Annotated in this window: 49 protein-coding genes (1 of these 49 running past the window's edge); 42 read left to right on the top strand and 7 right to left on the bottom strand. The window is 62.0% G+C overall.

Going from position 1 to position 57671, the window contains the following annotated elements:
- Positions 1-574 carry the 3' portion of a tryptophan--tRNA ligase gene (gene trpS / locus PIN31009_RS00245; protein WP_058376614.1) on the top strand. It extends 455 nt beyond the left edge of the window, so 574 of the gene's 1029 nt are visible here — the last part of the coding sequence; its start codon lies off the left edge, out of view; the stop codon is at positions 572-574.
- A 107-nt stretch (positions 575-681) separates the two neighbouring features.
- Here the strand turns inward: trpS and PIN31009_RS00240 are convergent, their stop codons facing one another.
- On the bottom strand, positions 682-1857 hold the full coding sequence (locus PIN31009_RS00240) for a hypothetical protein (protein ID WP_150788935.1): 1176 nt from the start codon (positions 1855-1857) through the stop codon (positions 682-684).
- Positions 1858-2246: 389 nt separating this feature from the next.
- Between PIN31009_RS00240 and PIN31009_RS00235 the strand changes: the two genes are divergently transcribed.
- The gene (locus tag PIN31009_RS00235) at positions 2247-3626 is read left to right on the top strand and encodes a DASS family sodium-coupled anion symporter (RefSeq protein ID WP_087690859.1); all 1380 of its coding nucleotides are present in this window, start codon (positions 2247-2249) and stop codon (positions 3624-3626) included.
- Between the two features lie 100 nt (positions 3627-3726).
- On the opposite strand, the gene PIN31009_RS00230 is transcribed toward PIN31009_RS00235, so the two are convergent.
- The 5 genes from PIN31009_RS00230 to PIN31009_RS00210 all read right to left on the bottom strand — a co-directional run bounded on the left by PIN31009_RS00230 (position 3727) and on the right by PIN31009_RS00210 (position 10062).
- Positions 3727-4959: a metal-dependent hydrolase family protein gene (locus tag PIN31009_RS00230; protein ID WP_150682557.1), complete on the bottom strand. Its 1233-nt coding sequence runs from the start codon at positions 4957-4959 to the stop codon at positions 3727-3729.
- Between the two features lie 117 nt (positions 4960-5076).
- Positions 5077-6366 carry an MFS transporter gene (locus PIN31009_RS00225; protein ID WP_150788934.1) on the bottom strand — a complete coding sequence of 430 codons (1290 nt, stop codon included), beginning with the start codon at positions 6364-6366 and terminating at the stop codon, positions 5077-5079.
- Positions 6367-6581: 215 nt separating this feature from the next.
- Positions 6582-7484, bottom strand: a complete 903-nt coding sequence (locus PIN31009_RS00220) for a LysR substrate-binding domain-containing protein (protein ID WP_058376609.1) — start codon at positions 7482-7484, stop codon at positions 6582-6584.
- Positions 7485-7537: 53 nt separating this feature from the next.
- Positions 7538-8935, bottom strand: coding sequence for a class II fumarate hydratase (fumC, locus tag PIN31009_RS00215; protein WP_425495445.1), 1398 nt, complete (start codon positions 8933-8935; stop codon positions 7538-7540).
- A 251-nt stretch (positions 8936-9186) separates the two neighbouring features.
- On the bottom strand, positions 9187-10062 hold the full coding sequence (locus PIN31009_RS00210) for a LysR family transcriptional regulator (protein ID WP_150682555.1): 876 nt from the start codon (positions 10060-10062) through the stop codon (positions 9187-9189).
- A gap of 238 nt (positions 10063-10300) precedes the next feature.
- Here PIN31009_RS00210 and PIN31009_RS00205 point away from each other — a divergent pair, with 238 nt between their 5' ends.
- Complete coding sequence (locus tag PIN31009_RS00205; protein WP_150682554.1) at positions 10301-11809, top strand: CoA-acylating methylmalonate-semialdehyde dehydrogenase; 1509 nt, start codon at positions 10301-10303, stop codon at positions 11807-11809.
- 164 nt (positions 11810-11973) lie between these two features.
- Entirely contained in the window at positions 11974-13608 is a 1635-nt protein-coding gene (locus PIN31009_RS00200) for a GMC family oxidoreductase (protein WP_150788933.1), read from the top strand.
- On the opposite strand, the gene PIN31009_RS00195 is transcribed toward PIN31009_RS00200, so the two are convergent.
- On the bottom strand, positions 13550-14734 hold the full coding sequence (locus PIN31009_RS00195) for an MFS transporter (RefSeq protein ID WP_150788932.1): 1185 nt from the start codon (positions 14732-14734) through the stop codon (positions 13550-13552). The two genes, PIN31009_RS00200 and PIN31009_RS00195, sit on opposite strands and share 59 nt — an antisense overlap.
- A 537-nt stretch (positions 14735-15271) precedes the next feature.
- On the opposite strand from PIN31009_RS00195, the gene PIN31009_RS00190 reads away from it, so the two are divergent.
- The 38 genes from PIN31009_RS00190 to PIN31009_RS00005 form a co-directional block, all read left to right on the top strand.
- A complete protein-coding gene (locus PIN31009_RS00190) occupies positions 15272-16051 on the top strand; it encodes an ABC transporter ATP-binding protein (protein WP_150682551.1) in 780 nt (259 codons plus the stop codon).
- An 8-nt stretch (positions 16052-16059) separates the two neighbouring features.
- On the top strand, positions 16060-16809 hold the full coding sequence (locus PIN31009_RS00185; protein ID WP_058376603.1) for an ABC transporter ATP-binding protein: 750 nt from the start codon (positions 16060-16062) through the stop codon (positions 16807-16809).
- A 95-nt stretch (positions 16810-16904) separates the two neighbouring features.
- The gene (locus PIN31009_RS00180) at positions 16905-18104 is read left to right on the top strand and encodes an ABC transporter substrate-binding protein (RefSeq protein WP_150789582.1); all 1200 of its coding nucleotides are present in this window, start codon (positions 16905-16907) and stop codon (positions 18102-18104) included.
- Positions 18105-18192: 88 nt separating this feature from the next.
- A complete protein-coding gene (locus PIN31009_RS00175) occupies positions 18193-19077 on the top strand; it encodes a branched-chain amino acid ABC transporter permease (protein WP_087690872.1) in 885 nt (294 codons plus the stop codon).
- A gap of 11 nt (positions 19078-19088) precedes the next feature.
- The gene (locus PIN31009_RS00170) at positions 19089-20087 is read left to right on the top strand and encodes a branched-chain amino acid ABC transporter permease (protein WP_150788931.1); all 999 of its coding nucleotides are present in this window, start codon (positions 19089-19091) and stop codon (positions 20085-20087) included.
- A 243-nt stretch (positions 20088-20330) separates the two neighbouring features.
- Positions 20331-20651: a hypothetical protein gene (locus PIN31009_RS00165; protein ID WP_150788930.1), complete on the top strand. Its 321-nt coding sequence runs from the start codon at positions 20331-20333 to the stop codon at positions 20649-20651.
- Complete coding sequence (locus tag PIN31009_RS00160; protein ID WP_150682549.1) at positions 20645-21424, top strand: sulfite exporter TauE/SafE family protein; 780 nt, start codon at positions 20645-20647, stop codon at positions 21422-21424. Before PIN31009_RS00165 ends, PIN31009_RS00160 begins: the two co-directional genes overlap by 7 nt.
- A gap of 174 nt (positions 21425-21598) precedes the next feature.
- Positions 21599-22744 carry an ABC transporter substrate-binding protein gene (locus PIN31009_RS00155; RefSeq protein WP_150682548.1) on the top strand — a complete coding sequence of 382 codons (1146 nt, stop codon included), beginning with the start codon at positions 21599-21601 and terminating at the stop codon, positions 22742-22744.
- A 244-nt stretch (positions 22745-22988) separates the two neighbouring features.
- On the top strand, positions 22989-23489 hold the full coding sequence (hpaR, locus tag PIN31009_RS00150) for a homoprotocatechuate degradation operon regulator HpaR (RefSeq protein WP_087721912.1): 501 nt from the start codon (positions 22989-22991) through the stop codon (positions 23487-23489).
- Between the two features lie 335 nt (positions 23490-23824).
- Positions 23825-24880, top strand: a complete 1056-nt coding sequence (locus PIN31009_RS00145) for a branched-chain amino acid ABC transporter permease (RefSeq protein ID WP_058376596.1) — start codon at positions 23825-23827, stop codon at positions 24878-24880.
- An 18-nt stretch (positions 24881-24898) separates the two neighbouring features.
- On the top strand, positions 24899-26695 hold the full coding sequence (locus tag PIN31009_RS00140; RefSeq protein WP_150788929.1) for a branched-chain amino acid ABC transporter ATP-binding protein/permease: 1797 nt from the start codon (positions 24899-24901) through the stop codon (positions 26693-26695).
- Positions 26695-27441 carry an ABC transporter ATP-binding protein gene (locus PIN31009_RS00135; protein WP_058376594.1) on the top strand — a complete coding sequence of 249 codons (747 nt, stop codon included), beginning with the start codon at positions 26695-26697 and terminating at the stop codon, positions 27439-27441. The genes PIN31009_RS00140 and PIN31009_RS00135 overlap by 1 nt, the downstream gene beginning before the upstream one ends.
- Positions 27442-29221: 1780 nt before the next feature.
- Positions 29222-31186 carry a tRNA uridine-5-carboxymethylaminomethyl(34) synthesis enzyme MnmG gene (mnmG, locus tag PIN31009_RS00130; protein WP_150788928.1) on the top strand — a complete coding sequence of 655 codons (1965 nt, stop codon included), beginning with the start codon at positions 29222-29224 and terminating at the stop codon, positions 31184-31186.
- A gap of 11 nt (positions 31187-31197) precedes the next feature.
- Entirely contained in the window at positions 31198-31878 is a 681-nt protein-coding gene (gene rsmG / locus PIN31009_RS00125) for a 16S rRNA (guanine(527)-N(7))-methyltransferase RsmG (RefSeq protein WP_150788927.1), read from the top strand.
- Entirely contained in the window at positions 31875-32465 is a 591-nt protein-coding gene (locus PIN31009_RS00120; RefSeq protein ID WP_150788926.1) for a lipocalin family protein, read from the top strand. Before rsmG ends, PIN31009_RS00120 begins: the two co-directional genes overlap by 4 nt.
- A gap of 184 nt (positions 32466-32649) precedes the next feature.
- Complete coding sequence (locus PIN31009_RS00115; RefSeq protein ID WP_058376589.1) at positions 32650-33420, top strand: ParA family protein; 771 nt, start codon at positions 32650-32652, stop codon at positions 33418-33420.
- Positions 33421-33447: 27 nt separating this feature from the next.
- A complete protein-coding gene (locus tag PIN31009_RS00110) occupies positions 33448-34347 on the top strand; it encodes a ParB/RepB/Spo0J family partition protein (RefSeq protein ID WP_058376588.1) in 900 nt (299 codons plus the stop codon).
- Between the two features lie 80 nt (positions 34348-34427).
- Positions 34428-35555, top strand: coding sequence for an SLC13 family permease (locus PIN31009_RS00105; RefSeq protein ID WP_150789581.1), 1128 nt, complete (start codon positions 34428-34430; stop codon positions 35553-35555).
- A 243-nt stretch (positions 35556-35798) separates the two neighbouring features.
- On the top strand, positions 35799-36302 hold the full coding sequence (locus PIN31009_RS00100) for an ATP synthase subunit I (protein WP_058376587.1): 504 nt from the start codon (positions 35799-35801) through the stop codon (positions 36300-36302).
- A 67-nt stretch (positions 36303-36369) separates the two neighbouring features.
- Positions 36370-37221, top strand: coding sequence for a F0F1 ATP synthase subunit A (gene atpB, locus PIN31009_RS00095; RefSeq protein ID WP_150682544.1), 852 nt, complete (start codon positions 36370-36372; stop codon positions 37219-37221).
- An 84-nt stretch (positions 37222-37305) separates the two neighbouring features.
- Positions 37306-37572 carry a F0F1 ATP synthase subunit C gene (gene atpE, locus PIN31009_RS00090; protein ID WP_010807762.1) on the top strand — a complete coding sequence of 89 codons (267 nt, stop codon included), beginning with the start codon at positions 37306-37308 and terminating at the stop codon, positions 37570-37572.
- A gap of 122 nt (positions 37573-37694) precedes the next feature.
- On the top strand, positions 37695-38165 hold the full coding sequence (locus PIN31009_RS00085) for a F0F1 ATP synthase subunit B (protein ID WP_058376585.1): 471 nt from the start codon (positions 37695-37697) through the stop codon (positions 38163-38165).
- A 2-nt stretch (positions 38166-38167) separates the two neighbouring features.
- Complete coding sequence (locus PIN31009_RS00080) at positions 38168-38698, top strand: F0F1 ATP synthase subunit delta (protein WP_058376584.1); 531 nt, start codon at positions 38168-38170, stop codon at positions 38696-38698.
- Positions 38699-38749: 51 nt separating this feature from the next.
- Positions 38750-40291 (top strand): F0F1 ATP synthase subunit alpha, encoded by a 1542-nt coding sequence (gene atpA, locus PIN31009_RS00075; RefSeq protein WP_150682543.1) that lies wholly within the window; start codon positions 38750-38752, stop codon positions 40289-40291.
- An 88-nt stretch (positions 40292-40379) separates the two neighbouring features.
- Positions 40380-41267 (top strand): F0F1 ATP synthase subunit gamma, encoded by an 888-nt coding sequence (atpG, locus tag PIN31009_RS00070; RefSeq protein WP_058376582.1) that lies wholly within the window; start codon positions 40380-40382, stop codon positions 41265-41267.
- Between the two features lie 61 nt (positions 41268-41328).
- Positions 41329-42720, top strand: coding sequence for a F0F1 ATP synthase subunit beta (gene atpD, locus PIN31009_RS00065; RefSeq protein ID WP_058376581.1), 1392 nt, complete (start codon positions 41329-41331; stop codon positions 42718-42720).
- A 148-nt stretch (positions 42721-42868) separates the two neighbouring features.
- A complete protein-coding gene (locus PIN31009_RS00060; protein ID WP_150682542.1) occupies positions 42869-43288 on the top strand; it encodes a F0F1 ATP synthase subunit epsilon in 420 nt (139 codons plus the stop codon).
- 264 nt (positions 43289-43552) lie between these two features.
- Positions 43553-45271, top strand: a complete 1719-nt coding sequence (locus PIN31009_RS00055) for an AMP-binding protein (protein ID WP_150682541.1) — start codon at positions 43553-43555, stop codon at positions 45269-45271.
- A 192-nt stretch (positions 45272-45463) separates the two neighbouring features.
- Positions 45464-46681 carry a Bcr/CflA family multidrug efflux MFS transporter gene (locus PIN31009_RS00050; RefSeq protein WP_150682540.1) on the top strand — a complete coding sequence of 406 codons (1218 nt, stop codon included), beginning with the start codon at positions 45464-45466 and terminating at the stop codon, positions 46679-46681.
- 472 nt (positions 46682-47153) lie between these two features.
- Positions 47154-47471, top strand: a complete 318-nt coding sequence (flhD, locus tag PIN31009_RS00045) for a flagellar transcriptional regulator FlhD (RefSeq protein ID WP_023598340.1) — start codon at positions 47154-47156, stop codon at positions 47469-47471.
- A gap of 66 nt (positions 47472-47537) precedes the next feature.
- Complete coding sequence (gene flhC, locus PIN31009_RS00040; protein WP_150682539.1) at positions 47538-48152, top strand: flagellar transcriptional regulator FlhC; 615 nt, start codon at positions 47538-47540, stop codon at positions 48150-48152.
- A 117-nt stretch (positions 48153-48269) separates the two neighbouring features.
- Positions 48270-49130 carry a flagellar motor stator protein MotA gene (gene motA, locus PIN31009_RS00035; protein WP_058376576.1) on the top strand — a complete coding sequence of 287 codons (861 nt, stop codon included), beginning with the start codon at positions 48270-48272 and terminating at the stop codon, positions 49128-49130.
- Between the two features lie 12 nt (positions 49131-49142).
- Positions 49143-50150 (top strand): flagellar motor protein MotB, encoded by a 1008-nt coding sequence (gene motB / locus PIN31009_RS00030; RefSeq protein ID WP_150682538.1) that lies wholly within the window; start codon positions 49143-49145, stop codon positions 50148-50150.
- A 29-nt stretch (positions 50151-50179) separates the two neighbouring features.
- Complete coding sequence (locus PIN31009_RS00025; protein ID WP_150682537.1) at positions 50180-50560, top strand: response regulator; 381 nt, start codon at positions 50180-50182, stop codon at positions 50558-50560.
- Between the two features lie 48 nt (positions 50561-50608).
- Positions 50609-52822: a chemotaxis protein CheA gene (cheA, locus tag PIN31009_RS00020; RefSeq protein ID WP_150788925.1), complete on the top strand. Its 2214-nt coding sequence runs from the start codon at positions 50609-50611 to the stop codon at positions 52820-52822.
- 17 nt (positions 52823-52839) lie between these two features.
- Positions 52840-53355: a chemotaxis protein CheW gene (locus PIN31009_RS00015; RefSeq protein ID WP_058376573.1), complete on the top strand. Its 516-nt coding sequence runs from the start codon at positions 52840-52842 to the stop codon at positions 53353-53355.
- Between the two features lie 165 nt (positions 53356-53520).
- Positions 53521-55917, top strand: a complete 2397-nt coding sequence (locus tag PIN31009_RS28325) for a methyl-accepting chemotaxis protein (protein ID WP_150788924.1) — start codon at positions 53521-53523, stop codon at positions 55915-55917.
- A gap of 62 nt (positions 55918-55979) precedes the next feature.
- Positions 55980-57671: methyl-accepting chemotaxis protein (locus tag PIN31009_RS00005; protein WP_150788923.1), on the top strand; the 1692-nt coding region annotated here is incomplete at its 3' end.

Raw genomic sequence — 57671 nt, 5'->3', positions numbered from 1 at the left:
GCTGGTGCCGGTGGGCGAAGACCAACTGCCGATGATCGAGCAGACGAACGAAATCGTGCGGCGGCTGAATCGTCTGGCCGATCGCGAAATTCTGGTCGAAACGAAAGCCCTCGTGCCGCCGATCGGCCGTCTGCCCGGTATCGACGGTAAGGCGAAGATGAGCAAGTCGCTCGGCAACGTGATCAACATTTCGTCCTCGCCGGACGAGATTCGCAAGGCCGTGAAGAATTGCTACACCGATCCGCTGCACCTGCGCGTGGAAGACCCGGGGCATCTGGAAGGCAATGTCGCGTTCGCGTATCTGGATGCGTTCGATGAAGACAAGGAAGGCGTGCAAGCCATGAAGGACCACTACGTGCGTGGAGGTCTGGGCGACTCGAAGGTGAAGGCACGTCTGGAAGAGCGTCTGCAAGAGATGCTGCGCCCGATGCGCGAGCGCCGCGAAGAATTCGCGAAGAACCCGGAATACGTGTGGGATATGCTGCGCGCCGGCACTGAACGTGCCCGCGAAACCGTGTCGCAAACGCTGGATGACGTGCGCTCGGTGTTCGTCACGCCGGGCTGGAAGAAGTGACGTCGTAAGCGCAAGACACAAGCGCAATATTGATGTGAAGTACGCGCTTCAGATGTCGAGAGGGGCAGTCCGCGAGGGCTGCCCCTTTTTTGTTGATGCCATCAAATTTACGTCGAGCGGGCAGCTTCAAAATCTCTTCGCATGCGCTCCATCGTGGCATTCAACGCGTCCATTGAGGAACGAAGGTTGCTGATGTCGTTGCTCTGCCCACTGAGCGCGGTTCGAATGTCGGCGATGTCACTACTGTGACCGGTAAATGCAGCACGAAGCCCCGCGATGTCATTCCCTATCGTTGTCGTTCGTTTATCGATACCGTCCGTTGCGCGTCTGAGATGTCCGATGTTATTGCGCGCCTCCCCCATTTCTTTTCCGAGATGCCTGACGTCATTGCGCAAGTTTCCCGTTTCTTGTGTGAGATGTTCGATGCCTTTGAGCGTGCGATAGGAATTTACGGTGTTCATGCGTTGCTCCAGTTGGGTGATGGTGAGATCGTGCAGCTTGTCGATGGCTTTGGAAAACTCGTTCCAGCCGGTGTCGCGTTGGTAAAAGCGTTGGTTGAGGATGGTGTTGATCGAACTGGCTAACGTGACTGCGATACCGAATGCGAAGAGTGCGGCAGCGATGGTCCCGCCGGACGCCACAAATGCGCATACCGTGATGGCTATCGACGCGGCCGCAAGCAGCGCGACGACCACAGCCTTTGTGTTGAACCGATTCTTCGACGAGGGCAGGCATCTGCGGGCGGCGTCGAGATGCGTTCGCACGTCACTGATCAAATTGGCCTGCGTCACAACGTTGTCCGCGCTTTCCTTGCCAGCGCACAACGTCGACGTGGTAGTCAACAGACCGCTCAAAGCACCGTCGATATGCTGCAAGCTCTCGTGAAGATGGCGGGCAGACTTTGATAGTTCTTTCGTGTCGGGTACATCACTCTGTTTGCGCGCATACCGCCGAAAGCAATGCAGTGGATTGCAGTGACGGCCCGGTGTGCCTGTCTTGTCCCATACCGTCTCATCGATCTTCCTCATCGCTTTGGCAAGACCGTCGATCGCCGCATCGATTTGCGCTGCCGGTATGGTCTCGAAACGGCTTTCGCCCAGTTGCCATGCAACGTTTTTCAAGCCCTCAAGCTTTGCGGCGATGTCGCGATGTAACTCGTTGGTTGACCGGCCTCCGGCAACCGAGGGGTGAGGCACTTTGGTGTCAGGCAGCGACGCATCAAACAGAGAATAGACATCGGAACTCCAAGGTTTCCATGGGGTGAATGAAAATTCGGATGACATGTTGAGTGGCTTCCTCCGACGGCGTTTGCAGTTTCAGGAAATGCTTCGTCACGTGCCGACGCTATCTGACGTAGCCGGGCCAATTTTTCTGCCGTTCGAAGCGACGCGCTTTCGGTTTCCCCGTTCATGTTTCGCCAAGTGGACATTGCCAGTCCCCTCTGCGCTCCCCCTCTGATTCCCCCCTCACTCCCGGCCCAAAACGTGTTTGGGCCTTTTCCCTTGGCGTTACTTCGGTAAATAGGCATCTAACGTACGCGCGCGAGTCACTGCTGCTTTGCTTCACTGGACGTAAAGCGCCGGGCGAACTCGCCGTGTGGCCCTCGATCACCCCCCCAAAGCGGTCAGGGCGCCGCCAATCAAAACGACTACATGGATCGAGGTATCAGGAGATGAACGATATTGTTGGAAAGGTGGCACGCACCTGGGCCGTGTCCACACGCGATATGTGGGTGCTGGCGGCCAGTGCCCTGATGATGGTGACGATGATTCTTGTCTTGCCGTTCGAAGACAAAACCAACCGCGGCCTCGCATTGGCCGCTTTCGTCGCGGTGTTGTGGCTATCGGAAGCCGTGCACCTCACCATGACCGCGCTAATGGTGCCCGTGCTCGCGGTTCTGCTCGGCATTCTGGAAACACCAGCGGCCTTGCAGTCATTCGCACATCCCATCGTGTTTCTGTTCTTCGGCGGCTTTGCGCTGGCGACGGCGCTGCGTGTTCAGGGACTCGACCGTTTTCTCGCCAACCGGCTGCTGCATCTCGCAGGTGGTCGCATGAACCGCGCAGCGTGGATGTTGTTCGGGGCGACGGCTGCCATGTCGATGTGGGTGAACAACACCTCCACCACGTCGATGATGTTGCCGCTCGCGCTCGGCATCCTCGCGCAACTCGACACGCGGGACGACCGCAACACCGTGGCGTTCCTGCTGCTCGGCATTGCGTATAGCGCCAACATCGGCGGCTTGGGCACCATCGTCGGTAGCGTGCCCAACGCGATGGTGGCGACGCATCTGGGTATTGACTTCCTGACGTGGGCGAAATTTGGCGTACCGCTGGTTGCGGTGTTGTTGCCGCTGATGGTGGTCACGATGTATGTCGTGCTGCGACCGCGACTGGACCAGCGGATCGAGACGACGACGGAACCCATGGTCTGGACCGCGCAACGCGTCGTCGCCGTGACGATCTTCGCCGGTACGGTGCTTAGTTGGATCTTCAGTCAGCAGATCAGCCAGTTACTCGGTGGCGTGAAGCAACTGGATACGCTCATTGCGTTGTCAGCAGCGGTCTTGATCGGCATGACGGGCGTAGCCAGCTGGAAGCAGATTCAGGAACACACCGATTGGGGTGTCCTGTTGCTGTTCGGGGGCGGTTTGACGTTGAGTGTGGTGCTGCGCAATTCCGGCGCGAGTGTGGTGATGGCGGAAGGTGTGTCGAGTGTCTTCGCGATGAGCCACACGCTGGCGGTCTTGCTGATCACCGCGGCGTTCATCGTCTTTCTGACCGAGCTCACGAGCAACACCGCGAGTGCGGCGATACTGGTGCCGATCTTCGCCACTATTTCGGTATCCTTAGGGTTTCCGGAAGCGTTGCTGACAATGGTGATCGGTATCGGCGCGTCGTGTGCGTTCATGCTGCCGGTGGCGACGCCACCTAACGCCATCGTGTTCGGCACCGGGCAAGTGCCGCAACGCCGGATGGTGCATGCCGGGTTCTTCATCAACCTGATTTGCGTGGTCGTGATCACGGCGTTCGCGTGGACGCTGTGGCGATAATTCGCAACGCGTCGAAGTAGCGACGCAATGAAAAACGCCGTGACGTGTAGAACGTCACGGCGTTTTTTTCATGCCATCGGAAGCGATGTCGCAGCCGCGATTACTGCGGCTGCTTTGCGACCTTGCCGTCCTTGAACACCCACTGAATGCCTTCGCCTTGGCCGGTCAGCACGCCGATGGTTTCCAGCGGATTGCCGTCGACGACGAGCACGTCGGCGAGTGCGCCCGGGGCGATGACGCCCAGCTCGCCCACACGGTTCAGAATCTCGGCGCCGATGACCGTTGCCGAGCGCAGCGTGTCGGCGGCACCCAGCACGTCGGCGCGAATCGTCAGTTCATCCGACTGGTACTTGTGCATGTCGCCCAGCAGGTCGGAACCGAAACCCATCTTCACGCCCGCGTCGCGATAGATCGACAGCGACTCGCGGCCCGCACGTTGCACGCTCTCGACCTTCGCCACCGATTCCGGCGGCAGGCCCAGCGATTCACCGTCCTTGGCGAGGGCGTCGTAGGTCACGAGCGTGGGCACCACGTACGCGCCTTTCTCTGCCATGAGCTTGGCCGTTTCGGCGTCGCACAGGTTGCCGTGCTCGATGGTGCGCACACCGCAGCGCACGGCGCGTGCGATCGCCTTCGGCGTGTACGCGTGGGCCATCACATACGTTTGCGCGGCTTCGGCTTCTGCCACCGCTGCGCGGATTTCGTCTTCCGAATATTGCGTGTTCGCAATCGGGTCGACCGGCGACGCGACACCGCCCGAAGCCATCAGCTTGATCTGCGTGGCGCCCTTTTGAATCTCTTCACGTACGGCCAGACGAATCGGGTCGACACCGTCGACCACCCGGCCGATAGCGCCCGCACGGAACGCGCACGAACACGGCTCCAGCACGTCGCTGCGCGGACGGAAATCGCCGTGACCGCCGGTCTGCGAAAGCGCCTTGCCCGACGGGAAGATACGCGGGCCCGGGATCACGCCTTGTTCGATGGCTTGTTGCAGCGCCCAGTCGGCACCGCCGGCGTCGCGCACGGTGGTGAAGCCGCGGTTGAGCATGCCCTGCATGATCGGCAGCGACTTGAGCACGGTCAGCACGTTGGGCTGGCTGGCATTGGTGCCGAGGTTCGGATGCGAGGCGAGTACGTGCACGTGGCAGTCGATCAGGCCGGGCATGACGGTCTTGCCGGTCACGTCGATGACGGTCGCGCCATCGATGTCGAGCGGCGTCGCGGAGACGGCGGTGATGCGGTTGCCCTCGATGGCGACGTCGTGGCGCGCGAGCAAGCGGCCGGCGGCAGCGTCGAGCACATTGCCGCCGCGAAGCAGGGTAACGGACATGGGGGAGTTCCTTGGACGTTGTTGGAGTGTTGGTGCAGAGGTGCAGCGAATTGCAGCGCAATTCAGCGAAATGACAAAAAGGCGCGCCGGTGAGGGCGCGCCTTTTCTATGAAACGGTCAGGCCTTGTTTTTGTACGGCAGCGGCTTGACGAAGCGGGTACCCACGAAGCTGATGGCCGCCGCGATGATCACGTAGATCGCCGGGGCCATGTTGCTGCCCGTGCGGGCGATCAGCCACGTGATGATCAGCGCAGCGAAGCCGCCGAAGATCGTGACCGCGAAGTTGTACGCCACCGACAGGCCGGTCGACAGCACCTGCGGCGGGAACAGCTCCGAGAATGCCGCGAGAATCGGGCCCGTGTAGCAAGCGATCAGCAGGCCGAACACGATCTGGAACGTCAGCAGCGATTGCAGACCCGGTGCCACGTTCAGATACGTGAACATCGGCCATGCGAGCAAAAGAATCAGCAGTGCCGAACCCGACAGGAACGGACGGCGGCCGTAGCGGTCTGCCAGACGTCCCACAACCGGTGCGAACACCAGAATCATGGCGCCGCCCACCATGCCGGCGGTGAAGCCATTGGCGGCCGGCAACTTCAGCACGCGTTGGGCATACGTCGGCATGTAGAACAGCAGCACGTAGGTGCAGATCGTCCACAGCACGACCATCGAGAAGCTTGCGAGCGTTTCGCGCGGGTACTTCGAGAACACGTCGCGCAGCGGCGTATTCGACTTCTCGGCGTGCTGGAACGTCGGCGTCTCATCGACCTTGCTACGGATGTAGAAGCCGACCGGGCCGATCAACATGCCCACGATGAACGGCACACGCCAGCCCCACGATTCGAGCGACGCCTTGTCCAGTTCCGTCGTCACGAACGTGCCCACCGCCGCGCCGAGCAGCACGGCAAAACCGATGCTCGACTGAATCCATGCGGAGTAATAGGCGCGTTGGTTCGCCGGTGCGTATTCGGTGAGGAACGCCGTGGCGCCGCCCATTTCGCCGCCGGCCGAGAAGCCTTGCAGCAAACGCGCGAGCACGATGATCACAGGCGCGGCCAGACCGATCTGGTCGTAGGTCGGTGCGAGACCGATCATCGCCGTGCCGGCGGCCATCAACAGGATGGTGAGCGACAGGGCCGCCTTACGGCCGACGCGATCGGAATACACGCCGAGCACGATGCCGCCGACCGGGCGCATGAAGAAGCCCACGCCGAAGGTGGCCACGGCCAGCAGGAACGACGAGAGGTCGTCGCCGGTGGGGAAGAATTGCTTGGCGATAATCGCCGCGAAGAAGCTATAGACGGTGAAGTCGAACCATTCCAGACCATTGCCGATCACCGTCGCCACAATGGCGTGACGGCGTTGGCGGTCCAGGTTGGCTTGAGGCACTGCGTACGTCGCCTGCATCTGGGTCTCCCGGAGGATGGGTGGCGTCCGTTGCGTGCGAGAAGTCACGTCATGCCGGTAATACGCCTGCTTTTTTGTCGGATCACGTTCGCCCTACGGCACGAACATGCGCGGATGAACCACAACATAGGTCAGACAAAATGACAGGAAAAACGATAATTCCGCATGTTGCCATGCGTGCAGCGCATAGCAACTTTGTCAGATGGCCTCTAACCCTATGACGGCAAACGGGTTTGTGAGTAGATCCAATTACGGAAAATTCGGGCCGCCGCATGCTCATGGCGCTCGGCAGGCCACACGAGATAGTAGCCGCCGCCCAGACTTGCGCGCGCGTCGCACGCCGGGACGAGCAGACCCGCCTCAAGGCAGGGGTCGATCATATGACGCCAGCCCATCACCAGCCCGCCGCCTTCGATGGCCATCTGCACGAGCAGCGGGTAGTAATTGGCGCTGACCATGCGCGGCGACTTGGGCGCGCTCACGCCTTGCAGCTCGAACCAGTCTTGCCACGACATCCACTTGCGCTGACCGTCTTCGATGAAGAGCAGCGTTTCGTTGACGAGATCGGCGGGTTTGAGCGTGCGGCCGTCGAGATAGGCGGGGGAGCAGACGGGAAAGACTTCTTCGTCGAAGAGCCGCCGGCCCGCGAAGTCGGGCGGCAGATCGTTTCGCACGTAATAGACACCGAGGTCGAACTCCGACGCCGAGAGCGAGGTGAGGCCGTCTTTGACGATCACGCGAATCTTGACGTCGGGGTGGGCCGCGCGAAAGCGCATGAGTTGCGGCGTCATCCACAACACGGCGACACCGGATGAGCAGGCGACGGTCAGTTCAAGGTCGCCGCGACGCTTCATCAGGTCGGCGGTGGCCTCGGCACATTCGTTGAGCAGGCGTTGAATCTGCTCAGCGTAGCGCTGGCCTGCGACGGTGAGGCGCAGCGTGCGATGTTCGCGCGTAAAGAGGGTGCGGCCGAGAAACTCTTCAAGCTGCGCGATCTGACGGCTGACCGCGCTTTGCGTGAGATTGAGCTCCGCCGCCGCGCGGGTGAAGCTCGCGTGCCGCACGGCAGCGTCGAACGCGACGAGACAGTGCAGTGGCGGCAACGGCGAGATGGGCATGCGCGGCGGGGTCTCCTGTGAGCGTTAAGGTGGCAGCTTAATCAGCGTGATGCTTAGCGCTTGCCGACCATTTGCTCCGCGCGCACCCAGGCGTCGAACTGCTCGGACGTGACGTGGCCCAGTGCCAGCGCCGCTGCCTTGAGCGTGGTGCCTTCCTTGTGCGCCTTCTTGGCGATGGCGGCTGCCTTGTCGTAGCCGATGTGCGGGTTGAGTGCCGTCACCAGCATGAGCGACTCTTCGAGCAGGTTGCCGATGCGGGCGCGGTTCGGCTCGATGCCGATGGCGCAGTTATCGTTGAAGCTCACCGAGCCGTCGGCCAGCACGCGCACGCTTTGCAGGAAGTTGTGGATGAGCATCGGCTTGAACACGTTCAGCTCGAAGTTGCCCATCGAGCCGCCGATGTTGATCGCCACGTCGTTGCCCAGCACCTGACAGCAGAGCATGGTCATCGCTTCGCATTGGGTCGGGTTGACCTTGCCCGGCATGATCGAGCTGCCCGGTTCGTTTTCCGGAATCTGCAATTCGCCGATGCCGCAGCGCGGGCCGCTGGCGAGCCAGCGCACGTCGTTGGCAATCTTCATCAGGCTGGCGGCGAGCGTCTTCAACGTGCCGTGCGCATTGACGATGGCGTCGTTGGCGGCGAGCGCTTCGAACTTGTTCGGGGCGGTGACGAACGGCAGGCCGGTGTCGCGGGCGAGCGCTTCCGCCACTTTCTGCGCGAATTCCGGGTGGGCGTTCAGGCCGGTGCCCACGGCGGTGCCGCCGAGTGCGAGCTCTGCCACGTGGGGCAGGGCGTCGTCGACGTGCTTCAGGCCGTGATCGATCTGCGCGACCCAGCCCGAGATTTCCTGACCCAGCGTGAGCGGCGTGGCGTCTTGCAGGTGGGTGCGGCCGATCTTGACGATGTTGTCGTACGCGTGGGCCTTCGCAGCGAGCGTGTCGCGCAGTTGGCCGACGCTCGGCTTGAGGTGGTTGATCAGCGCGTCGAGGGCGGCCACGCTCATGGCTGTCGGGAACACGTCGTTCGACGACTGGCCCTTGTTCACGTCGTCGTTGGGGTGCACGAGACGCTCTTCGCCGCGCACGCCGCCGAGCAGTTCGCTGGCACGGTTGGCGAGCACTTCATTCATATTCATGTTCGACTGCGTGCCCGAGCCGGTCTGCCACACGGCCAGCGGGAATTCGTCGTCATGCTGACCGGCGACGACTTCGTCGGCGGCCTTGATGATGGCATCGGCCTTCTTGGCGTCGAGCACGCCCAGACCCTTGTTGACTTCGGCGGCGGCGCGCTTGACACGAGCCAGTGCGCGCACGAGTTCGCGCGGCATCTTTTCCGAGGAAATCTTAAAGTTTTGCAGCGAACGCTGCGTTTGCGCACCCCAAAGACGATCGGCAGGCACTGCAATTTCGCCGAAAGTATCGCGTTCCATTCTCACAGACATGATCAACATCCTTGTAGAGAGACAAGCGTCTGCCCCATGCAATTGGGTGGGGGCGGACTCTGAATTGTAGAACTTCAATGACGATTCGACATGACAGGCATCCCGGTGGAAAACCGTGTCATGGGAATGAATTGCGGGGGCCTCGCGTGTTCGGGTGGCGGCTTTTGCGGGCTCTGATGCCACGTCGGGTGGTGATTCGGCCGTTATTGCAGCCACCTTTCAGCCGCTGTCCGGCCATTTTCTGCGCCGCCGGTATTCTGTCACGCCCAGACCGCCGCGACCAGTTGCAGCGCGGCGGCAATGGCGGGTTCCTCCCGGCGGGCGGCCAGCGTGACGAAGGTGAGTTCGGTGGGCACGGCCACGCCGTCGGCAATGACCAGCCCGTGGGCACGGGCTTCGCGCAGCGCAATCGAGTCGCGCATGAGCGACAGGCCGATGCCGGATTTCACCAGATCGAGCATCGACGGCTCCTGATCGACCTCGGCGACCTTCACCGGCGAGACGTCGAGTGCACCGAACAGCGCCGACAACAGGCGGTTGTGGGCCGATTCGGGCGGCGTCCAGATCCACGGCAGGGCGGCCAGCTCGCGCCAGCCGCGCCGGGCCACGCGCTCGCGCCAGCCCGCCGGGGCGAGCACCTGATAGGAGAACGGTGTGAGGGTAATGGTGTGAAAGCGATCGCCCTCGGGACGCCCCAGATAGAAGCCGACATCCAACTCGCCACGAGCAATCTGTTGCAGCACCGAGCCGGACATACCGTGGCGCAGCGCCGTTTCGATCTGGGGGTACGACTCGACCAGACGCTTGAGAAAGGCGCCCAGCCGCGTGAATTCCGGATCGAGGATCGTGCCGATGCGCAAGCGGCCGCGCACCGTCTCGCGCAGTGCGCCGGCGGCCTGTTGCAGATCGGCCAGCGCGGCCAGCATGCGTTCGGCGAGCGGTAGCAGCGCCTGCCCGTCGCGCGTGAGCGCGAGCCCCTGCGCGGTGCGCGTGAAGAGCGTGAGGCGCAGGGCTTCCTGAAGGGCTTTGACTTGCAGGCTGACCGCTGGCTGCGTGAGATGCAGGCGCTGTGCGGCACGTGTGAGGTTGCCCTCATGGGCGATGGCGACGAAGGCGCGAAGATGGGCGAGTTCCATGCGACGGTGGTCAGAGCCTGTGGCAACGGGGCAGCAACGCGCAGAAATCCGTCGCTTCATGCCCCGCAATATAAGGGCATCTTATATTGCTTTTCATAATTTCTCATTGGATCGCACCGCCGTCCGGCAGTACGCTAGGCAATCACTTTGGCGAATAGCGTTGTGTTGCGGTGCGGCACGACGCTGACTGACGCCATCTTGCCATTCCACGCAGAGACCGAATTCAGGGAAACCCAACATGAGTAGCGCTGATATTGCAACCGTGCAGCACTTCATTGGCGGCCAACAGGTGGCTGGCCGCAGCGAGCGCTTTGCCGATGTGTACAACCCCGCAGAAGGCACCGTGACGGCCCGCGTGGCGCTGGCGAGCGAGGCAGATGTCGACGCCGCCGTCGCCGCGGCAAAAGCCGCCTTGCCTGCGTGGTCGGAAACGGCGCCGCTCAAGCGCGCCCGCGTGCTGTTCAAGTTCAAGGCGCTGCTCGACGCGCATCAGGACGACCTCGCCCGAATCATCTCGCGTGAGCACGGCAAGGTGTTTTCCGACGCCCGAGGCGAAGTCACGCGCGGCATCGAGATCGTCGAATACGCGTGCGGCGCGCCGCAGTTGCTGATGGGCAAGCACAGCGACAACATCGGCGGCGGCATCGACAACTGGCATCTGCGTCAGCCGGTCGGCGTGTGCGCTGGCATCACCCCGTTCAACTTCCCCGCGATGGTGCCGATGTGGATGTTCCCGGTGGCGATCGCGTGCGGCAATACGTTCGTGCTCAAGCCGTCCGAGCGTGACCCGTCGGCGAGTTTGTTGATGGCGGAACTGCTGCGCGAAGCGGGCCTGCCCGATGGCGTGTTCAACGTGGTGCAGGGCGACAAGGTCGCCGTCGATGCGCTGCTCGCGCACCCCGATGTGGAAGCGCTGTCGTTCGTGGGCTCCACGCCGATTGCCGAATACATTTACACGGAAGGCACGCGACGCGGCAAGCGCGTGCAGGCCCTTGGCGGCGCGAAGAACCACCTCGTGGTGATGCCCGATGCCGATCTCGATCAGGCAGTCGATGCGTTGATCGGCGCCGCCTACGGCTCGGCCGGCGAGCGCTGCATGGCGATTTCGGTCGCGGTTGCGGTGGGGCAGGTGGCTGATCGCCTCGTCGAGGCGCTGGTGCCGCGCGTGAAGGCGCTGCGCATCGGGCCGGGTTCCGACGACGCGTCGGAGATGGGCCCTGTCGTGACCGGCGCACATAAGGCGAAGATCGAGGGCTATATCGCCGAGGGCGTGAAAGCGGGCGCCGAGTTGCTGGTCGACGGTCGCGGCTTGCAGGTGCCGGGGCACGAGAAGGGATTCTTCATCGGTGGCACGCTGTTCGATCGCGTGACGTCCGACATGACGATTTATCGCGAAGAGATTTTCGGGCCGGTGCTCGCGGTGGTGCGTGTGCCGGATCTCGCTGCGGCCATCGAACTCGTCAATGCGCATGAGTATGGCAACGGTGTGTCGTGCTTCACGAGCGATGGCGGCGTGGCTCGCGCGTTCTCGCGTCAGGTGAAGATCGGCATGGTCGGCATCAATGTGCCGATTCCGGTGCCCATGGCGTGGCAGTCGTTCGGCGGCTGGAAGCGCTCGTTGTTTGGCGACCATCATGCTTACGGTGAAGAAGGTGTTCGCTTCTACACGCGCTTCAAGAGCGTGATGCAGCGTTGGCCAGACAGCATCGCGAAGGGCGCGGAATTCACCATGCCGGTGGCGAAGTAGCGTGACGGGAAGCGTGACGATAAGCGCGACGGGATAGACTGCGTCACACGACACGATAAAAATGAACCCGATGGTGGTGGCGGCAGTCCACCACACTCGGGCGCCGCACCAGAGCCGGCGTCGCTATCTGGCGAACGCTGCGCCATCGACGGAGACAGGCGGGAATGAGCAAGCAGGCAGCAAAGGAAGAGACCTTCGATTACGTGATCGTGGGGGCAGGATCGGCCGGCTGCGTGTTGGCCAATCGTCTGACGCAGGACCGTGACGTCAACGTGCTGCTGCTCGAAGCGGGCGGCAAGGACGACTATCACTGGATTCACATTCCCGTCGGCTATCTGTATTGCATCGGCAATCCGCGCACCGACTGGCTCTATCGCACGCAACCCGAAGCGGGCCTGAATGGCCGCTCGCTCGCGTATCCACGCGGCCGGGTGCTGGGCGGCAGTTCGTCGATCAACGGCATGATCTACATGCGCGGTCAGCGCGAAGATTACGACGTGTGGGCCGACGCGACCGGCGACGATGGCTGGCGCTGGGACAACGTGCTGCCGCTGTTCAAGCGCAGCGAAGATCACTACAAGGGCGGCTCGGAATTTCACGGCAGCGGCGGTGAATGGCGCGTCGAGAAGCAACGCTTGTCGTGGCGTGTGCTCGATTCCTTCGCCGATGCCGCCGAGCAAATGGGCATTCCCAAAACCGACGACTTCAATCGCGGCGATAACTTCGGTATCGGCTACTTCGAAGTGAATCAGCGGCGCGGTGTGCGCTGGAGTGCGGCGAAGGGGTTTCTGCGCCCGGCCAGCGAGCGACCGAATCTGACGGTGATTACGGGCGCGAGCGTGAGCAAGTTGTTGTTCGAGGGCACGCGTTGCACGGGCGTAGCGTATCGCGGCGGCAATGACGACTACACGGCGCTCGCGCGTGCCGAAGTCATTCTCGCGGCGGGCGCGGTGAATTCGCCGCATCTGCTCGAGGTATCGGGCATTGGCGATGGCGAGCGTCTACGGGGTTTCGGTATCGACGTGGTGTCCGATCTGCCCGGTGTCGGCGAGAACTTGCAGGACCATCTGCAACTGCGCACGGTGTACAAGCTGCGCGGCGTCACGACACTCAATCTCACCGCGAACAGTCTGTGGGGCAAGCTCAAGATCGGCATGCAGTATGCGTTCGCGCAGCGCGGGCCGATGAGCATGGCGCCGTCGCAACTGGGCGCGTTTGCGAAGAGCCGCGAAGACGTTGCAAGGCCCGATCTCGAATATCACGTGCAGCCGCTCTCGCTCGACAAGTTCGGCGAGCCGCTGCACAAGTTCAACGCGTTCACGGCGTCGGTGTGCAACCTGCGGCCGACGTCGCGCGGCAACGTGCATTTGACGTCGCCCGACGCGCGCGTGGCACCGGCCATCGCACCACACTACTTGTCGACGGAAGCCGACCTTGCGGTGGCCGCCGATGCCATCAAGCTCACACGTCGCATCGTGGGCGCGCCGGCGTTTGCGCGCTACGAGCCGCGCGAGTATCTGCCGGGGCCGTCGTATCAGAGCGATGAGGATCTGAAGCGCGCCGCAGGGGATATCGGCACAACGATCTTCCATCCGGTAGGCACCTGCCGCATGGGACGCGCCGACGATCGCAACGCGGTGGTCGATGCCGAACTTCGCGTGCGCGGCGTGCAGAACCTGCGCGTGGTGGATGCCTCCGTCATGCCGGTGATCACCTCAGGTAACACCAATTCGCCGACGATCATGATTGCCGAACGCGCGAGCGACATGATTCGCGCGGCGCGCAAAGCAGGGCGGTGACAGCGCACGCGGGGATCAGCAGCGTCATCACGTCGATCTTCGAAAGCGGAATCATCGACGTGACGACGCCCAACGCTCCCGCGACGAGAAAGCGCATGGCGCCCATGACTGCGGCTGCGGTTCCGGCATGCGTTTCGAATAACGCCATCGCTAGCGTGGCGGTTGCGGGGCGGATCAGGCTCATGGCGAGCGAGACGAAGAGCATGGGACACAGGATCGTCGCGACATGAGGTGTGGCGGCGACGCCAAGGAGGACCATCAACGCGCCCGCGAAGGCGAACAGTTGGGTGCCCACGCGAATTTGCCGGTGGATATCGATATACCGCGTCAATCGCGATGCGACGATTCCACACGCGACATTGACGAGCCCATAGAAGAGAAGCACGTAAGCATATTCGTCGATCGAATAACCGAACTGATCCAAAAACAGCGTCGGTGACAAGATCACGAAGGCAACGTGGCACGAAAAGGCCATTGCGCCGGTCACGCTGTACTTCAGGAAAACTCGGTGGGTGACGATCTGCTGATAGCGCCGTACGTATGTCGTCGGACTGTGAGCAGCATGGGTGGCAGGCGTGGCATGCGCAGGCAGACATTTGCCTGCGAGGGCGCACGTCGCAGCACTCATTCCTGCAAACAGCCAGAAGCTCGCTTGCCAATCGACACTCGCCTGCAACGCAGCGCCGAGTAGTGGCGCACCAGCGATGCAAATGCCACTAAACGTGAGCGTGAAGATGCGCACACGCAGACCGGAGTGACCGGGATAAGCGTCCTGAAGAATGGCTTGCGACAGCACGAATGCCGAACATCCGCCGGCCTGAAGCAGGCGCGCCGCCACATGCCACGCATAGCTGGGTGCCCATGCACCCCCAACCGCACCCACGAGCGCAACGGCAAGACCGGCGATGAGGGTATTGCGCCGGCCAAACCGGTCCGAGACAGGGCCGGCAACGAGCGGCAGTACCGCAGACGAAATGAGGACATAGCCCACGATGGCCGTCATAGCGTCGATATCTGTGCGGTAGGCTCGCGCCATCGCCTCAAACGACGGCAGCATGACATCCACGAGCAGTGCGCTGAGCGCCGTGAGCGCATTGATGAGGATCAGGATTTCGATTCGGCGCATGGGGCTGGTCAGGCATCGTCGGAGAAGCACTCGATGCTGTCATGAACGGCGCCGTCTAAGTTTGGTGAAATTCCGATGAATTGGCTGGGGCGCAGCGCGTGCGCGGCTTTCCGGATTTCCAGACTCGCCGCCAAAACTTACGTAGTAATACCTAATGTTGGTCGCGCACCCCGCTGCGCGCTCATCGACTTTAGCTATCGCACCTGCATTTGCGTGTGCCGCAAAAGCCTTATGCCACAAGGCCGGGAGAGGTGCTTGCGCATTGTTACCGAGTGGTCTGCAACACGTGCAGACATGCGTGTTTCAGGTGGTGCGAGGCCTAGTGCAAATCCCAATGATCGCGTTGCAGCAATCCGCCCACAATAACGTTTCCCTATGTGCGACCGAACCAAGAATTCGGCGCGACGCGAGGGACGCGAGAGATTCGGCGGGCGACGCAAATGACAGCGTCACCCGAGTGCCTCGCGGTTGTCACAGACGATGGTGCCGGGGCCAACCAATCGCCTCACACCGCCAACCAGGAATGTGGCAGGAGACATGGCGAACAACGATTACATTCTCGAAACCCGCGGACTCACCAAAGAGTTTCGTGGCTTCACCGCCGTGAACGGGGTCGACCTGCGCGTTGCGCGCGGCACCATTCACGCACTCATCGGGCCGAATGGCGCGGGCAAGACGACCTGCTTCAACCTGCTCACCAAATTCCTCGTGCCGAGCGCCGGCACCATCACGTTCAACGGCGAAGACATCACGCGCGAAGCGCCCGCACAGATCGCACGGCGCGGCATCATCCGCTCGTTCCAGATCTCTGCCGTGTTCCCGCACCTGTCGGTGCTGGAGAACGTGCGCATCGGCCTGCAACGCAACCTCGGCACCGCATTCCACTTCTGGCGCAGTAGCGCGTCGCTGCATCAGCTCGATGCGCGAGCCATGGAACTGCTCGCCGAAGTCGGACTCACCGAATTCGCTCACACCCTCACCGTCGAGTTGCCCTACGGCCGCAAGCGTGCGTTGGAGATCGCCACCACACTTGCTATGGAACCCGAACTAATGTTGCTCGATGAACCCACGCAAGGCATGGGTCACGAAGACGTGGATCGCGTGACGGCACTCATCAAGAAGGTGTCGGTCGGCCGCACGATTCTGATGGTCGAACACAACATGAACGTGGTGGCCGGCATCTCCGACACCATCACCGTGCTGCAACGCGGTGAGGTGCTCGCCGAAGGGCCGTATCACGAAGTCTCGAAGAATCCGCAAGTGATGGAAGCCTATATGGGCACCGCGGACAGCGAATTGCAGGGAGCCCACGGGTGAGGACGGCTATGTACGGTAACGGCGGCGGCAATGTGCCCGCACTCGAAGTCGAAGGACTGCAAGCCTGGTACGGCGAATCGCACATCCTGCACGGCGTGGATCTGACCGTGGGCCGTGGCGAAGTCGTCACGCTGCTCGGTCGCAACGGTGCGGGCCGCACCACCACGCTGCGCGCGATCATGGGCCTGACCGGTCAGCGTCAGGGCTCGATTCGTGTGGCCGGCGAAGAAACGATTCATCTGCCGACCTATAAGGTCGCGCATCACGGCGTGGGCTACTGCCCCGAGGAACGCGGCATCTTCGCGAGCCTGTCGTGCGAAGAGAACCTGATGCTGCCGCCGTACATCGGCATGCGCGGCAATCGGCGCGAAGACGGCGGCAAGGGCATGTCGATCGAAGAGATCTACGACATGTTCCCCAACCTGAAGGAGCGTCGTCATAGTCAGGGCACGCGACTCTCGGGCGGCGAACAACAGATGCTGGCCGTCGCGCGCATTCTGCGCACGGGCGCGAATCTGCTGCTGCTCGACGAGATTTCGGAAGGTCTCGCACCGGTCATCGTGCAGACGCTTGCCCGCATGATTACCACGCTCAAATCGCGGGGTTACACGATCGTGATGGTCGAACAGAATTTCCGTTTTGCAGCACCGCTTGCCGATCGCTTCTATGTGATGGAACACGGCAAGATCGTGGAGCGCTTTGGCGCGCCCGAGCTGGAAACGAAGATGCCGGTGCTGCACGAATTGTTGGGCGTATGAGGTGAGCTACCCGGCGCGTTGCCATGCGTTGCATGGCGCGCATGCCGGGCGATGGACCCAGGCGATATAAATCCACGAAGGAGACGAAGATGACGATGCGGATGAAGGCGTTGGCGGTTGCGGCTGCGATCGGTTTTGCGGCGATGGCCTCGCAGGCGCAGGCCGATGGCAACACGGTGAAGATCGGTTTCATTACCGACATGTCGGGTCTGTACACTGATATCGACGGACAAGGCGGTGCGGAAGCCATCAAGATGGCAATCTCCGACTTCGGCGGCAAGGTGCTCGGCAAGCCAATCGAACTGGTCACGGCCGATCACCAGAACAAGGCCGACGTGGCCGCGTCGAAAGCGCGCGAATGGTTCGATCGCGGCGGCGTCGACATGCTCATCGGCGGTACCAACTCGGGTACCGGCCTCGCGATGAACAAGGTCTCGGCCGAGAAGAAGAAGGTATACATCAACGTGGGTGCCGGCTCGGACGCCCTCACCAACGATCAGTGCCAGCCGTACGGCGTGCACTACGCGTATGACACCGTCGCACTCGCGCGCGGCACCGGCTCGGCCGTGGTCAAAGCGGGCGGCAAGTCGTGGTTCTTCCTGACCGCCGACTATGCATTCGGTCACGCGCTGGAGAAGGCAACCGTCGACGTGGTCAAGGCCAACGGCGGCACGGTCAAGGGCGCGGTCCGTCACCCGCTGTCGGCCTCGGACTTCTCGTCGTATCTGTTGCAGGCGCAGTCGTCGGGGGCACAGGTGCTGGGTCTGGCCAACGCCGGTGGCGACACCATCAACGCGATCAAGGCCGCCAAGGAATTCGGCATCAAGAACAAGATGCAGATCGCCGGTCTGCTGGTGTTCATCAACGACATCCACTCGCTCGGTCTGGACAACACCGAAGGCATGTATCTGACGGACAGCTGGTACTGGGACAAGGACGACAAGACCCGTGCCTTCGCCAAGCGCTACTTCGACAAGATGCGCAAGATGCCGTCGAGCCTGCAAGCGGGTGACTACTCGGCCACGATGACGTATCTGAAGGCTGTGCAGGCCGCTGGCAGCACCGACGCCGACAAGGTCATGGACGAGTTGCACAAGATCAAGATCGACGACATGTACAGCAAGGGCTACATCCGCAAGGACGGCACGATGGTCCACGACATGTACCTGATGCAAGTGAAGTCGAAGAAGGAATCGAAAGAGCCGTGGGACTACTACAAGGTCGTCGCGACGATTCCGGGCGACAAGGCGTTCACCACCGTGGCGGAATCGACCTGCCCGTTGATGAAGAAGTAAGCCGGGTTCGCATCGTCATCTGACAGTGCACTGAAAAGCGGCGGGACGTGTGTCCCGTCGCGGTCTTTCTCCCAGAGAATCGATTTCGATGGAATTACTAGGCATCCCCCTGCCGGCGCTGTTGAGCCAACTGCTGCTGGGACTGGTGAATGGCTCGTTTTACGCCATGCTGAGTCTTGGCCTGGCGGTGATTTTCGGCCTGCTCAACGTGATCAACTTCGCGCACGGCGCGTTGTTCATGCTGGGTGCCATGCTCGCCTGGATGGGCGGCAACTATCTCGGCCTCAATTACTGGGTCATGCTGATTCTCGCCCCGATCGTGGTGGGCATTATCGGCATCATCATCGAGCGCACGATGCTGCGCTGGATTTACAAGCTCGATCACCTCTACGGGCTGCTGCTCACGTTCGGTATCACGCTCGTGCTCGAAGGCGTGTTCCGTTCGATGTTCGGTGTGTCCGGGCAACCGTACGACGCGCCGGAAGCGCTCTCGGGCGCGACCAATCTCGGCTTCATGTTCATGCCGAACTATCGCGGCTGGGTCGTGGTGGCTTCGCTGATCGTGTGCTTCGCCACATGGTTCGTGATCGAGAAGACGAAGATCGGCGCGTATCTGCGGGCCGGTACGGAAAACCCGAAGCTCGTTGAAGCGTTCGGCGTGAATGTGCCGCTCATGATCACGCTGACGTACGGCTTCGGTGTCGGGCTGGCCGCATTTGCCGGCGTGCTCGCCGCGCCGGTCATCCAGATCTCGCCGCTGATGGGCCAGTCGATGATCATCACCGTGTTCGCCGTGGTCGTGATCGGCGGCATGGGCTCGATCATGGGGTCGATCATCACCGGTCTGATGTTGGGTGTGATCGAAGGCTTCACCAAGGTGTTCTACCCGGAAGCGTCGGCGACCGTGGTGTTCGTGATCATGGTGATCGTGCTGCTGCTGCGCCCGGCAGGGCTGTTCGGCAAACAAAAGTAAGGGGCACAGCAATGCAACATCGTATGCAACAACGAGTGCTTTATGCGCTCTTGCTACTGGCGCTGATCGCGGCGCCGTTTGCCGGGGCGTATCCGGTCTTCGTGATGAAGGTGCTGTGCTTCGCGCTGTTCGCCTGTGCATTCAATCTGCTGCTGGGCTTTACCGGGCTGCTGTCGTTCGGGCACGCCGCGTTCTTCGGCAGCGCAGGGTATGTGACGGGCTACGCGATTCGCAATCTCGGCTTCACGCCGGAAGTCGGCATTCTTGCCGGCATGGTCGCGGGCGCGGCACTGGGGCTCGTGATCGGCTTGCTGGCGATCCGGCGTCAGGGCATCTACTTCGCGATGATCACGCTGGCACTCGCGCAGATGCTGTACTTCCTGTGCCTGCAAGCGCCGTTCACGGGCGGGGAAGATGGCCTGCAAGGCGTGCCGCGCGGCAGCCTGTTCGGTGTGCTGCCGCTCGACTCGGATCTCACGCTGTATTACGTGGTGCTGGCGATCTGCGCGCTGGGCTTTCTGCTCATCATGCGCGTGGTGCACTCGCCGTTCGGTCAGGTGCTCAAGGCGATCAAAGAGAACGAGCCGCGCGCCATCTCGCTGGGTTACGACGTCGATCGGTTCAAGCTGCTGGCCTTCGTGTTGTCGGCTACGCTCGCAGCGCTCGCCGGTTCGACCAAGACGGTGGTGCTGGGCTTCGAGACGCTGACCGACGTGCACTGGACGATGTCGGGCATGGTGATTCTGATGACGCTCGTGGGCGGCCTCGGCACGATGCTCGGACCGGTGGTTGGTGCGGTGCTGATCATCGTGCTGGAGAACAAGCTGGGCGACATCGGTAACTGGCTCGCCACCGCAACTGGCGTGACGTGGTTCCAGACGCTCGGCGAGTCGGTGACGATCGTCATCGGCGCGATCTTCATCATCTGCGTGCTGGCGTTCCGACGCGGGCTGGTGGGGGAATTGATCGCGCGCAGCAGGTTCTTCCGGGGCGTGGCGCAGCAGTCATAACGGCGGGCGGATGCCGGGCGGGTGCCGGGGGTGTGCACCGAATTGGGGCGTCTGGTTGGGGCCCCGGCGCCACCCCGGCGCACGAATGTCGGAAAAATGCCCATCCGTAGGGGTAAATGCTGACTTGTGGTGCATTGGGTGCTCCTTTATTCTCACCCCTAGTTCGCGTCACAGCAGGATATAGGGGCGAGGAACGAGGAGACAATAAGCGCGATAACGCGCACCGCCAAAAAGGAAGCGCTGTTGGAGAATGCTCCAACAGCGCTTTTTATATTGTGCTTCGATATCGTGCTTTTCATTGCGCTCGCGCCCTACGTCGCGCTTCACGTCTCGCCTCATGCCGTGCTGGTTTTCGCGCTGTTCTCCACAGCGTTCGCCGCAATACTCCGTGTGATTCCCATTCCGGCGCCGGTCATTCCCGACGCATGCATCTATTTCCCCATGCTTCACGCTATTCCTCGCATTGCTTTGGTCGTTGGTCCGCTCACTGTCTGGCGCATTACTCTGATCATTGCCCCGCTCATTGTTCCGTTTAGCGTCGGCTCGGGGCGCTCGTCATGCTGAGCACGCTGGCGTTCCCCGATCTCCTGATGCTCGCCGGCGGGGCGTTTCTTGCCGGTCTGGTCGATGCCGTGGTGGGCGGTGGCGGACTCATCGCCGTGCCCACGCTCTTCGCGGTCTTTCCCAACGCCGCGCCGCCGTTGTTGCTGGGCACCAACAAGATGGCCGGAGTCTGGGGCACCGCGTCGGCGGCGTGGCGTTTCGCCCGCGGCGTGCAGCTGCGCTGGGCGATCCTGCTGCCTGCAACGGTCACGGCGTTCGTCTTCTCGTTCTGCGGGGCTTTCGCCGTCACCCATCTCCCCGCCGATGCGCTGCGCAAGCTGCTGCCGTTCGTGCTGGTTGGCGTGGCGGTCTACACCCTGCGCAAGAAGGATTTCGGGACGGTACACGCGCCTGTTAAAGGCGGCACGGGGGTCACCCTTGCCGCTGTGGGCGTAGGGGCGGCTATCGGCTTCTACGACGGTTTCTTCGGCCCGGGCACGGGCAGCTTTCTCGTGTTCCTGTTCGTGCGCCTGTTCGGACAGGATTTCGTCAATGCGTCGGCGTCCTCGAAGATCGTCAACGTGGCGACGAATCTGGCCGCATTGCTGCTCTTCGGCATGGGCGGCCACGTGTGGTGGCAACTCGGACTGGGCATGGCCGTCATGAATGTGCTGGGCAGCCAGATCGGCAGCCGTCTGGCACTGCGATACGGTGTCGGTTTCGTGCGGCGGATGTTCCTTTGTGTGGTTGGCATATTGATCGTGAAGACGGGTTACGATGCCTTCCTGCGCTAGGTTTTGCCCTTCGCAGCGCAACATGCCGGGAAAACCCCTTGTGGCAATTGCCACATTTGGGGAAACCGCACTTTACGAGACGGTACGGGTGCCCGTAAGATGGGCGGCAATTCACCGACTGAGCGGTCGGTTAATGTAAGAAGAACGAATTCGAAATTTTGTGAGGAGACCCAAATGAAACTGAAGTTGCTGTGCATGGCATCGGCGATGATGCTGGCTGCGGGCGTCGCGCACGCTCAAGTGAAGATTGGCGTGTCGCTGTCGGCGACGGGTCCGGCGGCATCGCTGGGCATCCCCGAGAAGAACACGATCTCGCTGATGCCGAAGACGATCGCAGGACAGACGGTGCAGTACATCGTGCTCGACGACGCGACCGACACGACGACCGCCGTCAAGAACATGCGCAAGCTCATCAGCGAAGATCACGTCGACGCCGTGCTCGGCTCGACGGTCACGCCGAACTCGCTGGCGATGGTCGACGTGGCGGCGGAAACGCAGACGCCGGTGATCTCGATGGCCGCAGGGGCTGCCATCGTCGAACCGATGGATGCCAAGCGCGCCTGGTCGTTCAAGACGCCGCAGAACGACATTCTGATGGCCACCGCCATTGCCAAGCACATGGCTGACACGGGCGTGAAAACCGCCGCGTTCATCGGCTTCTCGGATGCGTACGGCGAAGGCTGGTACAAGGAATTCCTGAAGGCCGCCGACCTGAACAAGATCAAGATCGTCGCCAACGAGCGCTTCAACCGCGCCGACACGTCGGTCACCGGTCAGACGCTCAAGATCATGGGCGCGAACCCCGACGCCGTGCTGATCGCCGGTTCGGGCACGCCGGCCGCACTGCCGCAACGCTCGCTCAAGGAGCGCGGCTACAAGGGCAAGCTGTACCAGACGCACGGTGTGGCCAACAACGACTTCCTGCGCGTGTGCGGCAAGGACTGCGAAGGCACGTTCCTGCCGGCGGGCCCGCTGCTCGTCGTCGACCAACTGCCGGCAGACAACCCGGTGAAGAAGTCGGCTGCCGCGTACAAGGCCACCTATGAGAAGGCCTACGGCGCCGGCTCGATCTCGACCTTCGGCGGCCACGCCTGGGACGGCGGTCTGCTGCTGCAAACGGCCATCCCGATGGCACTCAAGAAAGCCAAGCCGGGCACCCCGGAATTCCGCGCTGCACTGCGTGAAGCGCTGGAGAACGTGAAGGAAATGCCGGGCACCGCCGGTATCTTCAACATGAGCAAGAACGACCACAACGGTCTGGACCAACGCTCGCGCGTGATGGTGCAAATCGTCGACGGCAAGTGGAAATTGGCGAACTGATACGCCGCGGGGCTGCCTATAGCACACAGGCATGCTCCGCTTTCTCATCTGCGGTATCTGCGCCCGGCGTGAGTTTGGGCGGAAGAACGGGCGTTCGCGCCCGTTTTTTTTGAGCGTGGTAGTTTCGCGCTTCGCAAAGAGTCGGCAGGACATGCGAAACGAGCGGCACATGAGAGGCCGCGTTGTCCCAACCTGATCGCCGCAGCCGGGGGGCTGTTCTGGCGATCCTTTCGAGCGTAAATCCATGACGGGTGAATTCGAGCACCGCAATCTATCTCTGGTGTTGTTGCAGTCGCGTGAAGCGGTGATGGGGCTGTTCCGGCCCTTGCTCAATCGTTACGACATCACCGAGCAGCAATGGCGCGTGATCCGTACCGTAAATGACAGTGAATCGGGGGAGATGGAAATCGGGCAAGTGGCACGGGAGTGCTGCATTCTCAGCCCGAGCCTGTCGGGCATGCTGGAGCGCATGGAGGCCGCCGGCCTCATTCTGCGCAAGCGTGTCTCTTCCGATCAGCGGCGGGTGATGGTGTCGCTGACACCGGCGAGCCGGGCCTTGTGCAAGAAGCTCGGCCCGTTGGTCGAGGAGCGATACGGCTATCTGGAAGACAAGGTCGGGCGCGACACGCTCGCCGAAATCTACCGCCTGCTGGACGTAGTACGCGAGGCGCTGCCGCCCGAAGTGCTGGCCGACGCGCCGTCGCTGCCGGCCAAGCCGCGCCGCCGCCGTAAGGCTGCGCCTTGATTAGTACGCATATGTGTTGCCGGACGTTGGGGAGTGAAGCCCTAATGTCTGCGGTGGTTGACTGACGTTGTCCGGGGTTATCGACGCAGGCGGGGTGCCTGACCGGTCGATTTATGAAGGACGGGTGACAACGAGACGGGTGTTATCTCAGTAGTCACCCGGGTTTTACCAATGCATAACCGTTTATACAATTCATAATTCGCTGCATCACTCCTTGGAGACCGGGAGGGGTGTGTCGAAGTGAAGGGGAACGGGGCGGCAGCGCGCCGCGCCGTGCATCACACCGGCTGTCTCGCCAGCCGGTTCAAGAAGTACTCAAACGAAGTGAGAGGAGCATGGATCTTTCGATTGCCGCCATCCTGGCGCAGGACGGCATCACTACGGGTGCGATTTATGCCTTGCTGGCATTGGCCCTCGTACTGGTGTTCTCCGTTACCCGCGTCATCTTTATTCCGCAGGGCGAGTTCGTGTCGTATGGCGCACTCACGCTCGCGGCCCTGCAAACCCAGAAATTCCCGCTGACCAGCTGGCTGCTCGTGGCCATGGGCGTGTGCACGTTCATCGTGGAGACGGCCGGTGTGTTGCGCCATAGCGAACGCCGCAAGCTCGCGGGCCGACTGGTGCCGGTGCTGGCGGGCAAGTATCTGGTGTTCCCGATTGCCGTGTTCTTCGTAGTGAAGGCGCTGGCACCGATGACGCTGCCGATGCTCGTGCAGATCGCCATCACGCTGCTGCTGGTCGTGCCGATGGGGCCGATGCTCTATCGTCTGGCGTATCAGCCGCTGGCCGAAGCGAGCACGCTGCTGCTGCTGATCGTCTCGGTGGGCGTGCACTTTGCGCTGACCGGGCTTGGGCTGGTGATGTTCGGTGCCGAAGGCTCGCGCACGCAGCCGTTCTCCGACGCCAGCTACAACATCGGCTCGGTGATGATCTCGGGCCAGAGCCTGTGGGTGCTCGGGGTGTCGGTGGTCATGATTCTGGCGCTGTACTTCTACTTCGACCGTTCGCTCTCGGGCAAGGCACTGCGCGCCACCGCCGTGAATCGTCTGGGCGCGCGTCTGGTCGGTATCGGTACGGTGCAGGCCGGGCGGCTGGCCTTCACGCTGGCCGCGGCACTGGGCGTGCTGTGCGGCATTCTGATCGCGCCGATCACGACCATCTATTACGAGTCGGGCTTCCTGATCGGTCTGAAGGGCTTCGTGGGCGCGATCATCGGTGGTCTGGTGAGTTACCCGGTCGCGGCGCTCGGCGCCATTCTCGTGGGCCTGCTTGAGTCGTACTCGTCGTTCTGGGCGAGTGCGTACAAAGAGGTCATCGTGTTCACGATGATCCTTCCGGTGCTGCTGTGGCTGTCGCTCACAAGCAAGCACGTGGAAGAGGACGAGGAATAAGCCGGGGCGGACCACAGAATGAAAAACAAATACTTCCTGATTTTTCTGGTGCTACTGGCCGTGTTGCCGGTACTGCCTGCACCGGTACGTCTGCCTGAATACTGGGTGACGCTGCTCAATTACATCGGCCTTTACAGCATCGTGGCCATCGGTCTGGTCCTGCTCACGGGCGTGGCTGGCATGACGTCGTTCGGTCAGGCCGCTTTCGTCGGTCTGGGCGCTTACGCGACGGCTTATCTGACGACGGCCTACGGCGCGTCGCCGTGGCTGGGTCTGGTGGTCGGCATCGCCATCACGGCCGCTGCGGCGCTCGTGATCGGTGCGATCACCATGCGTCTGTCGGGTCACTTTCTGCCGCTCGGCACGATCGCGTGGGGTCTGGCGCTTTACTACCTGTTCGGCAACCTCGAGTTCCTCGGCAAGTACGACGGTCTGAACGACATTCCGACCATCAACGTGTTCGGTGTCGAGCTGGCGAGCGGCCGTCAGATGTTCTATCTGATCTGGGTCGTGGTGGTGCTGGCGGTGGTGTCGGTCAAGAACCTGCTGGATTCGCGTCAGGGCCGTGCGATTCGCGCGCTCAAGGGTGGCGGCGTGATGGCCGAAGCCATGGGCGTGAACACCGCGTGGATGAAGGTGGTGGTGTTCGTCTACGCCGCCGTGCTCGCCGCGATTTCGGGCTGGCTGTACGCGCACTTGCAACGTGCCGTGAACCCGACGCCGTTCAACCTGAACCACGGCATCGAGTACCTGTTCATGGCGGTGGTGGGCGGCGTCTCGCACGTCTGGGGCGCAGTGCTGGGGGCTGCCATCCTGACGGTGCTCAAGGACTACCTGCAAAACATCCTGCCGGTGCTGCTGGGCGCTAACGGCAACTTCGAGACGATCGTCTTCGGGGTGCTGCTGGTGCTGCTGCTGCAATATGCGCGTGATGGCGTGTGGCCGTTCTTCGCGAAGATCTTCCCGGCACGCCGCGTGGCCCGGGCGCCTGAGCAGGCGGACCCGCTGGGCCATCGTGCCAAGCCGGCCGTGGGCGAAGTGGTGCTCAAGCTGGAGAAGGCGCGCAAGGAGTTTGGCGGGCTGGTGGCGGTCAACGATGTGTCGTTCGAAGTGAAGGCCGGTGAAATCGTCGGTCTGATCGGCCCGAACGGTGCCGGCAAGTCGACCACGTTCAACCTCGTGACCGGGGTGTTGCAGGCTACGCGCGGTGAGATTTCGTTCCTCGGCGAGCGGATTGATCGTCTGCCGTCGCGCGAGATCGTCAAGCGCGGTATCGGCCGGACCTTCCAGCACGTGCGGTTGATGCCGCATATGAGCGTGCTGGAGAACGTGGCGATCGGCGCGTATCTGCGTGACAAGAACGGCCTGCGCCGTCGCCCGCAGGGCGGTGTGTGGTCGAGCGTGCTGCGTCTGGACCGCCACGAAGAAGCCATGCTGCTGCACGAAGCCGCTAAGCAGATCGAGCGTGTGGGCCTTGGCGCGCACATGTACGACGAAGCCGGCAGTCTGGCGCTGGGCCAGCAACGGATTCTGGAAATTGCGCGCGCCCTGGCGTGCGATCCGACGCTGCTGCTGCTCGATGAGCCGGCTGCTGGCTTGCGTTACAAAGAGAAGCAGGCGCTGGGCGATTTGCTGCGCAAGCTCAAAGATGAAGGCATGAGTGTGCTGCTGGTTGAGCACGACATGGATTTCGTGATGAACCTGACCGATCACCTGGTGGTGATGGAGTTCGGCACCAAGATCGCCGAGGGGCTGCCCGAAGACGTGCAGAAGAACCCGGCGGTGCTCGAGGCGTACCTCGGAGGAGTGGAGTGATGGCAGAGGCGATTCTGGAGGTCAAGGACCTGGCGGTAGCCTACGGCAAGGTCGAGGCAGTACACGGGGCTCACCTGCGCGTGGAAGCGGGGCAGATCGTCACGGTGATCGGTCCGAACGGGGCAGGCAAGTCGAGCATGCTCAACGCGATCATGGGCGCGCTGCCGCACAACGGTTCGAGCCGTGGCAGCGTGGCGTATCTCGGTCACGAGATGTCGGCGCTGAGCATCGAGACGCGCGTGGCGCGCGGCATGTGTCTGGTGCCGGAGAAGCGCGAGTTGTTCTCGACGATGACCGTCGAAGACAACCTGCTGCTCGGTGCGTACCGCCGCAAGAAGGCCGGGGAAAAGAACTTCCTCGACCAGATGGAAGTGGTCTACGCGCTGTTTCCGCGCCTGAAAGAGCGCCGTGTGCAGCAGGCCGGCACGCTGTCGGGCGGTGAGCGCCAGATGCTGGCGGTGGGCCGCGCATTGATGGCCAAGCCGCAGTTGCTGATGCTCGACGAGCCGAGTCTCGGGCTCGCGCCGCTGATCGTGAAGGAAATCTTCCACATCATCAACGACTTGCGCAAGACGGGCGTGGCAACGCTGCTGATCGAGCAGAACGCCCGTGCGGCCTTGCAAGTGGCCGACTACGGCTACGTGATCGAGACGGGTGAACTGGCGCTGGAAGGCCCTGCGCAAGAGCTGGCGAGCAACCCGAAGGTGATCGAGACGTATCTGGGGCTGGCAAAGAAGGCTGCCTGATACTCGTAATCGGGCACGCTATCGATGCCCGGTCGAAGCGGCGTCGCTGCCGATGATGAATAAGAAACCCGCCTCCCGGCGGGTTTTTTTATGGGCGCGTGTTGGGGGCGAGTCGTGAGGGTCGCGAGGGGTGAACGGTCGGCTTTTCGGTGGTCGCGAAGGACGATGAAAGATTGTCGCGAATATGATCCGGCCCCAATTTTGAGATGGTCCATAAAGCGAGTTATCCACGACAACGAGAACTCACTTATTCACAGTTGCTTGTGGATAGTTATGCAACGCGCAAATCTATGGCGCACCGCCGCAATAAGGGGTTCGGCGATTTTTACGATTTTCGAGTGAATTCGTCGCTTAGGGTTATCCACAGAAAAGCAATTTCTTGTTTGCGGTTTAGCGAGGGGGTGGAGTGGTGTGGATAACGGGGCGTGTCTCCCCACTTTGCTCGACGAAATTGCGGTGCCAAAGTATTTGGTTTTGGCGAACGTGATTGTGGTTTTTCGTGACCGACGACTCGGTTAAACGGTAGCGAGTGATGCCCGGTAGGGGAGAGATTTTTGCGTGTCCGGTGTTTCACGTGGAACGCGCGATGCTGTGGTTGCATCCAGTGGTCGAGGGAGGAATCTTGGCGGCGCAGATTTCGTCGTTGGGTATCTGCGAGGCGAGTTTCTGTTGCTGTGTTTTTTGGATGAGTGCGGCGCCTGTGTTTGCATCCAGTGATCGTCGGTGGCGTTACTGGATGGATAGTCAGGTTTTTGGTTTCTTAATTCTGATCGTGGGGGTTTTGGTTTTGACGGCGCTGTGGAGTAGGGACTTTATTCTCGAATCCGGCATTGCGTTCGGGAACGCCTCGGCTTGGTTTTTGTTTTTGCGGAGACAGATGCAAGAACGACTGCCGAGGCAACTGAAGGAGAAGCGGCGGAATATTTGTCGGTGCGCGGGGTGTTGGGTTGCTATTGCCCGCCGAGCGTTGTTTTGGATTTTGATTTCTGGGTGCGAATACGTAGCGAGACTTCGAATGGCGAGTCCCCGGCAAATCACCTGAACCGAAAGCGCTTCCCTTTGCGCTATCGCTGTTTCACGTGGAGCAGGGGAGTGGTGGTCCCTGCATCAACTCATTCGCTACGGAGCAGCCGTCCCAGTTGTTCATGCGACGGGAGGTATCGATGGGACGGGCGCGCATTTATCAACGAAGTCGACACGAGGCGGGCGAATCTTCGCCATCGGGAGCGCTGGACTTCGGGGTTGTGTATATCGCGTTCGGCGTTGATCCGCTCGAGTGAGAAGGGGGCAGGGAATTTTCGGGGCGTGTTTCACGTGAAACGTACGTCAGATCCTTGGCGCACTCCGTGGGTGATCTCGCTGGAGAGGTGGTCTCTATCGCTGTTTCACGTGAAACATGAAATCCGGCAGCGACGTCGTTCAAACTTGCAGGAAGGCGGTGGGGCGAAGGTAGCTCGGTTGGCCGTGTGGTTTTCACCGCGTCGAGGACTATCGGCGATAAGGGACGAGTCTACCCAGCACACACCGATATCGAATGTTTCACGTGAAACGGGAGTGGGGCGACTGCGATCTCGGCACGACCGTCGCCGCGCATCCAATCTCGATACACCCTCAATGCCTCGATCCTTCCCAACGTTCCACGTGAAACAGTCTCCAATATCGTCGTTTTCCACTCACGTTCCACGTGAAACATGGTGTGGTTACAAATGATGCATCGCAATACCGCTATAATTCCGCAATTACCGAATCCAGAGAGTTTGCCGCGCGCGGCAAAATTGCGATGCTTTATCCAACCGAGTTCGATGTGATCGTAGTGGGTGGCGGCCATGCCGGCACTGAGGCTGCGCTCGCTTCGGCCCGCATGGGCTGTAAAACCCTTTTGCTTACCCACAATATCGAGACGCTCGGTCAGATGAGCTGTAACCCCTCGATTGGTGGGATCGGCAAGGGCCATCTCGTCAAGGAAGTCGATGCCCTCGGTGGCGCCATGGCGGCGGCGACCGACGAGAGCGGCATCCAGTTTCGCATCTTGAATTCGTCGAAAGGCCCGGCCGTACGCGCGACCCGCGCCCAAGCCGACCGCATTCTCTATAAGCAGGCGATCCGTCACCGTCTGGAAAATCAGCCGAATCTCTGGCTGTTCCAGCAGGCCGTTGAAGACCTGATCGTCGAAGGCGACCGTGTTGTCGGTGCCATTACGCAGGTCGGGCTGCGTTTCCGCGCCCGTGCCGTGGTGCTCACCGCCGGTACGTTCCTCGACGGCAAGATCCACGTCGGCCTGAACAACTACGTCGGCGGTCGCGCTGGCGACCCGGCGGCCATCAGCCTGTCGGCCCGCCTGAAAGAGTTGAAACTCCCGCAAGGCCGCTTGAAGACGGGGACGCCGCCGCGTATCGACGGCCGCTCGATCGATTTTTCCGTGCTCGAAGAGCAGCCCGGCGATCTTGATCCGGTGCCGGTGTTCTCGTTCTTGGGCTCTGCGGCTCAACATCCGCGCCAAGTGCCGTGCTGGGTGACGCATACCAACGAGCGCACGCACGACATCATCCGTGGGGGTCTCGACCGCTCGCCGATGTACACGGGCGTGATCGAAGGGGTAGGGCCGCGCTATTGCCCGTCGATCGAAGACAAGATCCATCGCTTCGCCGACAAGACGTCGCACCAGATTTATCTGGAGCCGGAAGGGCTGACGACCAACGAGTTCTACCCGAACGGCATCTCCACGAGTCTGCCTTTCGATGTGCAACTCGAACTGGTCCGCTCGATGAAGGGCATGGAGAACGCGTATATCCTGCGTCCCGGCTATGCCATCGAGTACGACTACTTCGATCCGCGCGGACTGCGTAGCTCGCTGGAAACACGCGTGATTTCGGGCCTGTTCTTCGCCGGCCAGATCAACGGCACGACGGGGTACGAAGAAGCCGCAGCCCAAGGGCTGCTCGCTGGGATGAACGCTGCGCTCCAGGTGCAGGGCCGCGAAGCTTGGTGCCCGCGCCGCGATCAGGCCTATCTGGGCGTGCTCGTCGACGACCTGATTGCGCGTGGCGTGTCCGAGCCGTACCGCATGTTCACCAGCCGCGCCGAATATCGCCTGTCGCTGCGTGAAGACAATGCCGACATGCGCCTGACTGAGGTTGGCCGCGAGCTGGGTGTCGTGGACGACATTCGTTGGGAAGCCTTCTGTCGGAAACGCGATGCTGTTTCACGTGAAACAGAACGCCTCAAGACCACGTGGGTGAATCCCAAGACATTCCCGGCGGAAGATGCCGTGCCGTTGCTCGGCAAGGCCATCGATCACGAGTATTCGCTCGCCGATCTGCTGCGTCGCCCGGAAGTCAGCTACGACGCATTGATGGCAGTGCAGGGCGGTCGACTCGCCCCCGAGAACGCGCTGTCGGACGATCCGTTGCAAGCCGGGCAGATTCGCGAGCAGATCGAGATTGCCGCCAAGTATCAGGGCTACATCGATCGTCAGGCCGACGAGATCGTCCGCAAGGAAGCCAACGAGAACACCGTGCTGCCCGCGAGCATCGATTACAACGAGGTGCGGGGTCTGTCGATTGAAGTGCGTCAGAAGCTCGCGGCTCAGCGTCCCGAGACGTTGGGGCAGGCCTCGCGCATCTCCGGGGTGACACCGGCGGCGATCTCGTTGCTGATGATCCATCTGAAGAAGGGGCTGGGACGCCGTCGCGCGTCGGGCGACACAAGTGCGGGCGCCGATGACGGCGACCAGCACGCCGCCTGACCGGAGACGACATGACGGCTTCAAGAAACACTGCCGCGCAAGGCGGCAACGAGCTGGCTACGCTATTGGCCGACGGCATTGCACAACTCGGCCTGTCAATCAGCGCCGAGCAGCAAGGGCGGTTGCTCGACTTTCAGGCGTTGCTGGCCAAGTGGAATGCCGCTTTGCAGATGACCTCGATTCGCGATCCGCGACAGATGGTCGTCAAGCACCTGCTCGATTCCCTCTCGATTCTGCCGCGCCTCGACCGTGAGCCGATTTCACGTGTACTTGACGTGGGCTCAGGCGGCGGGTTGCCGGGCGTAGTGCTGGCCATCGTGCGCCCGGACTGGCAGGTGACGGTCAACGACATCGTGCACAAGAAGACCGCCTTCCTGACGCAAGCGCGGGCCACTTTTAAGCTGACCAACCTCACCGTTGTGACCGGCCGTGTGGAGTCGCTGGTGATCGGCAAGGAAGTGCCGGCGGCCTTCGATGCCATCGTGTCGCGTGCCTTTGCCGAACTGAACGACTTCGTGACGCTGGGGCAAAATCTGCTGGCCCCGGATGGCAGCTTCTGGGCCATGAAGGGTGTCGCCGCCGAGAGCGAGCTGACATTGCCGCCGGGTTACGCGCTGGTCGAACGCTTGCCGCTGCAAGTGCCATTCCTCGACGCCGAGCGTCATTTGCTTCGCGTGAAGGTGGCTGCATGACCGGAATTACCCGCTGGATTGGTGCTGCGATCGTTGGTTTTTCGCTGCTCGCCGCCGTAGCTTGGGCGCAAACCGGACAAGAATCGCTGACGACGCGCGTACGCCCGGTCGGGGCGATCGATAAGACGCGTTATGTCGGCACCTGGTACGAAATAGCACGCTATCCGAATTTCTTCGAGCGAAAATGTGTGTCGGACGTGACCGCTGAATACGTAGCGCGCGCCGATGGCAGGATCGAAGTCACGAACAAATGCCGCAAGGATGATGGCACCTGGGTCAGTGATGCGGGCCTCGCACGCACCGACGGGCAGGGCACCGGCACTGCGCGCTTCAAGGTAACGTTCGCGCCGGACTGGTTGCGCTGGATTCCCTGGCTTTGGGCGAACTACTGGGTTATCGTGCTCGACGGCGACTATCAGTATGCCGCCGTCGGAGAGCCGGGCCGCGAGTATCTGTGGATCCTGTCGCGCACGCCGACCATCGACGAGAACACGTTGAATCAAATGCGCGCGCAGTTGCGCAAACAAGGCTACGACACCGACAAGCTCGTGTTGACGCCGCAGAAAGCCAGCGCCGGCAATAACTGAGCATTGCTCAGGTAATCGAATTCATCGAATTTGCAGTATTTATCGGCAAGTCAGCCATCGGCCGGCCGCGTGACCATGTCATGCTGTCGAATCATTCGGTGACTTGGCGGCACGACCTGCATCACCCCGCTTCATCAGCATCAACCGCGCTTGAACAAGGCAGCATTCGGAGGACTACATCGGCATGGCGAAAATTTTCTGCGTGGCCAATCAGAAGGGCGGCGTCGGCAAGACGACCACCACGGTGAACCTCGCCGCCGGTCTGGCGTCGCACGGACAGCGTGTCCTGTTGGTCGACCTGGATCCGCAGGGCAACGCGACAATGGGCAGCGGCATCGACAAGGGCGCGCTCGAGACGAGCGTCTATGAGGTGCTGGTCGATGGCACGGACGTGAGCGTGAGCCGTCAGCGTTCGGAGACGGGTAACTACGACGTGTTGCCCGCCAACCGCGAACTCGCGGGGGCCGACGTGGAGCTGGTGTCGCTCGAGAACCGCGATACGCGTCTCAAGCAGGCTCTTGAGAAAGTGGACGATGCGTACGACTTCGTTCTGATCGACTGCCCGCCGACACTCTCGCTGCTCACGCTCAACGGCCTGTGCGCTGCGCACGGCGTGATCATTCCGATGCAGTGCGAGTACTTCGCGCTCGAAGGGCTCTCGGATCTCGTCAATACGATCAAGCAGGTGCACGCGAATCTGAACCGTGACCTGAAGGTCATCGGCTTGCTGCGCGTGATGTTCGATCCGCGTATCACGCTGCAACAACAAGTCTCGGAGCAGCTCAAGCAGCACTTCGGCGACAAGGTTTTCAACGCGATCATTCCGCGCAATGTGCGACTCGCCGAGGCGCCGAGTTACGGCATGCCCGGCGTCGTCTTCGACCCCGCATCGCGTGGCGCGCAGGCGTATCTGCAATTCGGCGCAGAGATGATCGCGCGCATTCAAACTATGTAAGGCGCATTCGCGCAGGAACGCATTGTCATGGCGACCAAGACCAACGCACTCAAAAAGAAGGGCCTGGGCCGCGGCCTCGAAGCGCTGCTCGGCGCACACGCCGATAACCATAACGGCGCAGACGAAGCCTCGGCCGAAGGGGCACCGTCGGTGATGGCGCTCGACCGCTTGCAGGCGGGCAAGTACCAGCCGCGTACGCGCATGGACGAGGGCGCATTGCAGGAACTCGCCGCGAGCATTCGCGCGCAAGGACTGATGCAGCCGATCCTCGTGCGCCGTGTCGATGGTGAGAAGTACGAAATTATTGCCGGCGAACGGCGCTTTCGCGCTGCCCGCATGGCCGGCCTGTCGGAAGTGCCCGTGCTCGTGCGCGATGTGCCCGATGAAGCTGCCGCCGCCATGGCGCTCATCGAGAACATTCAGCGCGAAGATCTGAATCCGCTGGAAGAAGCGCAGGGCATTCAACGCCTGCTCGGTGAATTCAATTACACGCATGAACAGGCCGCTGAATCGCTCGGCCGTTCGCGCAGCGCCGTGTCGAATCTGCTGCGCCTGCTCAACCTCGCGCAACCGGTGCAGACGATGCTGCTCGCCGGTGATCTCGACATGGGGCACGCACGTGCGTTGCTCTCCGTCGATGCCGCCACGCAGATCACGCTCGCCAATCAGGTGGTGAATAAGCGGCTGTCGGTGCGCGACACCGAGCGCATCGTCAACGCGTCGCTCAAGCCGCAAGGCGATGGCATTCGTCGACGTTCGGCGGAAGAGGGCGGGCGCGACGTGACACGTCTCGAAGAAGAGCTGTCGGATCTGCTCGCGTCGAACGTGAAGATCAAGGTCGGCCGCAAGGGCGCCGGTGCGCTCACCATCGAGTTCGGCAGCCTCGATGCGCTCGACGGCATTCTCGCGCGCATTCGTGACGAATAATGTCGGTGTCCTGATTATCTGAAGATTCACACATGACCGATGACGCGCAGCATCAGACGGCACCCGCACGGTTGACGCTGATGAAGCGCACATGGGGTGCGTTAGGCACGTTGTTCGAACGAGTGCGTAGCGATCGCGTGCTCGTGATTTTGCTGATCGCGTTTGTCGCGCTCCAGATACTTCGGCCGGCGAGTGCCGGCGCGTTGTTCGCGCGTATCGATCAGCACACCATCCTCACGCTCGCCGGCCTGCTGATGCTTACGCGGGCCATCGACCAGAGCGGCTTTCTCGATTGGCTCGCGCAACGGCTGTTGCGATGGTTTCGCACCGAGCGGCGCCTTGCGTTGCTGATGGTGAGTTTTGCAGCGGCGTTGTCCACGTTGCTCACCAATGACGTGGCGTTGTTCGCGGTGGTGCCGCTGGCGTTGTCGCTGGCGCGCATCGCACCGGTGCGCATCGAGCGATTGATTATCTTTCTCGCGCTGGCGGTGAACGCCGGCTCGAGTCTCACGCCGCTGGGCAACCCCCAGAACCTCTTCCTGTGGCAGCACAGCGGGATGGGCTTCGGTGCGTACGTCGCCATGATGACGCCGATCACCGTGGCGCTCATGGGGCTTCTGTTGGCCGTCTGTGCGTTTGCCTTCGACTCGCGTACCCTGCATTTTCAACGGCGGGGGCCGTCGCACGAGGTGCGCTGGCCATTGCTGTGGACTGCGCTCGTGTTGTTCGTCGCGTTCGTGGCGCTGGCCGACCACGGTCTCGCCGGCTGGGCGTGTGCCGGGGTGGCGGTGGTGCTGTTGTTTGCGCGCCGGAGCGCGGTCATCGGCATCGACTGGTTGCTGCTGACGATCTTCGTGCTGATGTTCGTGGTGTTGCGCGGGGTGGCCGAGATGCCGGAAGTGCGCACGCTACTGGGGCACGTGGATTTCTCGGGCACCCTGACGGCGTATCTGGGCGGCGCCGTGTTGTCACAATTCATCAGTAATGTGCCCGCAGCGATTTTGCTCGCGGAGTACACGCAGAACTGGCCGGCGCTCGCTCACGGCGTGGCTGTCGGCGGATTTGGTCTGGCTGTCGGGTCGTTAGCGAACCTAATTGCATTGCGCATGGCGAAATCGAGCAAAATCTGGTGGCACTTTCACTGGATTTCGATACCGTTTTACCTAGTGGCACTGGGGCTGGGGTTCGCTGCCCTGAAATGGGTCTGATCCGGCCCCCAACGACGCGCAGATGGCGTGATTGTGCGGCCTTCCGGACGAATGCCGCGCTGCACCATGCGAGAATGCGCACTCCGTGAGAGTTGGCGCCAAATCGAAGCATGCACTGCACAGTTTCGGCGAATTTGTTGCGTGTTTCAATTGACTGGCGTTCGTAATCTCCCGTAAAATCTCGCGGGTTTAACTGCTTGAAGAGCCCATTCGTTTTGCACGAGTCGGGCGGGGAGGTACGAGATGGCCGATGAAATACGGTCGAACTTGGAACCGAAACCGCAAGCGCCGGCGCATGCAACAGATGATGTTTGGGACGACGAGCAGGAGCAAGAAACAATCGTTCCGCTCACGCGTGCGCAGGCCGAGCGCCTGTTCGGTCCCAATGTGGGGCGCGCATCCCGTGTGACTCCATTCAGAGTGGTGGGTGCCCAGGTACTGTTGTCGCTCGCGGCGACACTGGCTTGGTGGGTACTCTCGGCATCGCCCCAAGAGGCTGCGGTGTCTGCATGGCTGGGCGGAATGATGGGTTGGGTGCCGGGCGCATTGTTTGCGCTGCGGCTAAGAATTTCAGGTGATCGCCTCTCCGTCGGTTCGTTAGTGGCGGGAGAAGCGGTCAAGGTAGCAACGACGATTGCGTTGTTGGTGGCCATAGCGTTCGGTTACCCGGGAGTTCACTGGGTAGCGTTGCTGGTCACCTTCGTGCTGACGCTGAAGGCCTATTGGCTGGCGATGGCATTCAAGTAGCGGTCAATTCCGCTCACGCGTCGCGCGCTGCCGTGTGCGGATTTTCATAATTGGGTGTTTGATCGCTATGTCAGTAGAAGCCGGTAGCCACGCTCCGAACCCGTCGGAGTACATTTCGCACCACCTGCAAAACCTCGCGAGCTCGACGCAGACGAAGATCGTCGACTTCTCGATCATCAACTGGGACACCATGTTCTGGTCGATCGCGATGGGCGCTCTGGGCTGCTTCGTGCTCTGGTTGGCCGCGCGTAAAGCCACCTCGGGCGTGCCGGGCCGTTTCCAGGCTGCGGTCGAAATGCTCGTCGAAATGGTCGAAGACCAGTCGAAGAGCATCGTGCACGGCAATCGTGCCTTCATCGCCCCGCTCGCGCTGACCGTGTTCGTCTGGGTCGCGCTCATGAACTCGCTGGACCTGTTGCCCGTCGACCTGCCGTCGAAGGTCATCGGCTGGGTCGGCCTCGGCTCGATCATTACCCACCATCGTATTGTCCCGACGGCCGACTTGAACGGCACGCTCGGTATCGCCGTTGGCGTGCTGATTCTGATGCTGTACTACAGCTTCAAGATCAAGGGCACGGGCGGCTTCATGCATGAGCTGTTCACGGCACCGTTCGGCAACCACTTCCTGCTGTGGATTCCGAACCTGCTGCTTAACCTGATCGAATTCTGTGCCAAGACCGTGTCGCTCGGTATGCGACTGTTCGGCAATATGTACGCCGGCGAACTGGTGTTCCTGCTGATCGCGCTGTTGGGCGGTATCTGGAGTTTTGGCGCAGATGCGTCGGTGCTGGGTTTTGTCGGTCATATCATCGCCGGCACCGCATGGGCGATTTTCCACATCCTGATCGTGTTGCTCCAGGCGTTCATCATGATGATGCTCACGCTGGTGTATATCGGCCAGGCGCACGACCATCACTGATCGGTTGTTGCGGTTGTTACGTGTTTCCCGGTTTTTCGGTTTTTCAAATTTAAAGTTTCAAGTCTCTAACCAATAGGAGTAATCATGCAAGCTTTCATCGCTAACATCCAGGGTCTGACCGCCATCGGTATCGGTATCATCATCGGTCTGGGTGCCATCGGCGCCTGTCTGGGTATCGCGTTGATGGGCGGTAAGTACATCGAAGCATGCGCACGTCAGCCGGAACTGATGAACCCGCTGCAAACGAAGATGTTCCTGCTGGCTGGCCTGATCGACGCCGCATTCCTGATCGGCGTGGGCGTTGCCATGCTGTTCGCATTCGCGAACCCGCTGCTGTCGAAGCTCGCTTAAGTTTCTTTCGGATGGTCGCGCACTGATCCGCGCGACCTGGACATGAACGGCGCGCCCAAGCCAGCAGGCACAATGGGGCGCGCTGTTTTGCCAATCGACTCGCAACACCGAAAGGGAACACCGTGAACATCAACGCAACTCTGTTCGCGCAAACCGTCGTGTTTCTGATCCTGGCATGGTTCACGATGAAGTTCGTGTGGCCGCCGCTGATCAAGGCTATCGACGAACGCGCGAAGAAAATCGCTGACGGTCTGGCTGCTGCCGATAAGGGCAAGGCCGAACTCGAAGCCGCCAACAAGCGCTCCACGCAAGCCCTCACGGAAGCCCGTGACGAAGGCGCGAAGCGTATTGCCGACGCTGAAAAGCGCGCGCAAGCCGTGGCCGAAGAGATCAAGCAGCAGGCTCAAGCCGAAGCCGCCCGTATCATCGCCAACGCCAAAGCCGAAGCCGAGAACCAGGCCGTCAAGGTCCGTGAATCGCTGCGCGAAGACGTTGCCGGTCTGGCAGTCAAGGGCGCCGAGCAGATCCTGAAGCGCGAAGTTGACGCCAAGGCCCATGCTGACCTGCTGAACCAACTCAAGGCAGAGCTCTGATCATGGCCGAACTCGCAACCATCGCTCGTCCGTACGCTGAGGCGTTGTTCCGCGTGGCCAAGGCCGGTGATCTGAATCGCTGGTCGGAGCTGGTGCGCGAACTGGCGCAAGTGGCAGCGCTTCCCGAAGTGGCCAATCTGGCCGACGATCCCAAGGTAACGCCGGCGCAAGTCGTCGACGTGCTGACGGCTGCCGTGAAATCGACCGACGCCGAAGTGCGTAACTTCGTCGCCGCTGTGGTCGAAAACGGTCGTCTGGCTGCCATGACGGAAGTCGCCGAGCAGTTCGAGGCGTTGAAGAACGCCGCCGCCGGTTCGGCGGATGCCACGATCGAAAGCGCTTTCCCGCTCGACGGTGAGCAACTGACCTCGCTGGTCAAGGGCCTCGAGCACAAGTTCGGCCGCAAGCTCAACCCGAGCGTGACGGTAGATCCGTCGCTGATCGGTGGCGTGCGTGTGGTGGTTGGCGACGAGGTGCTGGACACTTCGGTGCGCGCCCGCCTGGCGGCCATGCGGACGTCGCTGACGGCCTGACGGCCGGCGCGAATCGCCTGCGACGGCAAGAATTGAATATCAGGAGCACATATGCAACTCAATCCCTCTGAAATCAGCGAACTGATCAAGAGCCGGATTCAAGGTCTCGAGAGCGGCGCCGAAGTCCGTAACGAAGGCACCGTGATTTCGGTGACTGACGGTATCTGCCGCATTCATGGCCTGTCGGACGTGATGCAAGGTGAAATGCTCGAATTTCCGGGCAACACCTTCGGTCTGGCACTGAACCTCGAGCGCGACTCTGTCGGCGCCGTGATTCTGGGTGAATACGAGCACATCTCGGAAGGCGACACCGTCAAGTGCACGGGCCGCATTCTGGAAGTGCCGGTCGGTCCGGAACTGAAAGGCCGCGTCGTTGACGCGCTGGGCGTGCCTATCGACGGCAAGGGCCCGATCAACGCCAAGATGACCGACGCAATCGAAAAGATTGCCCCGGGCGTGATTTGGCGTAAGTCGGTGTCGCAGCCGCTGCAAACGGGTACCAAGGCTATCGACGCCATGGTGCCGATCGGCCGTGGCCAGCGCGAGCTGATCATTGGTGACCGTCAGACGGGTAAGACCGCTGTGGCCATCGACACGATCATTTCGCAAAAGGGCAAGGGCGTGACCTGCGTCTACGTCGCGATCGGCCAGAAGGCTTCGTCGATCATGAACGTGGTGCGCAAGCTCGAAGAAATGGGCGCGATGGAATACACCATCATCGTGACCGCTACCGCTTCGGACTCGGCCGCCATGCAGTTCATCGCACCGTACGCCGGTTGCACGATGGGCGAATACTTCCGCGACCGCGGCGAAGACGCGCTGATCATTTATGACGACTTGACCAAGCAAGCTTGGGCGTACCGTCAGATCTCGCTGCTGCTGCGCCGCCCGCCGGGCCGTGAAGCTTACCCGGGTGACGTGTTCTATCTGCACTCGCGTCTGCTCGAGCGTGCCGCTCGCGTCTCGGAAGAGTACGTCGAGAAGTTCACGAACGGCGCGATCAAGGGCCAAAGCGGCTCGCTGACCGCACTGCCGATCATTGAAACGCAAGCCGGTGACGTGACCGCGTTCGTTCCGACGAACGTGATTTCGATTACCGACGGCCAGATCTTCCTGGAAACCGACCTCTTCAACGCAGGTATCCGTCCGGCAATTAACGCCGGTATTTCGGTGTCGCGCGTCGGTGGTGCTGCCCAGACCAAGGTCATCAAGAAGCTGTCGGGCGGTATCCGTACCGACTTGGCTCAGTACCGTGAGCTGGCTGCGTTCGCGCAGTTCGCTTCGGACCTGGACGAGGCCACCCGCAAGCAACTCGAGCGCGGCCGCCGCGTGACGGAACTGCTCAAGCAGCCGCAGTATCAGCCGCTGCAAGTGTGGGAACTGGCCGTGTCGCTGTTCGCCGCCAACAACGGTTATCTGGACGATCTCGAAATCGCTCAGGTCCTGCCGTTCGAAAAGGGTCTGCGCGAAGTTCTGAAGACCAGCCACGCTGCGCTGATCGGCCGTATCGAAGAGACCAAAGATCTCTCGAAGGACGACGAAGCTGCCCTGCACGCTGCGCTCAAGGACTTCAAGAAGACCGGCGCTTACTAATCCGGTTGAATCGGTAACTATTCAACGGACCCGGGAAGGCGCGATGTTCAGGCAAGAACGAACGTCGCGCCGAGACAAGGAGTAAGCAATGGCTGGAATGAAGGAAATTCGCGGCAAGATCAAGAGCGTGCAAAACACGCGCAAGATCACCAAGGCCATGGAAATGGTGGCCGCGTCGAAGATGCGCAAGGCGCAGGAACGCATGCGCCATGCCCGGCCGTACGCTGAGAAGGTACGCCAGATCGCTGCGCATATGGGCCAGGCGAATCCGGAATACCACCACCCGTTCATGGTGAAGCATGCCGACGCGAAAGCGGCCGGCATCATCGTGGTGACGACGGACAAGGGTCTGTGCGGCGGCTTGAACACCAACGTGCTGCGTGCCGTGGTGACCAAGCTGAAGGCGATCGAAGCGCAAGGTCTGAAGATTGAAGCCACCGCCATTGGCGGCAAGGGCTTCGGTTTCCTGAACCGTATCGGCGCGAAGGTGGTCTCGCACGTGGTGCAACTGGGCGACACCCCGCACCTCGACAAGTTGATCGGCGCCGTGAAGGTGCAGCTCGACGCGTATGCCGAAGGCAAGCTCGATGCCGTGTATCTGGCCTACAACCGCTTCGTCAACACGATGAAGCAGGAAACCGTGGTCGAACAACTGCTGCCGCTGCCCGAGAAGTTTGAAGGCCAATCGGAAGACGCGAGCGCAGTGCCGGCAACGCATTCGTGGGACTACATCTACGAACCGGACGCAAAGTCGGTGGTGGATGCCCTGCTGGTGCGTTACGTCGAAGCGGTCGTGTATCAGGCAGTCGCAGAGAACATGGCGTCGGAGCAGTCCGCCCGTATGGTGGCCATGAAGGCCGCATCGGACAACGCGAAGACCGTGATCGGTGAATTGCAGATGGTCTACAACAAGGGCCGTCAAGCATCGATTACGAAGGAACTGTCCGAAATCGTGGGTGGCGCTGCCGCTGTTTAAGCGGTGGCACGGGCCGATGCGCCGCAAGGCGAAATGAATTTGAGTATCTAAAGGAAAAGCGATGAGTACTGCTTTGATTGAAGGCAAAATCGTACAGTGCATCGGCGCCGTGATCGACGTGGAGTTCCCGCGCGATAGCATGCCGAAGATCTACGACGCGCTCATTATGGACGGTTCGGAACTGACGCTCGAAGTTCAGCAGCAGCTGGGCGACGGCGTGGTTCGTACCATCTGTCTGGGTTCTGCCGAAGGCCTGCGCCGCGGCATGATGGTGAAGAACAGCGGTCTGCCGATCACTGTGCCGGTCGGTAAGCCGACGCTGGGTCGCATCATGGACGTGCTTGGCCGTCCGATCGACGAAGCCGGTCCGATTGCACGCGATCACACGCGCTCGATCCACCAGAAGGCTCCGGCATTCGACGAGCTGTCGCCGTCGACGGAACTGCTCGAAACCGGCATCAAGGTTATCGATTTGATCTGCCCGTTCGCCAAGGGCGGCAAGGTGGGTCTGTTCGGTGGCGCCGGTGTGGGCAAGACCGTGAACATGATGGAACTCATCAATAACATCGCCAAGGAACACGGCGGTTATTCGGTGTTTGCCGGTGTGGGCGAGCGTACCCGTGAAGGGAACGACTTCTACCACGAAATGAAGGACTCGAACGTTCTGGACAAGGTCGCGCTGGTGTACGGCCAGATGAACGAGCCGCCGGGCAACCGTCTGCGCGTCGCGCTGACCGGTCTGACGATGGCTGAGCACTTCCGTGACGAAGGTCTCGACGTGCTGTTCTTCGTGGACAACATCTACCGTTTCACGCTGGCCGGTACCGAAGTGTCCGCACTGCTCGGCCGTATGCCGTCGGCAGTGGGCTATCAGCCGACGCTGGCTGAAGAAATGGGTAAGCTGCAAGAGCGTATTACGTCGACCAAGAAGGGCTCGATCACGTCGGTGCAAGCCGTCTACGTGCCTGCCGATGACTTGACCGACCCGTCGCCGGCAACCACCTTCGGCCACTTGGACGCCACCGTCGTGCTGTCGCGTGACATCGCCTCGCTGGGTATCTACCCGGCCGTCGATCCGCTCGACTCGACCTCGCGTCAGATCGACCCGAACGTGATTGGCGAAGAGCACTACACGGTCACCCGTCGTGTGCAGTCGACGCTCCAGCGCTACAAGGAATTGCGCGACATTATCGCGATTCTGGGCATGGACGAACTGTCGCCGGACGACAAGCTGGCAGTGGCGCGCGCTCGTAAGATCCAGCGTTTCCTGTCGCAGCCGTTCCACGTGGCAGAAGTGTTCACGGGTTCGCCGGGCAAGTACGTTCCGCTCAAGGAAACGATCCGCGGCTTCAAGATGATCGTCGACGGCGAATGCGACCACCTGCCTGAGCAGGCGTTCTACATGGTCGGCACGATCGACGAAGCGTTCGAAAAAGCCAAGAAGATGCAGTAAACGGTTGAGTGCCGGGTGACGGCGGAGGTCTCTCGCGAGACTTGCGCTGCACCGGCAGGTGACTGTCGAACGGCGGGGTAGCGGGGCGAGGGCGGTAACGACCGCGCTCGGTACTCCTGCCGCTTCATCACACTCAACGGGAGCGATTATGGCAACCATTCACGTAGACGTCGTCAGCGCAGAAGAGCAGATCTTCTCGGGTCGGGCGCGCTTTGTGGCGCTGCCGGGCGAAGCCGGCGAACTGGGCATTTTGCCCGGTCACACGCCGCTGATCACGCGCATCAAGCCGGGTGCCGTGCGCATCGAGGACGAAGCAGGTAACGAAGATTTCGTCTTCGTGGCCGGCGGCATTCTCGAAGTGCAACCGGGCACGGTGACCGTGCTCGCCGACACCGCTATCCGCGGCAAAGACCTGGACGAGGCAAAAGCTGCCGAAGCCAAGCGTCGCGCGGAAGAAGCGCTTGCGAACAAGGATTCGAACATCGAGTACGCGAAAGCCCAGGCCGAGCTGGCCGAAGCTATCGCCCAACTCGCTGCGATCAGCAAGCTGCGCAAGGCAAAGCTGTAAATTGGCATTGTCGTAGTCCCGGCCGCAATGCCGGTGTTGCGATCGATGCAGAAAGCTCCATGCATGAAAGTGCGTGGAGCTTTTGTTTTTTCCGGTCACCGCACTCTCTCAGGGCCATCCCCACTCGTTACGTTACGTGAATTACGTTAACGTAAACGTCAACGCAGCGTGACGCGCTATTGTTGTAAAGACCAGCCGATAGCGGCGTCGGGCACGACAGCATTTCGCCATTTCAGCATTGCTTCAGTATCAGGAGACAAAAGCATGGAAAGCCGGGAAGGTGCAGGCGTAGTCCCACGTAATGGGTTGTCGTATGTGAAGGGCGACACGACGGTGCCGTTGTCGTCGCTCACGGTGTTTGGTCTGCTGGCCGAGACGGCCTCGACGTTTCCTGAGCGTCAGGCGGTGGTGTTTCGCGAGCAGGGCGTGGATTGGACGTGGCGCGAATTCATCGCGCACGTCGACACGTTCGCCGCGGGTTTGCTGGCATTGGGACTGAAGAAGGGCGACCGGGTCGGCATCTGGTCGCCGAATCGCGTCGAATGGCTCGTTACGCAATTCGCGACCGCACGCGTGGGGCTGGTGCTGGTGAACATCAACCCGGCCTACCGCCTCGCCGAGCTGGAGTACGCGATCAACAAGGTCGGCTGCAAGGCGCTGGTGGCCGCCGAGTCGTTCAAGACGTCGCGCTATCTCGACATGCTGAACACGCTCGCGCCCGAGCTCGCACAGAGCGAACCGGGCCTGCTGAAGTCGGCGAAGCTGCCCACGCTCACCACGATCATCCGCATGGGCACCGGCATCACGCCGGGGATGATGAATTTCAGCGACGTCGTGACCCTCGGTGCCGACGCCAGCCTCGACACGCTGCGCAGTATTTCCGACAGTCTCGATTGTCACGAAGCGATCAACGTTCAGTTCACGAGCGGCACCACCGGCAGCCCGAAAGGTGCGACGCTAACGCATCACAACATCGTCAACAACGGGCGGTTCATCGCGATGGCGATGAAGTTCACGGAGCACGACAGCCTGTGCATCCCGGTGCCGTTCTATCACTGCTTCGGCATGGTGCTCGCAGTGCTGGCGTGTGTGTCGACGGGCGCGACGATGGTCTTCCCGGGCGAGGCGTTCGACCCGAAGGCCACCATGGCCGCGGTGTCGGAAGAGAGCTGCACGGCGCTGCATGGTGTGCCGACGATGTTCATTGCACAGCTCGACCATCCGGACTTCGGCAACTATCACTTCGATTCGCTGCGCACCGGCATCATGGCCGGCTCGCCGTGCCCGATCGAGACGATGAAGCGCGTGATCAGCCAGATGCACATGAGCGAAGTGACCATCGCCTATGGCATGACGGAGACGAGCCCGGTGTCGTTCCAGACCACGACCACCGATCCGCTCGAAAAGCGCACGAGCACGGTCGGCCGGGTTCAGCCGCACCTTGAAGTGAAGCTGGTCGACGCGGCAGGCGAGATCGTACCGGTGGGCGAGAAGGGCGAGCTGTGCACGAAGGGCTACTCCGTGATGCAGGGCTACTGGGACGATGAGCCGCGCACGCGCGAGGCGATTCGCGATGGCTGGATGCACACGGGCGACCTCGCCACCATCGATGAAGACGGCTACTGCAACATCGTCGGCCGTGTGAAAGACATGCTCATCCGTGGCGGCGAAAACATTTACCCGCGCGAGATCGAGGAGTTCCTGTTCCGCCATCCGAAGATTCAGGCGGTGCAGGTGTTCGGGGTCCCCGACGCGAAGTACGGCGAAGAGGTCTGCGCATGGATTGTGCTGAAGCCGGGCCAGAGCGCGACGGAAGACGACATCCGTGAGTTCTGCAAGGATCAGATCGCCCACTACAAAGTGCCGCGCTATATCCGCTTCGTCGACGACATGCCCATGACGGTCACCGGCAAAGTGCAGAAATTCATCATGCGCGAGCAGATGGTCGAATCTCTGGGATTGAGCGAGGAAAAGACGGCCTGATCTGCGCGTTTCAATCGATGTCAGCCGATCTATTTCCTCTCTGATCGGCGGACACGGAACGATGGAACTCCCCGCAGCAAATGCCCGCTCGCAAGGCGGGCATTTGCCTATCTGGCGTTATCCGCGTGTCGCCCTGCCGACGGGCACACGGACAATGCCGTATGATTCGGGATTACCCTAGGTGCCCCGGCCATGTCAGCCCACTATTTCCGCTCGGTGTTTGTTCTCGGCATTCTGTCTGCCATCGGCTCGTTGTCGATCGACATGTATCTGCCGGCGCTGCCGAGCATCGCGCGGGAACTGAATACGACGGATGCGGCAGCGCAATTCACGCTGGCTTCGTTCTTCATCGGGCTGGGCCTCGGACAATTGCTGCACGGCCCGCTGGCCGATCGCTTCGGCCGCAAGCGCCCGCTTTACGCCGGGCTCGCGCTCTACACCATCGCGTCGGCCGGCTGCGCACTCGCCCCCAACATCGAAACGCTGATCGTCTGCCGCTTCATTCAGGCAGTGGGCGGCTGCGCCTGCTTTGTGATCGCCCGGGCGATGGCGCGCGACCTGTTCGATACGAATACCGTGGCCCGCGTGCTCTCGCGCATGACGCTGATCATGGGCGCCGCGCCGATTCTCGCGCCGCTCGTCGGCGGTCAGGTGCTGATGTTTGTCGGCTGGCGCTGGATCTTCTGGGGCCTGACGGTGTTCGGCGTCATCTGCTTCGCGATGGCCGTCTACTGGCTGCCCGAGACGCGGCACGCCGCCAAGCAGGCACGCCACTGGCTGGCAACCGCGTGGCACAACTACGGCGCGCTGATCCGTGATCGCGAGTTCATGGGCAACGCGCTGGCCGGTGGTGTGGCGCAGGCCGGCATGTTCGCGTACATCACCGGCTCGCCGTTCGTTTTCATCAACCTGTACGGCGTGGACCCGGCGCACTACGGCTGGTTGTTCGGCCTGAACGCCTGCGGCATCATCTTCGGCTCGCAGGTCAACGCGCACTTGCTGCGCAAACGCCGGCCGGCCGATGTGTTGCGCCGTACCAACAATCTGGTCGCGATTCTCGGGCTGGTGCTGTTGGTGGTGGCGAGTTTGCAGCTCGGCGGCCTGCCCGGATTGATGGTGCCGCTCTTCGCGTACGTGGCGAGTCTGGGTTTTTCGCAGCCGAACGCCGTGGCCGAAGCCCTCAATCGCCAGCACCAGCGGGCAGGCGCGGCCTCAGCACTGCTCGGTGCTTTGCAATTTCTCGCGGCCGCCAGCGCAGGCGCAGCGGTGGGGATGTTGCACGCGCGCTCGGCGGTGCCCATGGCGGCCGTGATTGCCGTGTGCGGCGTACTGTCGTGGTGCCTGCACACGCTGCTGATTCGCCGCGCCGGCCCGCCGGCGGCGCTGCCGCCCGCACCGGAAAACGTGTAGGCGGCGCCGGTCTCGCGTCCGAATGTCGGCGTATTTGGGGAACTTTGCCCGAAGTTTTCTTCCAAACCTGAGATTCGGCGCAGGTCACTACATCTGTAACACTTTGTAATTGCACTGTTCCGGCGTCGAACGGGTCGGCAAAGTACGATCCAGCCACTTCGCAAAAGCCCCCCAAATCTTTTTGCAAAGACGGCTAAAGTTCGGCGCAAAACGGCCGAAATACAGACGAGTAGTAGAGCGCAGCTTCGTGACATTTGCGTGAAGCCACCGTCTTTTCACACCGATCATTCCCCCCGAATGCATCGCAGGGGCCGCTCGCGCCCCGCATGTAGGAAAAACTCCTACAAAAAACTTCCGCTTTTCTTGCCCTTCTATGTAGTTTTTCTCCGATTTCTTTATCTTTCGCCTTTATCCACAATGCGAGGGAAAACGGAGTAGTACCGCAAGATCATCCATTGCGCCGGGGGGCCGCATGCGAAACAGCGAAACACTGAATGAGATTCGTGAGTTGAATCTCTCCTACCTCGTACTGGCTCAGCGCCTGATTCGCGAGGACCGTGCCGCGGCGATGTTCCGCCTTGGCATCAGCGACCAACTTGCCGACGTGCTCGGCAGTCTCACCTTGGCTCAACTCGTCAAATTCGCGGGGTCGAACCAGCTTCTGTGCCGATTTCGCTTTGACGACCACGTGATCCTCTCAAGCCTTACGCACGGAGCGAAAGACGTGGGTATGCAGCAGTCGCACGCATCGATTCTGCTCGCGGGGCAACCCGTCGAGCAGATCGGCTAAGTACGCGATGTAATTCGCGCGCTACCCGGGGGTAGCGCGCCGCGTCACCTGCCAGGAAGCCTGCATATGCGTACCAAAAGCGTCGTTCTCGAGGCCCGCGAGATCCAGTTGGCCATCGAACTGATCGAACTCGGCGCCCGCCTCCAGTTGCTGGAAGCGGAAACGAGCCTCAGTCGGGATCGCCTCATCAAACTCTACAAAGAGCTCAAGGGTGCTTCGCCGCCCAAGGGCATGCTGCCGTTCTCGACCGATTGGTTCGTGACCTGGCTGCCGAACATCCACTCGTCGCTTTTCCACAACATCTATCGCCATCTCGTGCATCACGGCGGATGCCAGGGCATCGAGGCCATCGTCAAGGCCTACCGTCTGTACCTGGAGCACGTCGAACTGCATGGCTGGGAAGCTGTGCTCGGGTTCACCCGCGCATGGACGCTGGTCCGTTTCTTCGACAGCAAGATGTTGCAAATGACGCCGTGCACGCGTTGCGGCGGCCATTTCGTCACGCACGCGCACGAGCCTCACGGCCAGTACGTCTGCGGTCTGTGCGCGCCGCCGTCGCGCGCCGGTAAGACGCGGAAAGCAAAACATGCGCACGCCGCCGATCTGGCGCCGGTAGTGGCCGAAGCCCCGGTGGGCGTGCCCGGCCCCGGCGGTACGGACATTTCGCCGTTGGCTGCCTGAGCGGCACATTCGTCACGAGGACGCATCCCCTACAGTTTCCCTGCTTGTCTGCCGTTAAGCCCTCTGAACAGGAAGGACATTTTTCCGTAGACGTATTTTTGCGAGAGGTATCCGGCAGTGCTTGTCGTCATTGGTTACATCATCGTTCTTGCCTCGGTCTTTGGCGGTTTCGTCATCGGCGGAGGTCACTTGGGCGCGCTGTTTCAGCCGACCGAGCTGCTGATCATCGGTGGCGCGGGCGTCGGCTCGTTTGTGGTGGGCAACAACAGCAAGGCGATCAAGGCGACGATGAAGGCGCTGCCGATGCTGTTCAAGGGCTCGAAATACACCAAAGAGCTGTACATGGAGCTGATGGCGCTGCTCTACGTGCTGCTCGCCAAGGCACGTAAGGACGGCATGCTCGCCATCGAAGGCGACGTGGAAGACCCGGCGTCGAGCCCGGTGTTCTCGCAATACCCGCGCATTCTGAACGAGCCGCGCATCATGGAATTCCTGACCGACTATCTGCGCCTGATGGTCAGCGGCAACATGAACGCGTTCGAGATCGAGAACCTGATGGATCACGAAATCGAAACGTACCGCCACGAAGGCGAGGTACCGGCCCACTGTCTGCAAAAGACCGGCGATGCGATGCCGGCCTTCGGTATTGTGGCGGCCGTGATGGGCGTGGTGCACACGATGGCTTCCGCCGACCAGCCGCCGGCCGTGCTGGGTGCGCTGATCGCGCAGGCACTCGTGGGGACGTTCCTCGGCATTTTGCTGGCATACGGCTTTATTTCGCCGCTCGCCCAACTGATCGAACACCGCATCAACGAGTCGGTCAAGCTTTACGAGTGCATCAAGGTCACGCTGCTGGCGAGCCTGAATGGCTACGCCCCGGCCCTGTCGGTGGAGTTTGGCCGCAAGGTGCTGTACTCCACGGTGCGGCCGTCGTTCGCCGAGCTCGAAGAGCACGTGCGCCAGGTCAAGGCACGTTGACGGACGGCAGCAATGAGCGAGAAAGACGAGCGGCCCATTATCGTCAAGCGCCGCAAAGCCGGCGGGCACGGCCATCACGGCGGTGCGTGGAAGATTGCCTACGCCGACTTCATGACGGCCATGATGGCGTTCTTCCTGCTGATGTGGCTGCTCAGTTCCGTGAGCAGCAAGGAACTGACGGGCATTGCCGAATACTTTCGCACGCCGCTCAAGGTCGCGCTCACGGGCGGGCGTAATGCGGCGGACAACAGCGGTGTGATTCCCGGTGGCGGTACCGACACGACGCGTACCGACGGCCAGAAGTCGCGTGGCGATCAGGTGCGCTCGCGTCAGGCCACGACGGCCGAGCTGGCCGAGCGCGCCGATGCACAGCGTTTGCGCGAACTCAAGGCGCGGATCGAGAAGGCGATCGAGAATAATCCGACGCTCAGGCAATTCCGCAAACAGTTGCTGATCGACGTGACGACCGAAGGCCTGCGCATTCAGATCGTCGACGATCAGAACCGGCCGATGTTCGCCAACGCGAGCGCGCAGGTGCAACCGTATATGCGCGACATCCTGCGCGAGATCGGCAAGTCGCTCAACGACGTGCCCAATCGCATCAGCCTGTCGGGTCACACCGATGCGACGGCGTATGCGCAGGGCGACAAGAGCTATAGCAACTGGGAGCTGTCGGCCGATCGCGCGAACGCTTCGCGTCGCGAGTTGATCGCGGGCGGCCTCGATGGCGATAAGGTCCTGCGCGTGGTGGGGCTGGCCTCGACCGTGCCGCTCGATCGCGATGACGCTTACAACCCGATTAACCGACGCATCAGCATCATCGTGCTCAATCGCCGTGCCGAGGCTTCTGTGAAGCACGAGGGCGACCAGCCGACGATCGATGCGACGAACGCCCGAGGTTCGGGCGCCGACGCCGTCAACGCTGCCATCAGTGGCGTGTTGCCGCCGGGCGTACCGTCGCCACCGTCACCCCCCGCAGCGCCTGCTGCGCCGGGTGAAAACGGTGCAGCGGCGAGATAACCGATAAGAAGAGGAGACGCATGGAGGCCATGCAGGCACGCAATACGATTCTCGCGGTCGACGACTCCGCGTCAATGCGTCAGATTCTGGCGGCCACGCTCGACGAAGCCGGCTATGCCGTGACGACGGCGCGCGACGGACAGGAGGCACTGGCACTGGCATCGAATGCGAATTTCGATCTGGTGCTGACCGACCAGCACATGCCCGGCATGGACGGGCTGTCGCTGATTCGTGCCCTGCGGGACCTCGATGCGTTCGCACAAACGCCGATTCTGGTGCTCACCACAGAAGTTGACGGCGCGTATAAGACGGCGGCCCGTGAAGCGGGGGCAAGCGGCTGGCTGATCAAGCCGGTCGACCCCGAGGCACTGGTCGACGTGGTGGGCTCGCTTGTCGGCGCGGGCGCATGACGATGTTGATGGCGTCGACGGCACAACCAAGTTAGGACGAGGAAACCGGTGGATATCACCCAGTTCTACCAGACCTTTTTCGATGAAGCGGAAGAGTTGCTCGCAGAGATGGAGCACCTGCTGCTGGCGCTCGACGTGAGCGCTCCGGATAACGAGCAGCTCAACGCGATTTTTCGCGCCGCACACTCGATCAAGGGCGGGGCCGCGACGTTCGGCTTCACCGCGCTCACCGAGACCACTCACCTGCTGGAAAACCTGCTCGACCGCGCGCGTCGCGGCGAGTTGCAGTTGCGCACCGAGATGGTCGACACCTTCCTGGAAACCAAAGACGTGTTGCATCAACAGTTGAATGCCTACCGCGCCTCCAGTGAACCCGATGTCGAGGCGATGACGCGCATCTGCGCGGTGCTCCAACGCTTGGCTGCCGAAGAAAGCGGCGAGGCACCGTCGGCCGCGCCGACTTCGCCTGCTGCACCGGCGCCCGCAGCTGCGGCGCCCGCGCCAGTCGCGCCCGAAGCCACGACCGACGCGAGTGGCGCACCCACCAGCCCGGTCGCACCGGGCCAGACTCGCCTCAAGGTCACGCTCACGGGCGTGAGCGAAAAAGACCAGACCCTGCTTGCAGAAGAACTTGGCAACCTCGGTCACGTGGCCGGCCGCCAGTCGGTCGACAACGCATTGCATCTGTGGCTCGACACCACCTGCGGCGCCGACGACATTCTCGCCGTGTGCTGCTTCGTGATCGAGCCGTCGCAGATCGACGTGCAGGATGCGGCCGCCGCCGCAGCGCTCGCAGCGGCGACGCCCGCCGCGCCAGTTGCCCCTGCTGCTGCGGCCCCGGTCGCGCAGCCCGCCGTCGAGATCTTCGAACCGATCGCCGCCGCTCCCGCCGCTTCCGCCGCTCAGGCAGCCCCCGCCCAGATCGAAGTGCCGGCCCCCGTGGCTGCGCCCGAGCAGATCGTGGTGCCGCCGGCCCCCGTCGCCCACGCGGGCGGCAGTGGTGGAAATGGCGGTAACGGCACGCATCCGCCGGAAAAGCGCGCAGCGGCCCCGGCCGCCGGCGGCGCTGCCGGCCACGAGAACAGCTCCATTCGCGTGGGCGTGGAAAAGGTCGACCAGCTCATCAATCTGGTGGGCGAACTGGTGATCACGCAGGCCATGCTTGCGCAGACGGCCAGCAGCCTCGACCCGATGCTGCACGACCGTCTCTTCAACGGCATGGGCCAGTTGGAGCGCAACGCGCGCGACCTGCAAGAAGCGGTCATGTCCATTCGCATGATGCCGATGGACTACGTGTTCTCGCGTTTCCCGCGTCTGGTGCGCGATCTCGCGACCAAGCTCGGCAAGCAGATCGAACTGGTCACGTTCGGTCAGGCGACCGAGCTCGACAAGAGCCTGATCGAGCGCATCATCGATCCGCTCACGCACTTGGTGCGTAACAGTCTCGACCACGGTATCGAAACCTCGGAGGCGCGTCTCGCCTCGGGCAAAGACCCCGTGGGCCAGCTCGTGCTGTCCGCCGCGCATCAGGGCGGCAATATCGTGATCGAAGTGAGCGACGACGGTGCCGGCCTGCGCCGCGAGAAGATTCTCGCCAAGGCGCAGCAGCAAGGCATGAACGTGTCCGACTCGATGGCGGACGAGGAAGTCTGGCAGCTGATTTTCGCGCCGGGTTTCTCGACGGCCGAAGCCGTGACCGACGTGTCGGGCCGTGGTGTGGGCATGGACGTCGTCAAGCGAAACATCCAGCAGATGGGCGGCCACGTGGAGATTCTGTCCACGCGCGGCAAGGGCACCACCATCCGCATCGTGCTGCCGCTGACGCTGGCAATCCTCGACGGCATGTCCGTCAAGGTCGGCACGGAGATCTTCATCCTGCCGCTGAACTTCGTGATGGAGTCGCTGCAACCGCGCCGCGACGACATTCGCGCCGTGACCGGCGAAGGGCAGGTCGTACTGGTGCGCGGCGAGTATCTGCCGCTGGTGGAGCTGTACCGTGCGTTCGACGTGCCCGAGGCACGTGGGGATCCCACGCAGGGCATCATCGTGATCCTGCAAGCCGAAGGCCGGCGCTTTGCGCTGCTCGTCGACGAGCTGGTGGGTCAGCAGCAGGTCGTGGTGAAGAACCTCGAAACCAATTACCGCCGTATTCACGGTATTTCTGCCGCCACCATCATGGGTGACGGCAGTGTGGCCCTGATCGTGGACGTGGCGGCGCTTCAGCGCGGCCAGCGCTCGGCATCGGCCACCATCTTCAACTGAAGTCGGAGAGTCGTCAGATGGAAAAGCTTTCGCAAGAGCATGCCATGTCGCGCCAGGGCGGCGCCATGCAGACCGAGGGCGACGGCCAGGAATTTCTGGTCTTCACGCTCGGTGAAGAGGAATACGGCATCGACATCCTGAAGGTGCAGGAAATTCGCGGCTACGACGCCGTCACGCGCATCGCCAACGCGCCCGACTTCATCAAGGGCGTGATCAACCTGCGCGGCATCATCGTGCCGATCGTGGACATGCGTATCAAATTCCGCCTCGGCCGCGTCGAGTACGACACGCAGACGGTCGTGATCATTCTGAACGTGGCCGGCCGTGTGGTCGGCATGGTCGTTGACGGCGTGTCCGACGTGCTTACGCTCGCGCGCGGCGAAATCAAGCCGGCACCGGAATTCGGCGCACAACTGGCCACCGAGTACATCACGGGGCTGGGCACGGTCGAAGGCCGCATGCTGATCCTGATGGACATCGAGAAGCTCATGACCAGCGACGACATGGCGCTGATCGAGCGTCTGGCGAGCTGAGACGAATTAAGGCGGACAAAGACGCAGCTCGATGGCGCGGCGTCCGGGGATGCCGTGCCGACAGCAGCAGATAGATCGAAATAGACGGAAACAGACGGGCAGAGACACCCGCAGCGTTACCCACAGACATAACCCACTCACCCGAAGACCACGGAGACCGAGCACGTGCGCGATAACCAGCCCGTCACCCAAAACGAATTCGTCATCGGCGAGCATCAGTACCTGATCTCGCGAACGGATCTGAAGGGGCGGATCACGTATGCCAATCCCGCCTTCGTGGAGGTGAGTGGCTATTCGCGTGACGAACTGCTGGGCGCGCCGCACAACATCGTGCGCCATCCCGACATGCCGTCCGAAGCGTTCGGCGACCTGTGGGACACGATCAAGCGCGGCGATACGTGGACGGGGCTCGTGAAGAACCGCCGCAAGAACGGCGACTTCTACTGGGTGCTGGCGACCGTCACGCCGACGCTCGAGAACGACGCCGTGGTCGGCTACACCTCCGTGCGCGTGCGTCCGGCTGCCGGGGCGACCGAGCAGGCCGAAACCATCTACGCACGCTTTCGCAACGGTCAGGCCGGCAATCTGCGCATTCGCGGTGGCATGGTCGAACGTGGCGGCATTGCTGCACTCGTGCGCAAGATCCGCATCGACACGCTGCGTGCGCGCCTGACCGGCATCATCGTGCTCGGCGCGCTGCTGCTCGCCGTGGTGGGCGGGCTGGGCCTGTGGGGCATGTCGAGCAGCAACGCCAAACTGCTTCAGGTGTACCAAAACGGCATGGTGCCGGTGGGTACGCTGGGCACCATCGGCCAGAAGCTCGACCGCGACGTTTTGCTCGTGGCGGAAGCCATCGGCAACCCGAATCTCGACGCGATGAAGCGTGCGGGCGACGAGATTGCCGCCAGCCTCGACGACATCAATCGCGAGTGGGCGAACTACATGAAGGCGGTCGATCCGGCCACGCAGGCACAGGCCGAGCGCTTCAACGTGATTCGCCAGCGTTTTACGACCGATGGCCTGCAACAGACCGTCGAAATGCTCAAGGCAGGTTCGGCGGAAGGCGCACAGCAAACGTATCTCGAGAAGGTGAAGCCGGCGTACGGTCCGATGCGCGATGAGCTCAACGTGCTCACGCGGCTGGAACTCACGCAGGCCACCGACTTGTATCAACAGGGCCAGCGCGAGCACACCATCGTGCGCTCGCTCACGGCAGTGGCCGTCATCGGCGGCATCATCGTGTTGTTCGTGCTCGGCAGCATCTTGCGCCGTGCGATCAACCATCCGCTGCGCGTGGCGCTGTCGATGTCCAAGCAGATTGCGGCGGGCGACCTGACCGGCAAGGCCGAAGGCACCGGACGCGACGAAGTCGGCCAACTGCTGTTCGGCCTGACGGTGATGAAGAACAGCCTGCTGTCGATCGTCTCCGACGTGCGCGAGGGCATCGAGTCGATCAACGTGGCGTCGCGCGAAATCGCAGCGGGCAACACCGATCTGTCGGCGCGCACCGAGCAACAGGCCGCGTCGCTGGAGCAGACGGCGTCGTCGATGGAGCAGCTCACGGCCACGGTCAAGCAGAACGCGGACAACGCCAAACAGGCGAGCGCGCTGGCCGTCAACGCGTCGGAGATTGCAGCACGCGGCGGTCAGGTGGTCGGCAACGTGGTCGACACCATGCAGGGCATCTCGTCGAGCTCGCACAAGATCGTCGACATCATCAGCGTCATCGAAGGCATTGCCTTCCAGACCAACATTCTCGCGCTGAACGCGGCCGTGGAAGCGGCGCGCGCGGGCGAGCAAGGCCGCGGTTTCGCCGTGGTCGCGGGCGAAGTCCGCACGCTGGCGCAGCGCAGCGCGTCGGCCGCGAAAGAAATCAAGGTGCTCATCGAAGACTCGGTGGGACGCGTCGAGAACGGTTCGGCACTGGTGTCGCAGGCCGGCAAGACGATGGATGAAATCGTGCAGGCCGTGCAGCGCGTGACCGACATCATGGGCGAGATTTCGGCGGCCTCCGCCGAACAGTCGGGCGGCATCGAGCAGGTCAACCGCGCCGTGTCGCAGATGGACGAGGTCACGCAGCAGAACGCGGCGCTGGTCGAAGAAGCGGCCGCTGCGGCGGGCTCGCTGGAAGAACAGGCGCACCGCCTGCGCGACGCCGTGTCGGTGTTCCGCGTCGGCGATGCGTTCAAGGCAGGCGATGCCCGCAGCGCGGCACTCTCGCGCGCGGCCAGCGCCCAGACCGTTCGTCATTCGACGGCAGCGAGTACCGCTCAACCCGTCGCGAGCGCAGCCAAGGCAGCATCGGCAGCAAGCGCAACGAAGGCCTCGGCAACTGCCGCAGGTGCAGCCACCGCCCGCGCGAGCGCCGGTGCCGCTGCGGCACGCACGGTAACGCGCCGTCCGCAAACGGCGGCTCCGGCCGCTGCTGCCGGTCCGGCGGCGGCCACGAATGCACAAGAAGATGCACAGGTCTTGCAACTGGCGGCGCGTCGCGGCAAAGCGGCACCCGGCGGTGCACCCGCCGGTGGCGCGAGCGACTCGGGCGACTGGGAAGAGTTTTGAACGTTTCGGTGATTGGGATGGGTACGCCGGCGTGAGCCGGTATTCACGGGGTAGAGGTCGTTATGTTTAAAAATGTCACCATCCGGGCGCGGTTGACGCTGGCGCTTGGACTCTTCATGGTGTTGCTGGTCGTCGGCGCCGCTGTGGGGCTCTTGTCGCTGCGACAAAGCAACACGTCGTTGCAGGAGATGTACACCAACGACATGGCGTCGTCGCGTGCCCTCGCGCAGACCACGCTCTCCACGCTCTCCGCACGTGTGACCCTTGCACGCATCGAGTTCATCGCCGATCCGAGCGAAATCAAGACAGCCATCGACGGGGTGCGTAACAACCTCAAGAAGGCCGACGATGCGTGGGCAACCTACGCGGCGCTGCCCATGAGCGATGGCGAGAAGCCGCTGGCCGACGCCGCCATTGCCGCCCGCAGCAAGGTCGTGAACGAAGGCATTCTGCCGGCGCTCAAGGCAATCGAATCGGGTGACATTCCCGATTTCCACGCCAAGACGGTCATGGATGTGCCGCGCCTGTTCGGTGATTACACCAAGGCGATGACGACGCTGGCCGACCTTCAGGTCAAGAATGCGCAAGATCGCTACGACGTGGCGCAAAACCGCTACACGCTGGTGATGTGGATGGTCGGCATCGGCCTGATTGTGGGTCTGGTGGTCGGTCTGATTACGCAGATCACGCTCACGCGCGCCATCGTCGGCCCGATCGACGACGCCATCAAGCACTTCGAAAAGATCGCCGGCGGCGACCTCACGCAACGCATCGACGTGTGGAACGACACCGAAACCGGCCGCCTGTTCAAGGGCGTGAAGCACATGCAGGACAGCCTCGTGCGCACCGTCGCCGAAGTGCGCTCGGGCACCGAGTCGATCACGTCCGCTGCGCAGCAGATCGCCGCAGGCAACACCGATCTGTCGGCGCGTACGGAGCAACAGGCCGCCTCGCTGGAAGAAACCGCTTCGTCGATGGAGCAGCTCACTGCCACCGTCAAGCAGAACGCCGACAACGCGCGTCAGGCAAGCCAGCTTGCGGTGAATGCCTCGGATATCGCGGCACGCGGTGGTGACGTCGTGGGCAAGGTGGTCGGCACGATGCAGGGCATCTCGACGAGCTCCAGCAAGATCGTCGACATCATCAGCGTGATCGACGGCATCGCTTTCCAGACCAACATTCTGGCGCTGAACGCCGCCGTGGAAGCCGCGCGCGCAGGCGAGCAGGGTCGTGGTTTTGCGGTGGTCGCAGGCGAAGTGCGCACGCTGGCACAGCGCAGCGCCGCAGCCGCGAAGGAAATCAAGGAACTGATCGAAGATTCGGCCCACAAGGTCGAGGACGGTTCGGCACTTGTCGAGCAGGCCGGTCAGACGATGGAAGAGATCGTGCAGGCGGTCAAGCGCGTGACCGACATCATGGGCGAGATTTCGGCCGCATCGGCCGAGCAGTCGGGCGGTATCGAGCAGGTCAATCGTGCCGTGACGCAGATGGACGAAGTCACGCAGCAGAACGCGGCACTCGTCGAAGAAGCCGCTGCCGCTGCCGGTTCGCTCGAAGAGCAGGCCAACCGCCTCAAGTCGGTCGTCTCGGTGTTCCGTCTGGACGCGAGTCAGGCAGCCGGTGCTCAAGCTGGCCACGCCGCGCATGCGGTGCCGGCACTGGCGGCAGCGCCCGCACCGCGTGCAGCAGCTCGCCCGCCGGTTCGCAAGACCGCAGCGCCGGCCCCGGCCGCCGCCCCGAAAGCCGCAGCGCCT

It is taken from the genome of Pandoraea iniqua (genome assembly GCF_902459685.1).
GTDB lineage: Bacteria > Pseudomonadota > Gammaproteobacteria > Burkholderiales > Burkholderiaceae > Pandoraea > Pandoraea iniqua.
The sequence above is the reverse complement of the archived record's forward strand: the minus strand, read 5'-3'. Positions and strand labels throughout refer to the sequence as shown.

Coding starts and splice junctions, on each gene's coding strand:
- PIN31009_RS00185 (WP_058376603.1), top strand. CDS start 16,060: ATGTACGGTAACGGCGGCGGCAATGTGCCCGCACTCGAAGTCGAAGGA.
- PIN31009_RS00080 (WP_058376584.1), top strand. CDS start 38,168: ATGGCCGAACTCGCAACCATCGCTCGTCCGTACGCTGAGGCGTTGTTC.
- PIN31009_RS00240 (WP_150788935.1), bottom strand. CDS start 1,857: ATGTCATCCGAATTTTCATTCACCCCATGGAAACCTTGGAGTTCCGAT.
- atpB (WP_150682544.1), top strand. CDS start 36,370: ATGTCAGTAGAAGCCGGTAGCCACGCTCCGAACCCGTCGGAGTACATT.
- PIN31009_RS00180 (WP_150789582.1), top strand. CDS start 16,905: ATGCGGATGAAGGCGTTGGCGGTTGCGGCTGCGATCGGTTTTGCGGCG.
- PIN31009_RS00135 (WP_058376594.1), top strand. CDS start 26,695: ATGGCAGAGGCGATTCTGGAGGTCAAGGACCTGGCGGTAGCCTACGGC.
- PIN31009_RS00160 (WP_150682549.1), top strand. CDS start 20,645: ATGCTGAGCACGCTGGCGTTCCCCGATCTCCTGATGCTCGCCGGCGGG.
- PIN31009_RS00230 (WP_150682557.1), bottom strand. CDS start 4,959: ATGTCCGTTACCCTGCTTCGCGGCGGCAATGTGCTCGACGCTGCCGCC.
- PIN31009_RS00205 (WP_150682554.1), top strand. CDS start 10,301: ATGAGTAGCGCTGATATTGCAACCGTGCAGCACTTCATTGGCGGCCAA.
- PIN31009_RS00195 (WP_150788932.1), bottom strand. CDS start 14,734: ATGCGCCGAATCGAAATCCTGATCCTCATCAATGCGCTCACGGCGCTC.
- PIN31009_RS00170 (WP_150788931.1), top strand. CDS start 19,089: ATGCAACATCGTATGCAACAACGAGTGCTTTATGCGCTCTTGCTACTG.
- PIN31009_RS00050 (WP_150682540.1), top strand. CDS start 45,464: ATGTCAGCCCACTATTTCCGCTCGGTGTTTGTTCTCGGCATTCTGTCT.
- PIN31009_RS00155 (WP_150682548.1), top strand. CDS start 21,599: ATGAAACTGAAGTTGCTGTGCATGGCATCGGCGATGATGCTGGCTGCG.
- fumC (WP_425495445.1), bottom strand. CDS start 8,935: ATGTTGATCATGTCTGTGAGAATGGAACGCGATACTTTCGGCGAAATT.
- PIN31009_RS00060 (WP_150682542.1), top strand. CDS start 42,869: ATGGCAACCATTCACGTAGACGTCGTCAGCGCAGAAGAGCAGATCTTC.
- PIN31009_RS00175 (WP_087690872.1), top strand. CDS start 18,193: ATGGAATTACTAGGCATCCCCCTGCCGGCGCTGTTGAGCCAACTGCTG.
- PIN31009_RS00200 (WP_150788933.1), top strand. CDS start 11,974: ATGAGCAAGCAGGCAGCAAAGGAAGAGACCTTCGATTACGTGATCGTG.
- PIN31009_RS00210 (WP_150682555.1), bottom strand. CDS start 10,062: ATGGAACTCGCCCATCTTCGCGCCTTCGTCGCCATCGCCCATGAGGGC.
- atpE (WP_010807762.1), top strand. CDS start 37,306: ATGCAAGCTTTCATCGCTAACATCCAGGGTCTGACCGCCATCGGTATC.
- PIN31009_RS00190 (WP_150682551.1), top strand. CDS start 15,272: ATGGCGAACAACGATTACATTCTCGAAACCCGCGGACTCACCAAAGAG.
- atpA (WP_150682543.1), top strand. CDS start 38,750: ATGCAACTCAATCCCTCTGAAATCAGCGAACTGATCAAGAGCCGGATT.
- rsmG (WP_150788927.1), top strand. CDS start 31,198: ATGACGGCTTCAAGAAACACTGCCGCGCAAGGCGGCAACGAGCTGGCT.
- atpG (WP_058376582.1), top strand. CDS start 40,380: ATGGCTGGAATGAAGGAAATTCGCGGCAAGATCAAGAGCGTGCAAAAC.
- hpaR (WP_087721912.1), top strand. CDS start 22,989: ATGACGGGTGAATTCGAGCACCGCAATCTATCTCTGGTGTTGTTGCAG.
- PIN31009_RS00055 (WP_150682541.1), top strand. CDS start 43,553: ATGGAAAGCCGGGAAGGTGCAGGCGTAGTCCCACGTAATGGGTTGTCG.
- motB (WP_150682538.1), top strand. CDS start 49,143: ATGAGCGAGAAAGACGAGCGGCCCATTATCGTCAAGCGCCGCAAAGCC.
- PIN31009_RS00105 (WP_150789581.1), top strand. CDS start 34,428: ATGAAGCGCACATGGGGTGCGTTAGGCACGTTGTTCGAACGAGTGCGT.
- PIN31009_RS00220 (WP_058376609.1), bottom strand. CDS start 7,484: ATGCCCATCTCGCCGTTGCCGCCACTGCACTGTCTCGTCGCGTTCGAC.
- PIN31009_RS00235 (WP_087690859.1), top strand. CDS start 2,247: ATGAACGATATTGTTGGAAAGGTGGCACGCACCTGGGCCGTGTCCACA.
- PIN31009_RS00115 (WP_058376589.1), top strand. CDS start 32,650: ATGGCGAAAATTTTCTGCGTGGCCAATCAGAAGGGCGGCGTCGGCAAG.
- PIN31009_RS00145 (WP_058376596.1), top strand. CDS start 23,825: ATGGATCTTTCGATTGCCGCCATCCTGGCGCAGGACGGCATCACTACG.
- PIN31009_RS00120 (WP_150788926.1), top strand. CDS start 31,875: ATGACCGGAATTACCCGCTGGATTGGTGCTGCGATCGTTGGTTTTTCG.
- PIN31009_RS00140 (WP_150788929.1), top strand. CDS start 24,899: ATGAAAAACAAATACTTCCTGATTTTTCTGGTGCTACTGGCCGTGTTG.
- PIN31009_RS00100 (WP_058376587.1), top strand. CDS start 35,799: ATGGCCGATGAAATACGGTCGAACTTGGAACCGAAACCGCAAGCGCCG.
- flhD (WP_023598340.1), top strand. CDS start 47,154: ATGCGAAACAGCGAAACACTGAATGAGATTCGTGAGTTGAATCTCTCC.
- PIN31009_RS00110 (WP_058376588.1), top strand. CDS start 33,448: ATGGCGACCAAGACCAACGCACTCAAAAAGAAGGGCCTGGGCCGCGGC.
- PIN31009_RS00025 (WP_150682537.1), top strand. CDS start 50,180: ATGCAGGCACGCAATACGATTCTCGCGGTCGACGACTCCGCGTCAATG.
- atpD (WP_058376581.1), top strand. CDS start 41,329: ATGAGTACTGCTTTGATTGAAGGCAAAATCGTACAGTGCATCGGCGCC.
- flhC (WP_150682539.1), top strand. CDS start 47,538: ATGCGTACCAAAAGCGTCGTTCTCGAGGCCCGCGAGATCCAGTTGGCC.
- PIN31009_RS00225 (WP_150788934.1), bottom strand. CDS start 6,366: ATGCAGGCGACGTACGCAGTGCCTCAAGCCAACCTGGACCGCCAACGC.
- mnmG (WP_150788928.1), top strand. CDS start 29,222: ATGCTTTATCCAACCGAGTTCGATGTGATCGTAGTGGGTGGCGGCCAT.
- PIN31009_RS00015 (WP_058376573.1), top strand. CDS start 52,840: ATGGAAAAGCTTTCGCAAGAGCATGCCATGTCGCGCCAGGGCGGCGCC.